The sequence below is a fragment of the Ignavibacteria bacterium genome, assembly GCA_025612375.1.
GTDB lineage: Bacteria > Bacteroidota > Ignavibacteria > Ignavibacteriales > SURF-24 > JAAXKN01.
This window is the reverse complement of the sequence record JAAXKN010000023.1, coordinates 1-57,671: the sequence shown is the minus strand read 5'-3', so window position 1 is coordinate 57,671 and position 57,671 is coordinate 1. Positions and strand designations below refer to the sequence as shown.

Below are 57,671 nucleotides of genomic sequence, written 5' to 3'. Positions count from 1 at the left end.
ATTACTGTAGGACTCCTCTTCGGATTCCATAATAAGTAGGATTAAGTAAATTCAGTTAACCACGGCCCTGGAGATCGCGGAATTTCCAGGGCCTGATTTCAGGTATGGTATCTATTGAAGTTGAATGATCTTAAAGGTAAAACAGCCCTTGTAACAGGAAGCAGCCGGGGCATTGGTAAAGAAATTGCCCTCAGGCTTGCAGAGGCAGGGGCAGATGTAGCCATCCATTACAATTCCCGCAAAGAAGAAGCTGAAAAAGCAGCTCATCAGATCAGGGAAATGGGCAGGCGTTCTGAAGTCTACAGGGCGGACATGTCCCATTCAGCCTCCATAAATGAAATGATAAAGAAAGTGCTTAATGATTTCGGAACGGTTGATATACTGATTAATAATGCCGGCATAGCGCAGAAGATTCCGCCCGAGGATATAACAGAAGGTGACTGGGACAGGATGCTGGACGTTAACCTCAAGAGTGCATTTCTTTTAACGCAGGCATTAGCCGCAGGGATGCAGAAAAAAGGGTGGGGAAGAATTGTAAATATTTCTTCCGTAGCGGCACAGACAGGAGGGTTAGTGGGGCCACATTATGCAGCTTCAAAGGCAGGAATGATAGGGCTTACGCATTTCTACGCAAGGCATCTTGTAAAAGACGGCATAACGGTTAACGCAATTGCCCCGGCTTTAATTGAGACCGACATGGTAAAGGAAGATCTGAAAGCAAAGCCCGACTTTATACCTGTGGGGCGTTACGGCACGGTGGATGAAACGGCGTCCATTGTACTTATGCTGATGTTTAACGGATACGTTACAGGGCAGACGATAAACCCCAACGGGGGGATGTACATGAGCAGTTAATTTCAGAAAAAAACCATTAAAATGCGATATGGGTATAAAAGACAAGCTGGTTTCAAAGGGGGCAGAAAAAGTTGTTAACACGCTCTTTGAGGATATGGGGAAAGTATCCGGGCTTTCCATAGACTCCAGGAATAAGGCTATGAAGCTTACTCTGGACTTAAAAGGAGAAACCGCGCCGCTGAGCATAAACATAATGGAGTATGAGATACTGGAAGAAGAGTCGCGTTACTTTATAGTAATCCACAAGCTTAAAGCCTCCAGGGAGTGGATGAACATCGCCTTCGGGAGGTTTTTCAAGGGCATGAAAATCCCGGTTCCCGACAAGTACAGTTTTGTAATAAAGCAGGCGCTATAGTTCCCGGGGGGCTATCATAAAACTAATCGCTTACATAATTAAATCTTACTTCCTTTACAACCGAAGAGGAGAAACATCCATAGGCGCCGCTTAAGCCCACTGTCTCTTTCTTGCTGAAATAATGCTGATAATAATTATCATCATAAGCTATTATTCTAATAACACATTCACCGGAAGCGACAGCTTGGCTGTAGTACATGTTAGATTGAAAAGCCAGTGATGTATCTGTGGTTTTATATCCGGCCCAATCACTCATATAAAAATTCTCAATAGGCATATCATAATATTTATCTTTAACATATACTTTTACAATATATCCTTTTGCATTCTTACTGCCACTCCACCTGAAGACAAGCTTTTCCAGGTTAAGGTGACCTCTTATTATATCTCCTTTCCGGGGTGATGTGATGGTAAAATCTCCGGGAGTAGTTACCTTTCCAGTAATTATGTTCCCGTCTGCATTGACAGACAGATAATAATCTGCCAAGGGTTTAGCCTCAAAAGCCGCGATATTGGTATAATATGGTTTGTAAGGATTTAAAAGATAAGAATCTTTTACGGTATCTGTCACAAGCTTAAAGTATATATAATTGTTACTTATTTCATCTTTCAGAGAAACTTCGGAATTTTTCTCAAAAAAGTTAATAAGTGGATCAGCGGCATTATATTCCGTTCTTCCTGAAATATCAGTATCCCTGTAAATATATACGTGCTGCTGAGGACTATTTACCTGCAGGTTAAAGAAAAGGCTGTTCTTAATTTTAATCTCTCCCGGATTATTCAGGTCTTCACATCCGGAAGCAATTATAAGAAGCAACGATGCCATAATGGAAATGATATTTTTCTTCATCTTAAAACTCTGCTGTTATTCCAATTACGGGGAAAATGGTGGAGCCCCTTTCCTGTCCTTCCTGGGGTGTTACCTGCCATGCAGAAGGCTCAAAATTATATGGATTTGGGCTGTTGTAAACATTCATTACCTGAAGGTACGGTTTGTAGAGAATGCTTCCCCACATAAACGAACCCGAAATGCCTAAGTCCAGCCTGTGATATTCCTTGAATCTTTCGGAGTTCCTCCTGCCTTCAATCAATCTCAGGCTGTGCGGCTCCTGGTAATAAACAAAGCCGGAACCATCATCGGGAGGTCCTATGTATTTCCCGATAGGTACAGTGTACGGCAGGCCCGTGGAGAATGTCCAGAACGCATTCAGCTGCCAGGAGTTGGAAAGGGCGTAGTTCATAAGTATCTTCACGTTATGCGTCCTGTCCAAAGGAGCATAATAGTAGTAGACCTCATCTTTCTTAACCGAATGCAGGAATGAATACCCAAGCCATCCTGTTAAGTCTCCTTCCTCTTTTTTAAGGAGAACGTCCAAACCTGCGGCATAGCCTTTTTCATACTTTAGCTCCTCATCCGGTCCGTAGGTTGTTGCAAGATTGTTTCTATCCTTAAAATAGCCCTCCACCTCCAGGCTTGTTTTCTCAGAGAAGATATCCGACAGCACCAATCCCGAAGCGTAGTGGTCCGAATAAGGAATGTTTTCTTTGTCTTCCGGAAAGAAGGTTGCCATAAAGGGGGTAAATACCGCCTCAGTTTTCCGCTCTTTCAGAGAATATGTATTCTGGAAATATCTCCCATAGCTTAAATGCACCTGCAGATTCGGTAAAAAATTGTAGCTAAAAGAAAAAGAGGGAAGAAGAAGAAACGTCTTCAGATTCTTGATGTAGCTCCCCCTTAAGCCTGCCGTTAGTTCGCTTACAGGGCTTATTGTAACTTTATCCGTTACAAATGCATTTAAGTAGAATTCATCCCCGCTGTAGCTGTACTGGCTCGGGGCAAAGTCAAAGAACAGACTTTCTAATGGATGAATATACATGCCGTTTAAGTCTGTCTCGTCTATATTCCAGTCGTAATGTATAGCCTCGCGCTTTGCCTCCAGACCCACTGCGAGTGCCTGACCATCGGGATGGGAGTTAAATGTTAGCCTGGCCGTAAAATCTTCAATGTAGTTGTTGACTGTTGTTGTATCTGTCGTGCCCATCTGGTGATAATAATCAGTAAAGAATACCTGAGTATTTACTCCCAAAGAAGCCCTGCTCATAAAAGCCTTTAGCTCAACCGAGCTTTTTTCTTTTAAGAAATACTCGTCCGAGAAATTAAGGAACAGATTGCCCCAGTTCGGGATTTCCTTTTGAGCGACAAAAACCTTATCGTCATCAAGGCCAAGGGCATCTCTCGAGTAAAATGCGCTTACGGTAAGAAGGTTATTTTTACTTAGGGGATAAACATACTTTGAATAAAGGTCATAGAAGTAGTATGGGAAGCGGATACCCATAATCATACGGGTCAAAAAATCAAAATAAGTCCTTCTTCCTGATATAAGGAAATTTCCTCCCCAGAGGGGACCGTCGAGGGCTATTTTTGCCGATGCAAGCCCAAGGGCGGCACTGCCCTTAATTCTCTCATTGTTCCCCTGTTTTGAGTTCAATTCCAGCACTGATGAGAGTGCCCCTCCATATGAGACGGGGTAGTTTGACATGTACAGCCTTTCGTTTTGCAGTATGTCACTGTTGAACATGCTGAAAACACCGACTAAATGGTAGGGATTGTAAACGGGAATGCCATCTAAGAATACGAGTGTCTCGTCATAGTTGCCACCTCTGACAGAGATCTGGGATGACATGTCTGCTGCTGTAGTTACACCGGGCAAAGCCTGGAAGGCTCTGAATGCATCGGCCTCAATGAACTGAGGGACCTTGGATAAGTCTCCCGGATGTATGCTGTAGGAGTTTACGACGGGTTCTTCAGTGAAGTGTTCACCTGTGACTGTAACGCCTTGCAGTAAAATGGGTTCAGGAGTAAGCCTTATTATAAGCTTAACTTCACTCTCATCATCAAAATCAATTACAAGATTCTTCTCCTCATAGCCCACAAGTTTAACCTTAAGCTTTTCAGCCTTCCTGTCCAGTCTTAACTGGAAGAATCCCGTCTTATCCGACATGGCTGAGGCATTATCTCCTGAAGAGACCACAGCTCCTTCAAGCCTCTCGTTTGTCTTCTCGTCATAAATTAAGCCTCTGATTGTAAAGGGGTGCGTTTCATCCTGTGCAAATAAATGGCAGGATAGGAGTATAAAGATCAGCGTGCAGGCAAGTTTTTTCATTTTCCTCGATAGAAGATATTAGTTGATAGCGTGAATTTAACAGGGAACTAAAACATCTCTTACTCAAGAACGGAACCTGAAAACAACTAAAGGATAAAATAACATTGTGCTGCCAAATATAATGCAATTTATTTTACAGTTACAATATAACTTCGAATCTTTTTTACAGCATGAAGGAGCCCAATAATTTCTGCGCTGCGGCCAGTTGCGCCATGTTCCCATTCCATAACAAATAATTTTAATGAGATTAGATCCTCAATTGTGGGGTGTTGGTATTTTCACATTTGACCCACGTATTCAAAAACATGGCGCGGCTGACCGCGGCGCGTAGGATTTGGGAGATTCCGTGTACCCGTCCAAAGCAATAAGAGCCTTTAAATTGACGCAGTTACAAAGTCCTCTCCCGAAGAACGAAACCCCGTGGAAGAATCTCCACCACCGGGCAGAATTTTCTTGGAAGCAGCAGTTTCACATATGTTATGAAGCATTTTGGGAAATTATTCCCGCTTTATATTTTTTGTTGATTTTAATAGCAGAAATCTTGTAGGTTAAGGATCTGTATCTGACCATTTTGTGAAGATTAATATCTTAAGTTTGAGAATCATTGTTGTCTGGTGATATTTATTTTTCAACTTCCGCTTAATTCGTTCACTCGAAGTCTTTTATATAATTTTTCATTCTAAATAATACATTTTCATTGTCGCAGTTTTACGACAAACAATGTGAAAAGTTTATTGACCAGGCTGGAAATTATACCCGTGATGCAACTATTTGTTCTGTGAGTAAAAATCACCCAATAGAGAACAATGAGATGTTTTTGTTAATAAAATAAAGCTCAAAATGGAACATTCTCTCAAAAGGGCTTCAGTTATTCAGCTGATTGCCATATTGCTGTTCATTCCCGTTTGTGCATCCTCTTATGCGCAATTAAAAAGAGCCTCAGTGGATGGAATTGTTGTGGATGACAAATCCAATGAAAGACTTGAGGGCATATCCATTATAAGTGACGGCACCCTGCTTGCCGCCTCAGGATCCAAAGGCTATTTCAGCTTTAGCCTCCCTCCCGGGACCCATACTCTGATGTTTAAGGCTTTGGGATATAAAGAATTAATAATCAGCGTGGATGTTGACGAGGATGAGAACGAAGAACTTTTCCCCAGAATGATCCAGCAGGCAATCATTCTGGATTCTGTTACTGTAACCGGTTTTCGTGAACAGGATGCCGGAAATGTCATAAACCTCCAGCCCGGTGAACTGACGAAAATTCCACAGTTCGGCGAGGTTGACGCATTAAAAGGTTTTCTGGCATTGCCGGGAGTAACCACAACTACCGATTTTTCATCGCAGTTATCCATAAGAGGAGGTAATTACGACGAGACTACCATAACAATTGACGGCGTACCTCTTTATAACCCGTACCACCTTGCAGGTGTGTTCAGCGTTTTTAACAGCGACATACTGAAATCCGAGAATCTTTACCTGTCAAATTATCCGGTCAGTTTGAACGGCGGACTTTCAGGCCTCCTAGATTTAAGGTCTAAACAGGGAGGCCAGGAACGTTTTAGAGGTAATATTTCCTTAGGACTGGCATCTTCCAAGGCCTCTCTATATGGCCCTCTTCTTGGCGGCTCCGTCATATTATCATACAGGAGGACCTATCTCGACCTGATAGGCAAAATGCTGAAGTTCGAGTTCCCGTACTCTTTCGACGACGCTTACATCAGGTATTCAGTTCCATTCAAAAAGGATAACTTATCAATCAGCCTGCTCTATTCAGGCGATACATACGTAGTAACCCCGGAGAAAACACACCTGATTGCCCGGAAAACAAAGGATCCCCAATGGGGGAATTCCTCTCTTTCTTTTAGTTACAGCCATTCTTTCTCCTCTAACTCAGGAGTTGACCTGACAGCCTATTCATCACAATCAAACCTGGGGCTTGAGGCAATGACAGAGACTGAAATTCCGCTTCATCCTTTGGATACATGCAAGGTTAATAATTTTATTAAGGATTATACTTTCAAAGCTGAATTTTACAGCATCGATAAAAACCGGGAATTACGGTTCGGCTATGAAATGAAAAAACTTAATATTTCCTACAACTGGAATATTGATACTACCGATTTAGGAGGCTTCTTTATCCGGCCTCTTGAAGAAGTCTTTTATGATTATTCCCAGAACCCCTTCTCATATTCCAGGAACGACCTGTTCTATAATTTCTATGCTTCGGACAAAGTTAAACTGGACAAGAAGAACACACTCACCGCCGGATTCAGGAGCACAATTGACGAAAATGTCAAAAAATTCTATTTCCTTCCATATATAAGCCTGGAGAGCATTCTGCAGAATAACCTGACGGGAAATCTCTCCTATGGAAGACATGTCCAGTATCTGTATTCATTAAAAGAACAAAGAAATGAAGCTCTTCTCTCGCCATTTTCAGCATTATTCCTTGCAGATAACGGTGATGAAACAGGAGTATCCGACAACCTTACGGCAGGCTTTTTGCTGAAAAATATTCTCGCCCTGCCTTTGGAACTTAAACTGGACGGCTATTATAGCATAAGGCAGAATATTCCTTCTTCCTACCCCAAGGATGAAATTAAAGACAGGTACAGGCATGAGGACGGATACTCCTTTGGAATGGATGTGCTCTTAAAGCACGATTCGCCTCTCCACAGCGGATGGATCGCCTATTCATTCCTCAGGTCCGTAAAAAGAAACGAGAAGTATGCTTATTTCTCACAGTTCGACAGGACACACAGCGTAAAAGCCATTTCAAACATCAGGTTTTTCGACCACTGGCATTTCAGTATCTTTTTTACATTTGCCACAGGACTGCCTTATACTCCTCCGGCAGGAAAATATGTAGGCGGACCATCAGAAGATGACACTCAAAGCAACTGGCGTGAAATTAAAGGAAGAATAAATTCAGCTAGATTTAAGAACTTTCACCGCATGGACCTTGGCATAAACGGCTCGTTCATCTGGGGAATGTTCCTCTTCAAGCCTTATGTTCAGGTGCTCAATTTGTACGGCAGTGAAAATCCTTTTATTTACGAATACGAAACTTATGTCCTCGATCCCAAACAGGGAGAAAGGCAGGGTTCTTACGTAATTCCAACATTCGGAATAACGGTGGAATTTTAGCATGAGAAAACAATTTATAAAAAGTAAGTCCGGACTTCTGCCTGGCATAATGATGTTATTAGTCCTTATGGTTTCAGGATGTGAAAACCTGAACGACCCGGGACCGGCTGAATTTAACAACAGTTTACTGTTTAATCTTGTCGTGAATTCCAGGGAAAGCCAGTCAGTATACATTTATAGGACAGCCCAGCTTTCTGAATGGACTTATGGGAGTTATTTTTGGTCAAACAACTGGCTGGACGCTTTCGATAAGAGGTTTGACTACCTTTTTGTCCAGGATGCCGGGGTTTACCTCTCCGGCCCAAACAGTGACCCGGTGCAGTTTACTGTAAAAACAGATTCTCTTTACAGGAATAAATATGTGGGCCCGGAAAATTTCAAACCTGAACCCATGAAGGAATACATTTTAAGCGTTAAGGCAAACAAGCAACAGTTCACAGGAAGGACCTTTACTCCGGGTGACTTTAATATACTCATGCCTGAAGAAGGGCATGTTTTTACTGCTGCAGGCTATGCCTATGACTTAAACATCCTCTGGACCTCAAGCCCCCGGGCAGCGGGGTATATCGTAAAAATTAAGCCCCTGGCTAAGAGTTCTTCAAAGTGGGACAATACAATTTTATATAGAGATATTAAGGCCGATACTTCATTCAGCTATCATTATGACCTGTACCTCATGCCTTCTCTTGATTCATGCAAAGTTGAAGTATATGCATATGACAAAAACTATTATGCTCACGTCCATGGCAAAGATGATTGTGCTGGATTATCGGGAGCCTACGGGTTTTTCAGCTCTTCTGTACTTAAAAGCATAAAAATAAAATTTCAGAAAATCCGTTAATCACTCAGTTAAGATTGCGGTAATTTTCTTGCACCTTAAGCACGGGAAGGAGCATGTAATTATAGTGATTTTTACGGCACCATTGTAATGGCTACGCTGCTCAGGCCTGAGATCATGGTCTTTATGAAATCTATTATGCCGCCGGGGAAGGTGCCAAACCATATTAGCATTATAGTTAATACTGAAAGTACTATTCCCCCTCCAACCGACAGGGCGGGGCTTACGGTTACAACTGGCATTCCTGCCACAACTTCCTCATCGGGCGCACGGTACATTACAACTACAATCTTAAGATAATAGTAAACACTTATTGCACTATTAATAACAAGTATTATTACAGGCAGCCACAATGCTGTATTTATCCCTGCCGCGGCAAGATAAAATTTCCCTAAAAAACCTGCCGTAAGGGGTATGCCTGCAAGAGACATAAGCATGGCTGTAAATATCGTTGCAAGAAACGGCCGCCTCCAGTACAAAGCCCTGTAGTCATCCATATTGTCCGCATCGCGCTCTGTAAATGACAAAACCGCAACAATGCCGAATGAGCCGAGGATTGTTATGAAATAAGCCACCAGGTAAAACGTTCCTGCCTCAAGCCCCATCCTGCCGCCGGCCAGAAATGAAATGAGCAGATATCCCAGGTGCGCAATTGAGGAGTACGCAAGTATCCTTTTAATATTGTTCTGTAATAATGCCAGGAAATTTCCTATAAACATCGAGGCTATTGCAATTACTGTGAATAAAATCACGAGCGAATGAAACCTGTAGCCGTTAACCTCAACGAAGAACCTGAACCAGAGCGCGAACATGCCCCCTTTGGAAACCGTGGCTACAAATGCCGTAACGGGTGCCGGGGCGCCTTCGTATACGTCCGGCGTCCACATGTGGAAAGGCGCAAGTGCCAACTTAAAGCCTACGGCAATTACCATTAAAGCAAACCCCGTCAGTAAGAGTGGTGCATTAACTGCACCTGAATTTATGTGGGCACCCAGCTTTGTAAAATCCATTGTTCCTGACTCGGCATACACAAGCGCCATACCGAAAAGGAGGAATGCCGAGGAGGCTGCCGCCAGTACGAGGTATTTAATTCCTGCCTCAACCGACCTTTTCCTCTCCGGCAAATAGGCTATAAGTGCGTAGAGGGAAACGCTTAAGATCTCGAGGCCCATAAAAAACGATATGAAGTGACGGCTTACAACAAGCACCATGGAGCCGAGCGTTGCGGTTAAAAGAAGAACGTAGTATTCTTCTTTTTCTTCATCCATTTTGGAAAAATAGCTGTACGACAGGATTGCAACGGCCAGGCTTGCAAGCGTAATCAGCCCCCAGTAGAAAAGGGCGTAGCTGTCCACAATTAAAAGCGCACCAATCTGCCCCGGCAGTCCCTGTATAAACATGAGCGATATGAAAGATCCCGCCAGGCCCAATAAAGAAAGCACAAAGGTTACCTTATGATCTCGGTAGAAGCCGATTACAAGGAGCATTATTATGGAGGCGCCCGCAAGAATTATAAGCGGCATCAGATAGTAAAAGTCTGCGGATGTCATCTTGCGCCTCCTTTCTCACTTTTGCCTGCAAGCTCAGGGCTTTTTTCCTTAAAGGGCTGCACCTCTTTTTTCATCTCGCTCATGCTTCCCCTCGAAGCTTCTTTTACAATGTTATTGATTGCAGGTCTTGATGTATCCAATACCGGATGCGGGAATATACCGAGCCACAATATCGCAAGGATTAAAGCGCTCATAATTACCATTTCACGCACGTTGAAGTCAGGAATATGCTTTTCAGCTTTCGGCTTTCTGCCGTAGAACACTCTTGCCATAATTCTAAGAGAATATATTGTTGAAACTACAAGTCCCACCGTTGCAACGGCTGTTATCCAGTTATTTGCCATAAATGATCCTGTAAGCGTCAGGAACTCGGCAATGAAGTTCCCGAGTCCCGGAAGTCCCAGTGAGGCAAGGGCAAATACGAGTCCCACGGCGCCCATGCGCGGTATCTCGTCCCAGAAGCCTCCCATCTTATTCAGGTCGCGTGTATGGATGCGCTCATAGAGTGCCCCCACTAAAATAAAGAGGGCGCCGGTGGAAATGCCGTGGCAGAGCATCTGCATTACCACGCCCTGAAGCGCAAGTTCATTTAAGGCAAAGGCACCAAGCATTACAAAACCCATATGGTTAACGCTTGTGTAGGCAACAAGCCTCTTAAAGTCAGTCTGTGCAAATGCCAGTATAGCGCCGTAAATAATTCCAATGGCGCCCAGTATCATGCCCGGGATCTGGAAGTCACGCGCGGCATGGGGGAACAGTGGAATGACAAATCTGAGTATTCCGTAGGCGCCTGTTTTAAGGAGGAGCGCCGCCAGGACAACGCTTCCAGCCGTTGGGGCCTCCGTGTGGGCATCAGGCAGCCAGTTGTGCAGAGGCACAATCGGGAGCTTGACTACAAATGCAATAAGAAAGCCTAACATGAGCCACATCTCGGCTGTGGGAGAAAGCACAGTTCCCAAGAGCTGCATGTAGTCGAATGTATATACGCCGGTATTTTTTCCGTGAATAAAGTAAAGCGCCACAATGGCAACAAACATAAAAAGGCTGCTTGCCTGCGTGAATATGAAAAACTTGAAAGATGCATATATCCTGTTTTCATGCCCCCATATGCCGATTAAGAAATACATAGGTATCAGCATTACTTCCCAGAAAAAGTAGAACATGAAAAGGTCCAGCGACAGGAATACTCCCGTAATGCCCGCCAGTATCCAGAGGAGGTTAAAGTGGAAAAATCCCGCCCTGTATTCTATCTCCGTCCATGAGGTTAAGACCGACAGGACCCCTATGAACGCAGTCAGAAGTATGAGGAGCAGGCTCATTCCATCTAAGGCCATATGGAACGTGATGCCGAATGCGGGGATCCAGTTCCAGCGGAAGTCTATAAGCCACGGAGCATTTGCTCCTAATTTAACGCCGGAAGAATTCTCTGCCCATATCATAATTACAAGCGCAAAATCAACGAGTGTTGCAATAAGCGAGATCCACCTTGCAAGCATCACGTTCCATTTTGCAGCTATCCAGGCAGCTATTCCCCCAAGCATTAAGATTATTACAAGCCATAGTAAAATCATAAGAACACCGCAATTGTTATAGTAATTATAGCCCCGAGGGCTATTCCCATAGCGTACCATCTTACACGCCCGGACTGCGTGAAGCTGAAGGCACGGTTAAAGACACGGTTAATCCATGCGATAAATGTATAAATAAGATCGATAAAGTCGCTTTTGTTTATCTCGGCTATCCAGACTACGGGGGTGACAATAAGCTTATCGTAAAGCCAGTCGAAGCCCCACCCTTTTTTCCAGTATTCGTGAAGCGTACTTCCGAATGAGGACTTCCTGAAGGCGAGCACCTTATCCGGATTCTTGTAATAGAGGAGGTAAGCTATAAAGATGCCGCCGATGGCTGTAACAGCCGCCACAACCTGAAGGATGAGTTCTGTTGAAACGCCTCCTCCTTCAGCAGGGCTATTGCCAGGCAGTATGGTCTGAATGAAATCTGAAAATATAGTCAGGTGCCCCAGGGTATGCGGGAGCTCAATAAAGCCTCCGAAAGTTGAAAGCACAGCCAAAACAACAAGAGGCATTTCCATTATCCACGTCGGCTTATGATGCAGGTGGGTTTTGGCCACGCCGAAGAAAGTTATGAGTACCATCCTTGTTGTATAAAGAGCCGTTATAAAAGCCCCCAGGAGTCCCGCGGCATAAAGCCAGCGGTTAGCCCTTTCGCCGTCGAAGGCGTAGAACAATATGAGGTCCTTGCTGTAGAACCCTCCTGTAATTAAAGGCAGAGCCGCCAGCGAGGCGCTTCCTATAACAAAAGTCCAGAACGTTACAGGAAGCATATTCTTCACGCCTCCCATTTTGAACATATTCTGTTCGTGGTGAAGAGAGAGTATCACGACGCCCGCGCCAAGGAATAGGAGAGCCTTAAAGAAGGCGTGGATCATAAAGTGAAATACGGCAGCCGACCACGCGCCAACGCCAAGAGCCAGGAACATGTAGCCGATCTGGCTTATGGTTGAATATGCAAGGACTCTTTTAATATCACTCTGCGTAAGCGCGCTGAAGCCGGCAAGAAGAAGCGTTAATGCACCCACGACTCCCACAATTGTTAAGACCACGGGAGCAAGCGTAAAGATTACGTGCATGCGGGCTATCAGGTAGACGCCTGCTGTAACCATTGTTGCCGCATGTATAAGTGCACTAACGGGTGTCGGACCCGCCATAGCGTCAGGGAGCCAGGTCTGAAGCGGCAGCTGCGCCGACTTTCCCACTGCACCGCCCAGCAATAGGGCGGCAGTCATTACAGGAAGTGAAGAGCCCACGGCCCAGTTCAAAGGCGCCTGCTCTAAAATTCTTCCTATGTTCAGCGTTCCAAGCTCCGTAAACAAAATAAAAAGCCCGATCGACATGGCAGTATCCCCAATACGCGTTACAATGAAGGCTTTTCTTGCGGCGTAACCGTTATAAGGATCCTTGTACCAGAAGCCGATTAAAAGGTAGCTGCAGAGGCCCACGCCTTCCCAGCCGAGGTAAAGGAGCACCAGATTATCGCCTAAGACCAGCATCAGCATGGAGCCCACGAAGAGGTTCATATATGCAAAGAACCTTGAATAGCCTTCCTCACCTTCCATATATTCCATGGAGTAGAGGTGGATGAGGAACCCGACAAATGTAATGACAAAGATGAAAGTAAGGGAGACGGCGTCAAGCCTGAGAGCGATTGCGGGATTCATCCCTGATACGTTAAACCATTCCCAGAGCGTCTGAATATAAACCCTGCCCTGCGGGGGCGAAGAAATAAAGTTTATTCCAATTAAGATCGTTATGAGTGCGCTTAAGCCTATTGAAGCCACGCCTACAAAGGCCGCTGTTTTACCCGGCATTTTTGCTCCCCAAAGGGCCAGGATCAGGAATCCCAGGAAAGGCAAAGCAGGAACGATCCACAATAAATCAAGCATATCAACCTCTCATATTATCGGCTGCATCTGCATCCAGTGTCTTGAAGTCGCGGAATATCTGAAGAATCAGAGCCAGGCCTACTGAAACCTCGGCTGCGGCCATAGCAAGGATAAAAATGAACATCACCTGGCCGTCTGCCTGTACCCAGCGCGAGCCTGCTGCAATAAAAGCAAGACCCGAGGCGTTCAGCATTACTTCCAGCGACAGGAGTATAAAAACTATATTGCGCCTGACCAGTACGCCAATAAAACCAAGTATAAAGAGTATGCCTGCTAAGATCAGGCCGCTTTCCATCGGAACAGTGTTCATGGAAGCTCCTTTTCTAAATATCTGTGCAAAATCACGTGTTTATATCTCCCCAGGTGATAGGCTCCCACGATGCCTGCCATTAAAAGCATGGCTGCCAGCTCCACTCCCAGCAGGTAAGGCCCGTAAAGGGCGATGCCCACCTGCCTGGGCTCTACAGCCTGTGAAGTAATATCCTGCCTCGCGTGTGTCATTAAGATATACACGAGTTCCACAATCAGTACGGCCGAGAGTATCCCCGGTCCTATCCAGCCTGCAGGATTAAGCCAGCGGCTTTCAGCTTCAGCCGAGGCGGGCCCAAGGTTCAGCATCATAACAACGAACACAAAGAGCACCATGATTGCCCCGGCATAAACAATTACTTCGAGGGCTGCGATAAAGGCTGCCCCAAGTATAAAGAAAATGACCGCCACTGAAAGCAGTGATACGATCATGTATAAAAGAGCATGCACCGCATTTAAGCGCGTTATAACCATTACTGTCGAAATTACCGCCACCAGGGCGGCAATGTAGAATACTATAGCCATTTTATTTTTCCTGCAGTCTTTTCTACTATACCTCACAAAAGCTTATTTATCGGGCATGATGCTTCTAACGTCTACCGGCGGGAGGTCCTCAATTCCTTCACCCTTATCCTTGCCGCCAATTGCAAGTCCTGCAACGCGGTAGAAGTTGTAGCCGTGGTACTTGCCCTGTCCGTCTATTAAAAGATCCTCCTTTTCATAAACCATATTCTGGCGGTGGTATTCACTCATTTCATAATCGGGGGTAAGCTGTATTGAGTATGTTGGGCATGCCTCCTCGCAGTATCCGCAGAATATGCAGCGTGAAAAGTTGATCCTGAAAAACTCCGGATAGCGCCGCCCGGTTTCATCCTGCGTTGCCTGAAGCGAGATGCAGCTAACGGGGCATGCAACCTGGCAGAGGTAGCAGGCAACACACCTTTCCTGCCCGTCGGGATCGCGTGACAAGATTATCCTTCCGCGCCAGCGGGGTGGAAGGTATATCTTCTCCTCGGGATACTGTATGGTCTCCCTCTTATGGAACATGTGCATGAAGGCTATCCATATACTTCTTAAATCGCTGAACATCAGACGTACCTTTCTATTTTATCTCAAATATTTGCTTATCTGCCTATAAACATCAGAACCGCACCGGTCACCACCAGATTTAAGAGCGACAATGGAAGCAGCAGCTTCCATCCGTAGGACATCAGCTGGTCGTATCTTGGCCTCGGAAGGCTTGCCCTTAAGAGCACAAAAAAGAGTATAAATACAAATGTCTTAAGTAAAAACCAGACAACAGGGGGCAGGAATCCGGGTCCAAGCCATCCGCCGAAGAAAAGAGTTACTATCATGGCTGATATCAGTGTTATTCCAAGGTATTCCCCCACGAAAAACATGCCGAACTTCATCCCGGAGTACTCCGAGTGGAAGCCCGATATGAGTTCGCTTTCGGCCTCGGGTAAGTCAAAAGGAAGCCTGTGAGTTTCGGCTATGCCTGCAATGGTAAAGACAAAGAACCCTATTATCTGCGGAATGAAAAACCAGATTTTCCTCTGTGCTTCAACTATATCCACCAGGCTGAATGATCCCGTAATCATCACCACGCCCATTAGTGAAAGCCCCATAAAGACCTCGTAGCTTACCATCTGTGCCGCGGCTCTCAGTGTCCCAAGAAGAGAGTATTTATTGTTGGATGCCCAGCCGCCTAAGACCACGCTGTACACTCCAAGCGAAGACATGCCGAGAAAGAACAGGAGCCCTATGTTCAGGTTTACAAGCGTGATATCGGGAGTATAGGGAATTACGGCAAAGCTCATAAGGACAGTCATTATGATTATAGCAGGAGCGATGACGAAGACCTTCCTGTCGGCAAAGCGCGGGATCCAGTCCTCCTTAAAAAATATTTTCACCATGTCTGCCAGAACCTGTGCAAGTCCGAAGGGCCCGACCCTGTTGGGTCCGTAGCGGTCCTGAAAGAGCGCCAGTCCCCGGCGTTCGACCCAGATTAGGGATGCCGCAATTGTCATCATTACAATTAGTATCCCGAGCACAATTATTATTGCCCTTACGACCTCGTTCATTTCTTAACTCCGGAAATTTTTACTGAAACGGGGAATCTGATTGTCCTCATACCCGGCAGCGCCACAGGGTAGCCGGCCATACCTTTGGGAAGGCCCAGGTTGATCTTTACAGCAAAGCGCTCCTGTTTTCCGCCCAGGCTCACTTCCACCTCGGAATCCGAGGTAACGTTCATTGCCGATGCATCTTCCAGAGACATCATAAGATAAGGCTTCGGAACGAGCTCTCTTACGCCAGGGGCGTGGTTGCTCAGTTCCTCGGAGCCATAAATGTGGTAGACCGGAACAAGCGTCCATTCTCCATCTTTTCTTACAGGAGCTTTTGGAACATCCATAAAGAATGACGGCTTTGCATTTGGCAAAGGTTCAATAAGGCGCTTGCCGGGATCACCTCCGTGCAACGGGCCGCCAATCTCTATCTGGTACTTGTTTATAGCCTGCTGAGAGTTCCAGCCGGGTGACCAGAAGAAGGGGATTAAAGATGAAGGGGGCTGCCCGCGGTAGCCTTCCATTGTAAATGACATCGGGCTGTCCACATCCTCAGGCGGCTTCGGTTCATGCACGTTTTTATCGGCGTGCATTGCAGTTCTTCCGCTGTAGCGGTAGGGCTCTCTGGGAATTTTTCTTCCTGCGATCCTGAATCCCGGAGGGGGTGTAATTGTATCTATGCCTGTAAAGAAAGGCATCTCTTTAATAAGCGCCTGCGTATAGTCCAGAAGGTTTTTCCATTTTGAGAACTCCTTCAGGCCCGAGGTAACCATAATGTTCCTCAGCCAGCGCCAGCTTTCCTTTATTTCTTTATTGGGAACAAAGACCTGGTAAAACCTTTGAGCGCGCCCTTCGTTATTTACAAACGTTCCGTCGCTCTCGGCAAAGGATCCAACGGGAATTACGGCAGTGGCATGTTCAGCTGTCGGGTTCTCCAGGTAATCCAGCACAATTACATTCTTAAAGCGCTTTAAGAAGCGGTCTATATTTTCTTTTTCGTCACGCCTGTAAAGGTCGTTTTCCATTATGATGAGTGTATCCATAGCTTCCTTTTCCACGGCCTGGAAAGCCTGATCCAAGGCCTTTCCTCCCATCATCACCATTCCCATGGAATTGCATTCAGGAACGGTAAAGCACAGCTCAACGTTTTTGCCCGCACGCTTCATTGCATACGCAATATTTGTTGCGGCATTAATTATAGCTTCACTTTTAAGGCTTTGCCCTGCAATTATAAGCGGGCGTTCAGCCTTGTTTAAGGCGTTAACAATTGACTGTGAAAGATTGAGTACTTCATCTGTCAGATCATTTACCTTTGGGGCGTCGCTGTTTAGCAGGCCTGCCACGGCATAGCCGAGGCGTGCAATGTCATCTGCCGTGCCCCTGTAAGTATGTGCAGCGTCATCAAGCTTAGTCGCATAGGGAGTTGCAACAAAGACTGGGCCTTTTTCATCCTGCACCAGTTCGCGGACTGAAGCATCCTGCCAGTGAGGTATCCTGAAAGGTGTTGCGCTCTGGACCGGGATCTGGCGCACCGATTGCCTTACGGCAAGAGCGATCATGGGAGCCGTATTGGTAAGGTCTTCACCAAGAATCACAACAACGTCGCACTTTTCAATTTCCCTTAGTGAGGGCGTTCTTATTGAGCCCTGGCGCAGTATATTCATCTCTTTAGTAAGGAGGCTGAATTCCACATCCGGCACACCCCAGTAGAAGTTCCTTTCCGAGACGAGGGACCTTAGAGTGAAGTTGGCCTCCAGTGATGCCCTGGGTGAGCCTATGCCCATAATTTTTTTGCTGCTTTTAATTATGCTGCTTACTTCAGTTATTGCCGCTTCCTCGTCGGCCTCTGCAAGGCGGTTTTCCCCCATGACGCGCAGCAGCGGTTTTCTTATTCTTTTTTCGCTGTTTACAAATTCATAGCCGAAGCGTCCTCTGTCGCAGAGGAAGTAGCCGTTTACCTGCCCGTTATAGCGCGTAAGAATTCGTCTTAGTTTTCCGTATCTTTCGCCTGCAAGCGTGTTGCAGCCGACGCCGCAGTGCACGCAGATGGAAGGCGAGGAGGTAAGATCCCACTTTCTTGTATAATGCTGGTATAGCGTATTGTCTGTAAAGACGCCAGTCGGGCAGACTTCGACAAGGTTACCTGCAAATTCGTTTTCAAGGACACCGTCTTCGCTGCGTCCAAAGTAAACGCTGCTGTGGACGCCGAAGACGTTCAGGTCATTTCCCCCCGCATAGTCGCGGTAGAACCTCACGCACCTGTAGCACTGAATGCAGCGGTTCATCTCATGGTGGACAAACGGCCCAAGGTACTGGTTTCTGTAAGTCCTTTTCTTGAAACGGAAGCGCCTGTAGTTATGCCCGGACATTAAGGTCATATCCTGCAGGTGGCATTCACCGCCTTCATCGCACACGGGGCAGTCGTGGGGATGATTTGTCATAAGCCACTCAATTACGCCGGCACGGAACTCCTTTGCCTCGGGGTCTTCAATTGAAACTCTCATGCCGTCAACAATAGGTTCCATGCAGGCCATAAAGAGTTTGCCTTTTGTATCGTTTTCATCGCGGTATTTTTTAATTGCGCACTGCCGGCACGCACCCACTGAGCCCATTGCAGGGTGCCAGCAGAAATACTGGAGGTTAAGTTTAAGTGAAAGGATTGCCTCCAGGAGATTCCTGCCTGCGTCTACTTCATAAGTCTTACCATCTATAATAATTTTTGCCATCTTTGCCATACTATGACCTCCAGGGGCAGCGTTTTTCAGTTATATGTTTAATAAAATCATCCCTGTAATATTTAAGGGCGCTCTGCAGGGGCTCCATGGCGCCGGGTGCAAGGGCGCAGAAAGTATTTCCGGGTCCCAGGTATTTTGTGTGGAAGTCCAGTATATCCAGGTCCTCCATCTGTCCTGTACCTTCTTCAATTGAGCGGAGAGTTTTTTCCACCCATGGCAGCCCCTCGCGGCACGGTGTGCACCAGCCGCAGGATTCCTGCGCAAAGAAATATTCCAGGTTGTGCACAAAGCCTACGGGGCAGGTCTTGTCGTCCATTACTATAATGGTTCCTGTTCCCATACGGCTTCCCACCTTGCCCACGGCAGTAAAGTCCATATTTACGTCCAGGTGCTCTTCAGTAAGAAAATCGGTGGAGGCACCTCCGGGCAAAAATCCGCGGAGCTTAAGGCCGTCGCGCATGCCGCCTGCACGGTCAATCAGGATCTCCCTTACAGTAGTCCCCAGGGGGAGTTCCCAGAGGCCCGGGCGTTTAACTTTGCCGCTTGCGCCGTAAATTTTAGTTCCTCCTTCACCCGTAAGGCTCAGTTTCTTAAACCATTCGGCGCCGTTATTTATTATATGGGGGATACAGGAAAGTGTTTCTATGTTGTTTACAATTGTAGGTTTGCCGAAAAGTCCGCTCGACTGCGGGAAAGGGGGTTTGGCTCTTGGCGTTGCGCGTTTTCCTTCCAAGGCATTAAGCAGGCCTGTTTCCTCGCCGCACATATAGCGCCCCACACTCGTATGGATGTGCATCTCGAGGCTGTAAGGAGAACCCAGAATATTTTTCCCGAGGTAACCCGCTTCATACGCCTCTGACAGAGCCTTCTGAACGATTGCAGAGCCTTCTGTATATTCGCCTCTTATAAATATATATGCCACGTCAGCCTCAATTGCATAAGCGCTTATTATCATCCCTTCAATGAGCTGGTGCGGTTTTCCTTCAATCAGCAGGCGGTCCTTGAATGTTCCGGGTTCCATCTCGTCGCCGTTGGCAACGAGGTACTTGGGGTGGGGTGCTTTATCACCCATAGGAACAAAGCTCCACTTCATTCCCGTTGGGAATCCTGCACCTCCGCGTCCTCTGAGGCCCGAGTCCTTCACGAGGTCCATTATTTCCTTAGGCTGCATAGTCACGGCTTTGCGGAGCGCCTCATAGCCGCCTGTCTGTTCATATTCCTTCAGATATAAAGGAGCGCCATCCTGGCGGATGTGTTGAGTTAAAGGTGTTTCCATTTATATCCCTGCCTGTATCCTTTCCTTCTTTATTTGTACGCTTCCAGAATCTTCCCTATAGTCTCAGGAGTCAGGTCCCTGTGCAGGTCCTTATCTATCATCATTGCCGGTGCATGATCGCACGTTCCCAGACACGGCACGGGAAGAAGAGTAAATCTTCCGTCCGGGCTCGTCTCACCGAACCTGATACCAAGCACGTTTGAAAGGGCCTGGTATATTTCATTATATCCCAATATGTAGCAGCTTATGCTGTTGCAGACAAGAATTATATGCCTGCCCACGGGACTGCGGTATAAAAGGTTATAGAATGTAGCCACGCCGTCGAGGTCTTCCACTGAAATTTCCAGCATCCGGGCTAAATCCTGCATGCTTTCATCTGAAAGCCAGCCGCGGTGTTTCTGCACCACTTTCATCGCCTCAATTGCTGCGGCCTGTTTATGAGGATAGAGTTTGAATTCCTCCTCGATTTCTTTTCTTTCTTCTTCGCTCAGCATTATATCCTCTTTTATCTGTCCACATCTGCAAGTACAAAGTCCAGGCTTCCAAGTATTGCCATCAGGTCGGCAATTGTGTAGCTGCGGCTCATAAAAGGAACCATCTGCATGTGCGCAAATGACGGGGTGCGTATATGGTTCCTGTAGGCGCCGGTCGAGCCGTCCGAGATGAGGTAATAGCTTGTCATTCCCTTTAATGCTTCAACCACAACGCCCGATTCCCCGGGGGGCATAACGGGCCCCCAGCTCACATTAAGGAAATGATTGATAAGAGTTTCAATATCCATCATTGTCCTGTCTTTAAGGGGCGGAGTGGTAAGGGGGTTAGTGGATTTGTATGAGCCTTCAGGCATATTTTTCATGCACTGCTCAATTATCCTCAGGCTCTGCCTCATCTCCTCCATTCTTACTGCTGCGCGGTCGTAGCAGTCGCCATTCTGCCCCGTGGGCACTTCAAATTCAAACTGGTCGTAGCCCGAGAAGGGGCGTTTTTTTCTCAAATCCCACTGAAATCCGCAGGCCCTGAGGTTAGGTCCCGAGACTCCCCATTCAAGCGCCTCATCTGTATTAAAGAGGCCCACGCCCACGGTTCTGGCCTTAAAGATGCGGTTACCCATAACCATTTTATCATACTCTTTAAGCCTGGGGGGCATCCAGTCGAGGAAATTCTTAACCAGTGTCTCCCAGCCCTTCGGGAGGTCTGCCGCGGTGCCGCCGATTCTGAACCATCCCGGGTGCATTCTGAAACCCGTAACGGCTTCAATAATGCTGAGGGCTTTTTCACGGTCTGTGAATGTGTAGAACACGGGGGAGAGCTGTCCCACGTCCTGCGCAAAAGTGCCCAGCCAGACGAGGTGGTTATAGACACGGAAGACCTCACACAGCATTACTCTTATTACCTTTGCGCGATCGGGTATCTCGATTTTTCCCAGAGTCTCTAAAGACATCAGGTAAGCCAGGTTGTTTACCACTCCTGCCAGATAGTCCACCCTGTCTGTATAAGGCAGGTATGTATGCCACGACTGGCGTTCAGCCATTTTCTCCTGCCCCCTGTGGTGGAAGCCGATATCGGGAACAATATCTATAATGATTTCCCCGTCTAACTGAAGCACCAGTCTTAAAACGCCGTGTGTTCCGGGGTGCTGGGGTCCAAGGTTCAAGAACATGAAGTCTGTTGTCTCGCTGGAGCGTTTAAGTCCCCACTGCTCCGGCTTAAACTCATATTCATTTTCCTCTTCAATGCTTTTGTCCTCCGGCATCTGGAAAGGTCCCATTTCAGTTGCGCGCGCCGGGTGCTCTTTCCTAAGAGGGTGCCCTTCCCACCATGGCGGCATAAGGATCCTCCTTAAGAGGGGGTGGCCGTCGAACTTAATGCCGAACATGTCGTATGCTTCGCGTTCGTACCAGTTGGCATTCCGGAAAACTTTTGTTACGCTTGGAGCAGTGGGGTATTCTCCTTTAAGGGCAATTTTAAGTCGGACGTCGCTGTTGCGTTCAAATGACATGAGCTGGTACATGACTGTAAAGTCACTTATGGGCTGCCCCTCGCGGTGTTTTCTTTCGCGCTCATCTATACCCATGAGGTCATAGAGCATTTTGTACGGTTTGCTCACCTCATCTTTCAGGTACTGCAGCACTTCAGCAATACTTTCCCTGGGGATCCAGATTGTAGGCACCCCGTCGGAGGCCGTCTGTTCAACAAGTTCCAGCATGCCGAACTTTGTCTTCAGCTCTTCAACAACTGTAAAATCGTGTTTCATTTATCCAGCATTGTTTATTTAGTGTTTCAACAGGATTTCATATCTCACAAGGATTTCATATTTCGTCGGGCGGGCGGAGGAATGTGGTCTTCCTTCTTTCCTCACGCTTCAAGTCTTTTAATGAACCCTTCTGAGGCTTAACAATACCCTGAGGGCCAATAACCCAGCTTAAGGGGCGTTCTTCCTTTCCCACGGCATCTCTTAATAAAAGGAGGCCTTCAATAAACGTGTCCGGCCTTGGGGGGCAGCCCTGCACGTAGACATCCACGGGCATGAACTTATCGACTCCCTGCACAACACTGTAGATGTCGAACATTCCGCCGGAGTTTGCGCACGACCCCATGGAGATGACCCATCTGGGCTCCATCATCTGTTCGTAGAGGCGTTTTATTATAGGCGCCATTTTAATAAATACCGTGCCTGCCACAACCATCAGGTCGGCTTCTCTCGGCGTGCCGCGGATTACCTCGGCCCCGAAGCGCGCCAGGTCGAATTTAGGCGTGAGGCTCGTTGCCATTTCAACGTAGCAGCATGAAAGCCCGAAATTAAAAGGCCACATGGAGTTTTTTCGTCCCCATGCAATCAGGTCCTCAAGGCGGCTTAAAACCATGCTCTTCTGCACCGCACCTTCAAAACTGCCAGTCTGTTTTACAGTTACTTTATTGCCGGAAGAAATGGGTGTTGAATTCATATATTGGTACTCTTTCTGTAATTTTTCCTGTATGCCTTTAAAATTCTTTTGTTATTGGGACCAAAGTCGAGAGCGCCTATTCTCCATTCGTAAATAAGCACTATGGCAAGTATGAGTATGAAGGCCAATACACCAAGGTATCCCACCCATCCCGCATCGTGGAAGGCGATTGCCCAAGCCACAATAAAGACAGATTCAAGATCGAAGACGACGAAAAACATGGCTACGAGGTAAAACTGAACTGAAAAGCGGAGGCGGGCACTTCCCGTTACCTTAATGCCCGATTCAAAAGGCGTATCTGTCTGGGGTTCTTCGTGGCGCTGCCCCAGGACGTAGGACAGGCCTATCATTATTCCTACAAGAGCTACAGCTGCAACGGCATATATAAGCAGCGGCCAGGCCGACAGTGTGTTGGCTGCGTTATTCAAGTCTCATCTCCTCTTTAACATAACACTTCAATACGAATGCAAGACATCAGGTCAAATCGTTATATCAACTTTGAAGCGATCCCTCTTTTTTGAGCTTATATATAAAATATAAATCTCAGTTCATTATGCAAGTGCAATAAAAAGTGAAATGCACGCCCGGTCTTGCATAGCCGTGCTTATTGCAAAGAGGCATTTGCGGGTTTATATTTCATAATTAGTTTTATTCAGTTTACTTTCAGAAGGCAGAAGCTTAACAATATGAAAGGGAAATATGGATAGTTATCCGATACTTGAGTTTGATCCTGAAAGAGAAGCGGTGTTTGAGCCAACGAGCATCATTAAGCCTGCTGATGTTTCTGAGTACTGCGTCTTTACGTTTTTCAGGGACGTAATTGAAAAAATAGTTAATGAAAACAATGTCAGGACCGTAAAGCTCCTGAACAGCGAGATGGGGAAGCACCCCATTTATGAAATGGATTTCCAGGGAAAGAAAATTGCTTTCTTCCATTCTCCCGTTGGTGCCCCGTTTGCGGCAGCGGCACTTGAGGAGGTAATAGCCCTGGGATGCAGGAAGTTTATTGCATGCGGGGGCGCGGGCGTACTCGACTCCGATATCAATTGCGGGAAAATCGTCGTTCCATTTTCTGCTCTGAGGGATGAGGGAACATCCTACCACTACCTTCCCCCTTCAAGGGAAGTTGAGGCCGATGCGGATGCCCTTCAGGCATTAAAGGATACTCTGGACAATAATAAAATTGATTATATAACAACCAGGACCTGGACCACAGATGCAGTTTACAGGGAAACAAGGCAAATAATAAATAAAAGGAAAGCCGAAGGGTGCCTTGTAGTTGAAATGGAAGCCGCCGCCTTCTTTGCTGTTTCAAAATTCCGCGGCGTGAAGTTTGGGCAGATGCTCTATGGGGGAGACGACATAAGCTGCGAGGAATGGGACCACAGGGACTGGTCGAATCAGTCCAGCGTGCGTGAAAGGCTTTTCTGGCTTTCGGTTGAAGCCTGCCTGAAGATTAAGGGTTAAATTGTGAAGCTATTTTTCAAAAATTAAATTATATTGATTTAATTCGCAAAAGCCGCAGCCTATAATGAAAAGCTTCAAAAAAAAGTTCAGAGCGTTCCTTTTATCTTTTGGAACGCTGATTGTCTTACTTGCTGCACTGATATTTTTCTGCAACTGGAAAATTAACAGCTATGCCGGGAAGTATACATATTACGGCCTGGATAAAATTCCCTCAAATGAGGCAGGACTCCTTCTTGGAACGGGCAAGTACTTAAAGCCCAGGGTTGTGAACCTCTACTTTGCCTACAGGATAAATGCCGCGGTGGCGCTGTACAAATCGGGCAAAATAAAAGTCATTGTTGTAAGCGGCAACCGCTTTAATAACGAGCCCAGGAATATGAGAATCGACCTCATGAAAAACGGGGTTCCGCCTGAGGCCATTTATTCTGACGAGGAGGGCTTCAGGACGTACGACTCGGTTGTAAGAATGAGGGATTTATTCGGCTACGAGAAGTTTACGGTTATATCTCAGGACTGGCACAATGAAAGAGCGATCTTTATTGCCAGAAAGCTTGGCCTCGATGTAATAGGCTATAACGCGAAGGATGTTAAAGGAGTTATGGGCTTTGAGACCGGCCTGAGAGAGCTTTTTTCGAGAGTAAAGGTCTTTATGGATCTGTATCTTTAGTTATGCTTATGTGTTATATTATTTTTTATAGAGTTTTTTTAAGAAGGATTTGTGAATGAATTTTGTTCCGGGAATTAAAGCGCCTGAAAACATGGATGGGCCCGTCTGGTGGTTTTTATTTAAGAGAGATGAACTTCTTGTTTTGTTAGACGGCAACAGGATCGGTATTCCCTTTATTGAGGATCTTGCGGGAATAGATATGTTTCCCGAAAGGATGCAGTATCTTGGCACATTGAAAGGTAGTCCGTGCTTTACAGCTGAACTCCCGCTGGATACGGAAGCGCCGCAGGGCATGGCATTCAGAAATCTTAGATCACTCCTGGGAGAATTTGAAAGCAGCTTCTTTGCCCTTGCAGGGCGTGCCTTTCAGGTAAAAAGCTGGGACCTTAATCACCAGTACTGTGGTCGCTGCGGAAGCATGACTGAAGAAAGACACGATGAAAGAGCCAAGGTATGCCCCAGCTGCGGGCTTGTAAGCTACCCCAGGATCTCGCCCGCGGTAATTGTTGCCATAACCAATAAGAACAGGATTCTCCTGGCCCGGGCAAGCCGCTTTAAGTCAAATATGTACAGCGTGCTTGCAGGTTTTGTTGAGGCCGGCGAGACATTTGAGGACTGCATCAGGCGCGAGATAATGGAAGAGGCAAATATTGGGGTTAAAAATATAAAGTATTTCGGGAGCCAGCCCTGGCCTTTTCCCGATTCCCTCATGGTGGGCTTTACTGCCGAGTATGCTTCCGGTGAATTAAGGGCAGACGGCGTGGAAATCGTAGAGCTCAAATGGTTCAGCCCTGAAGGAATTCCCGCAATTCCCGGGAAGTGGTCCATTGCAAGACGCCTCATAGACTGGTTTATAGATAATTACAAAGAAAGGGAAGACATTTGACAAAGGACCTGGCTTCAATAAGGAGAGATTACATCTTAAAGAAACTCAGTGAAACAGATATAGATCCCGATCCCGTCAGTCAGTTTAAGAGGTGGCTTAACGAGGCAATTGAGGCGTGCGTAAATGAACCTACCGCAATGGCGCTTGCCACATCCACTAAAGACGGGCACCCCTCGGTAAGAATTGTGCTGCTTAAGAAAGTAGCTGCTGAGGGCTTTGTCTTCTTTACAAATTATAATTCCCACAAAGGGCGTCAGATACTGGAGAACCCCCATGCCGCACTGGCATTTTACTGGTCTGAACTGGAGCGCCAGGTAAGGGTTGAAGGAAGGGTGGCAAAACTTTCAGAGAAAGACTCCGATGAATATTTTTACTCAAGGCCTTTAGGAAGCAGGATAGGCGCCTGGGCGTCGCCTCAGAGCGAGGTCATTCCAAGCAGGGCTTTTTTAGATGAGATGGTATTAAAGTACCAGAAGCAGTTCCAGTCGGGCACAATTGAGCGCCCCTCCAACTGGGGAGGATTCTGCCTGGAGCCCAGGGTGATAGAATTCTGGCAGGGAAGGGAAAGCCGCCTGCACGACAGGATACAGTTTACGAAAGAAGACAGCAAATGGAAAATTGACCGCCTGGCGCCCTAACAGCTGCGTCAATCAAGAATTCAAAGCGCCTGCCTTATACACCTGAAACTTTCTACATTGACACGGTCCCCCCTTTTATGTACAATCAAATAATACTTTTATGAATAAAGGAGGAATCATGTCATTTAATAAATTGTTCTTTGCAGCTCTTCTTGTAATTTTCTTTTTTTCTTCTTCACTTACTCACGCGCAGCGTTATGGGGGCGGGTTTGCCTCACCGGGCGTAGTTGAGTTAGGCGGAGGTCTCACATTCCAGAGCACCACAAATGTAACAAATGGAAATACAGGGGGCACCACCACCGTATTTTCACTGCAGCCTTATGTGGGATATTTTTTTACCGACGGCTTTGAGCTTGGCTTTAACCCCTTCGGCATTACAACAGTGGAAGGGAACACATCGCTTCTGTTTTTACTTGCTCCATCATACAATTTCCGCACAGGAAGCATAGCCTATCCTTTTGTTGAGGCGCTCTTAGGGCTTGCATCCGCATCCGACGGCGAGACAAGAAGCGGCTTCACCTGGGGTTTAAGGGGAGGAGTAAAGTTAAATGTTGTTGGAAACGGCAATCTGAATCTGGGGCTTGAATACCTTCAGGTCTCTCTGAACCCCTCAGGCGCCTCCTCGCGCTACGGATACAACCAGGTGGCGTTTAATGTAGGCTTTACCGTGTGGTTTTAAGACAACAAACCCCTGTTTTTCTGAACAGGGGTTTTTGAATCATGCTTTTATTTCCTGTATTCGGTCATTCCGCCAAGGACGTTCAGGGCTTTTATCCCGTGCTTGTACAGGACTGCCTGCGCTCTTTTTGAGCGGTGGCCCGAGCGGCAGATTACGGCAATATCTTTTCCTTTAAGCTTTTCGACTTCTGCGATCCTCTCCTCAAGCTGATCGACGGGGATATTTACCGCGCCGTCAATTTTTCCCAAGGGGCCTTTAAGTTCTTCGGGCGTACGAACGTCCAGTACGACGAGGGAAGTGTCGTTTTTCATTTTTTCTTTTAACTGCTGAACGGTAATATCACTCTTCGTTGCAGAATCCATTTCTTTTTCCTGCGCGCAGCCCACACCATAAAACAGAACCAGTGCAAGCATGGCTGTAAATATTCTATATCTTCTCACTTTTTCTCCTTTCATTAGTTAAGCCCGCACATGCCTGAGGGGCATCCGCCCAGGGAATCGGCCATGCCGCAGCTTCCATGTTCACAGCCGCCGAATGAATGCTCGTGGCTGCCCGAAGAGACTGAAGCGCTGAAAGATGACAGGAGCTTCTTATTGTCTTTGGATTTGCACCTGGGGCAGACAACTTCTTCCTGACTGTTATGTGACTTGTGCAGAACATCGAACTTTGTGTTACATTCCCTGCAGCGATATTCAAATACCGGCATATTCATCTCCATATTTATTCATAATAATACTGTTTTGTTTGAGCAGCCTATTCCTTAAGCCCAAGGAACGAGAGCAACCTTTCATGGGCGTCATCAGAAAGCTTTACGTTATACTTCTTGTAGAAATTTACTGTAGTTTCAACTGAGTTGAAATAGTTCCGGCATGACCCGCAATTTTCCAGGTGTTCTTTTATTTCCAGGCACCTTGGAGAATTGAGCTCCTCGCCCAGGTTATCACAGATGTGATTCATTACCTCTTTGCACGTAACTTTGTTATTTTCCATCTTGCAGTCTCTTGTTTATTTCGTTTCTTAAAAATGCCCTCGCCCTGTGCAGCCTCGATTTGACTGCGGGCACGGACAGTTTTGCTATTTTACCCGTCTCCTCGGTTGAGAGTCCCTCAACGTCCCTTAAGAGAAATACAACCCTGTAGTCAGGGGGAAGCTTCTGAATAGATTCGTCCAGTATTTGCCTTAACTCCTCGTTTTCAACTGTTTTGTCGGGAGTAACCGACCAGTCTGCAATTGCCCCTTCGTCGATAAAGCTCTCATCGTCGTCGAAGGAAGTGTAGCTGTGGCGTTTATCTGAACGTGCGAGCATGAGGCAGTTATTTGAGACTATGGTATAAAGCCAGGTTGAGAGTTTGCTTTTTTTGTCAAACTGGTGCAGGTTTTTAACCATGCTCAGGAAAGTTTCCTGCATCGTGTGTTCGGCGCGCTCGCGGTTGCGGCAGATCTTAAAAGCAAAGTTAAAGACGGTCTGCTCGTATTTTTTAACGAGCTCCGAAAGAGCCCTGCTGTCTCCATTCTGTGCCCGCTCTATAAGTTCATTTTCTTCCATTTAGTATGATGCCGTGTCGTGTAAAAAGATTCAAAAAATTAAACAAATTATGGCCGTTACTCAACAAAAAAGACCTTTGGAATCTCAGAATTCCAGGCTTTTCCACAGGTACCAGCTTGCAAGAGTGCTGTAGGGGTGCCACTTGTTTTCCTGGGCTATCTGCCTGATCATTTCCTCATCGGGCATGGTCCCCAGATTGTAATTTAACATAATTGCGCGTTTAATGCCAAGGTCCCCCGTAGGAAGCACATTCATGCGGCAGAGCGTAAAGATGAGGAACATGTGGGCAGTCCAGATGCCTATTCCCTTGACCTTTGTAAGCTCCTCAATTATCTCCTCGTCGCTTTTTTTATTTATGTTCTTAAGGCTGACCTCTCCGCTTAAAAGCTTCTCTGAAAGGTCCTTTACATATTTCACCTTAGCGTTTGAAAGCCCGAGGGATCTCAAAACCTGGTCGTCCGTTTCCAGAATAAGTTCAGGCCTCGGTGTATCCTTGTAATAATCCATAAAGCGGCCTATTATAACCTGTGCCACCTTCATTGAAAGCTGCTGCCCGATGATGCTCTCAAGAAGTGAGTAGTAGTAGTTCCTGTGTGCCTTAAGCGTACAGGGTCCTGCTTTTTTAATTATTCCGGCCAGGCATTTATCCTTACGCGATAAGTAACGAATTCCGCTTATAATTTCGTCATTCTCCATTCAGTCCGATCCTTTCAATTTTATATTGCAGCAAAGTTAAGAATTCCCGGCTTAATTTTCATTGCCAAATTTACTAATCCCCGGGCCGCCGCCATTTTATATTTTATCCTTTTTACTTTTAGCTTTAGTTCTTACCTTTGGCTTGGATTTTACGTTTTAATAATGAAGCTATTCTAATGAACCTTATCACAATACTTGGGCCCACCGCCACAGGAAAGACGCAGCTTGCCGCAAGGCTTGCCCAGAAATATAACGGGGAGATAATCTCTGCCGATTCCAGACAGGTCTATAAAGGAATGGACATCGGGACGGGAAAGGACCTTCAGGATTATATTGTTGACGGAAAGAAAATACCTTATCACCTGATAGACATAGCAGATCCGAAGGAGGAATTCAACCTCTACCGCTTCCTGGAATTCTTTTATGCGACTTTTGGTGAGATTACTTCCAGAGGTAAAATCCCTTTTCTTGCCGGCGGCACGGCGCTTTACCTGGATGCCGTTCTCAGGTCCTATAATATGAAAGAAGCCCTTGATAATGAAGAGTACCTGAAGGAGCTTGATGCGCTTACTCTTCAGGAGCTTCAGATGAGGCTTCTTACGGTAAACCCTATGGTTCACAACACTACAGACCTGCTGGATAAAAGAAGGTTAATTGACGCTTTAAGAATTGCTGAAAATAAGCTGACAGTCAGTTCAGCGCCCAAAGCAAAAATTGATCCCCTTGTAATTGGAGTTTATCTGGAGCGGAAGGTAGTTAAGGACAGGATTACCCGGCGCCTTAAGACGAGGCTTCAGGAGGGGATGATAGATGAGGTTAAAAGCCTCGTTGAAAGCGGGGTAAGCTTTGAAAAGCTGGACTTCTTCGGCCTTGAGTACAGGTTTATAGGGCAGTACCTTAAAGGGAGCCTTAACTATAACGACATGTACCAGAAGCTTAACTCTGCCATACACGCATTCGCCAAACGTCAGATGACATGGTTCAGGAAAATGGAGCGTGAAGGCGTAAAGATCAACTGGATCGAGGGCCCCGACTTTGAGAAGGCCTGCCTCATTATTGAACAGCATATTTATAGATCATGACTGAGAACATCTTACCCGAAGAAGTAAAACGCTATCTTTCAAAGTATTCACTTGAGGGGTGGAAACTTGAATGTTCAACTGCAGATGATATCCATCTTGCAATAGTTATTCCAGCAATACAGGAATATAATAATATCAGGAAGCTTCTTTCCTCTCTAGCCGAAAACGACCCGAAGTATTTCAGGCACACTCTTATAGTGTTTGTAATAAACAATACCGCTAGAGCTTCAGAAGAAGTTTACCTGGATAACGGGCTATCTCTTGAACTCTTAAGGAATATTATTTCTCTACGAAACCCAGAGGACCCTGTTGTGGACAAAGTCACCCATTCAGGGCTTAAGCTTGCGTTTGTTGACGCATCCTCAAAAGGGCTGGAGCTTCCGGAAAAGGATGGCGGTGTGGGGCTTGCAAGAAAAATAGGTATGGATCTTACTCTTTCCGCTTTCAGCTACAGCACTAAAAAAAACGCCATTGCCTGCCTGGATGCCGACTGCACGGTAGAGAAAAATTACATCACTTCTCTTTATGAGGCTTTCAGTAAAAATAAACTGCATGCGGCATACGTAAACTTCAGGCATACCATCACATCAGGTACACCAGATGAATCAACGCTTGCTATAATCTGCTACGAAATATTTTTAAGGTATTATGTCCTTGGACTTCAGGCTGCCGGTTCTCCATATGGCTTTCATACGATCGGTTCAACAATGGCCTGCAGTTATGAAAGCTACATAAAAATTGAAGGGATGAATAAGCGCAAGGCAGCAGAGGACTTCTATTTTATGGAAAAGCTTTCGAAGAATACGGAAATCCATAAAATAGATTCTACAACTGTTTATCCTTCAGGCAGGGGATCCTGGCGGGTACCGTTCGGAACGGGGCAGAGGGTGAACAGGTTTATCTCACATAGTCACGATGAATATCAGCTTTATTCACCTGAATCTTTTTATGTATTAAAAGACTGGCTGAGAGTATTTAATTCTTCTGAAGTTTATGATGCCGGGTATTATCTGGATAAAGCCGGAGAGATCCATCCTTCAATGCGAAGTTTTTTAGAAGAGCAGAATTTCTCGCGTGACTGGAAGAAGATCCTTGCGAATTCAAAAAGCGGCGTTCAGATCAGCCGTCAGAAGAAGCTCTGGTTCGACGGCTTCAGAACGCTCAAACTAATCCACTTTCTGAGGGATAACGGTTTTCCGCCGGATAATATGTTTGATGCTTTGGATGAGGTGTTCAGCCGCATGGGAATTCATTTTCAGGCTGAAAGGGAAAAAGGAGCAATTCCGCCCTTTGAAGTACAGATTCAGTATCTTGAAAAACTGAGAGAAATTGCCTGAAGGAACAGGCATCAGGACCAAAGCCTGGGGGAAAGGCTTATTTCAGCGCAAGCGATATTTTCAGGGCTCTGTCGATTTCGGCCATTGCGGCCTCGTCAAGAGTTCCTCTTTTTTTGACTATACGGGACTCTTTATCCACAGATCTGATCTGACCACAGTCAACATAGCTGTCTTTCATCAGTCCTCCCTGACCGGCAGGTATAAATACCATAACCGGAAGAGGCGCACGAATATGTTCTGCACCTGTTATGGCTGCAATAATTGTAATTGGGCTGAACTGATTGCCACGATTATTCTGCACTACAACGCCCGGACGTACTTTTCCTATTTCAGAACCAAGCGTTGGCTCCAGATTGATATCGACTACATCGCCCCTTGAGATACTAAGGTAATTCACGCTCAATATTCTCCCAGGCCTTTGCCTCATTTTTATAATATTGATAATTAGCCTTATATCCTTCTATGAGCTGCTGATCCAGCTTTGCTTCTTCAGCGGCTTCAATTGCTTTTTGAATCGCATCCCTGGCAAAGTCACTCAGGGTCTGATGCTTCTCATTAGCTGCATTCGTAACCCGCTTTGACATGTCTTCAGGAATATAGAAACTGATCCTATGCCCCTTTGCCGCCATTTTCCCCATTGTTTTCTCCTGATCTTTTAAGATTACCGGTCCTTTTGCGTGCCTACAGAGGCAGTCCGCACATTACCAGACACACAATTATGTGTATTTTTTGATACAATTTCAAGCACATTATGTATCACAATTTTGATTTTGAGGATTAATTCCTTGGGGGCTTCATCTACTCCGGAATGTCCAAAGTTTTTTGCCCTCCTGGGGCCTTGTTTTTTTAATGCCTAAAGAAGTATTTTTGCCGAAGATTATGTTTATGCCGCTGAGGGGCCGCTAAGACTGGAAGCCGCAGTTTTGCATTCCGGAACGGGACTTCAGTAAAGATTTTATGTTAACAGAGGGTTTTAAGTTATAGATGGACCTGCTCCATCTGCCGTTACTTTTATACTCTCAAAGAAGAGATATTATTATAAAGGAGAAGATATGGATTATAACAGGGAAATTGTTTTGCGTTCAAGAAGATCGAAATATTTCAGATCACTTATCAGTGCTATAGTTTTTACTTTGTTCGGCCTCAAGCTCGTCATGCAGACACACTCTACAGTTGGCTGGATAATAGCCGTTGTTTTCGGATTTGCCGCTATTGCTTCTTTTATTCCGGTCCTGCCAAACCAGTCGTACTTAAAGCTCGATAAATACGGCTTTACAATCCGCAGCATGTTTCAGACAATTAAAATAAGGTGGAGTGAGGTTGAAAACTTTGAGGCCGCAAAGCGTTACCATAAAAAAACCGTCATCTATTCCTTTGATAAGAAGAAACGTACTTACGTCAACGTTGAAAACCTGATCGGGAAAAAAGAAATGCTCCCTGACGTCTACGGCATGGACGCGCAGGCACTGGCAGACCTGATGGAAGGTTTCAGGATCAGGTTCAGCTACCCGCGCCTGGTTGCTGTAGAAGAGATCGCCTCTTTAAACTAAGTTTAATAAAAAAAGCCGCACATGTTTCAGTGCGGCTTTTTTTCTCTCATTTCCCGAGGAGCCTTAAACGCCCACCATTCCGCCTACGGCTGCTGCAATGCCGGAAACGACAGCTGTCCCGAAGGCCCACCAGGCTGCAGTTGAAGCGGTCTTACGGACCTCATCTGCCTGATGGACGGTTTCCTGTTTTGCCATATCCACACGGCGCTCTATTTCATGCTTCATCTGGTCTATTTTCATCAGGAAGCTGTCGCGTGCACTTTCAATTTTGCTTACTATCCTTTCTGCATCCTCGTCCGAAATATCCCGTCTTGAAGCAATTATGGCCTTGATGGAATCCCTGTCCATGGATTTCACCCTGTTTGCCAGGGCTTCAGCGCCGGCCTTGGGATCGTGGAAGAGTTTTTCCACATCGTGGGCCACGCCTTCATACTGCAGTTCCGGGCGTCCGAGAGAGTTCATGTAATTCCTGAGCTTGTTTACGATGCCGTCCTTAACATCCGAAGTTTTATTTGTGATCTGTTCTATTACCATATAAACTTTATCAACCATTCTTTCGGCCTCTTCCTGGCTTATATCCTGCCTCTGGGCTATAACCCGGGCAACATCCTGGCGGTCAATATGGCTCAGGCGGTTTTTAAGTGAATCAGCAGCACCTTTAGGGTCTGTGAAGAGTCTTTCCAGGTCCCTTTTTATAGCATCGGGATTAAGCTCCTCTTTATTCGTGCTCCTCAGATAGTCCTCAAACTGCATGCGTGTTCTCTCGGCTTCTTCTTTTGACATGCCCGACATCTGAAGCGCCGAATCGGCTACTTTTGAAGCGGTATCCTTATCAGACTTTGCTTCTTCCTTTATTTTTGAAAAAGCGTTCGAGAACTTTTCTGCTACGGGGCGTGCATCTTCATCGGTGTAGCCGTGAGTCCTTAATGTTGCAACAAGAGTATCGGTATCGAGAAATGGAGTGCTGTGGTCCTGAATTGCGCGTATCTCTGTGTGGTCCAGCATCTTAGCAAATTCCATTGCCATCTGCCCGGGATCTATTCTCTGGGGCTTTAACTGATTGACGTAGTTTTGTATCGTTTTCTTCAGGTCGTCTGCATCCGTGTCCCCAAAGATCTCTTCGCGGACCGCCCCGGCAACCTTGGCTGCCGTATCGGCAACTTTATCTTCGTCCGATTTTGAGAAAATTGATGCCGTCATGTTATACGCAGTCCTCAGTCCCGTTGCAGCAAGCCTTACCAGTGAGCCAACCAAAGAGGAAACGGCGCTGACTTCTATTGTCATCATAGCCACATAAAAAAGACCCCAGATAACGAGTCCAAGCACCATACCCACGGTTCTGTTGGAAGTAAGGCTGAGTTCCGTAGCCAGCCAGCTGGCAAAGAAAAGCGCTATGCTTGCCGTCAGGAGCGTCCAGATACCGAAAGCGCTGCTAATTGTGCGTATGCTTTCGTTAACAGAAGGGGAATCGTCGCTATGGGAAACGTGCACATTCTTACCGCCTTTTTTCCCGCCGGTCACAGTGCTCAGCATTGTAAGTCCCGAGGCAACTGAAAGATTTGTCAGTATCAGCTGGAAAGCCACTGCAAGAATGACTCCCGCAATAATGCCGACAATATAATTGCCTGCACCCGGCATTACAGCCACCTGCTGAGTAGGGGCCACGCCCGCGTCCTGAACGTCCTGCGCAAAAGACAACACCGGCAGCACAGCCGCAGCTATCATCCAGAAGAAGAGCAGTTTATAGATTTTTAATTTATTCATTTTTTCTCCTTTCATTTATAAAGCATATAAGTATAAAAAACCCGGAGGCCCCCTGAAAAAGCCAGCTTATATGTTTCCTTTCAATGAATAACAAATGGAATAAATTTCAAGACCGATATTAATGGGGAAGGGAAGGGTTGACAGGAAGGAAAAAATCTGCCCGCGGCGCAAAATTGGCGGGGGCAGATTATAAATTATTTTTCAGGAATAAGATGTAAGGCAAAATGTCTATAACATCTTCCTCCGGCCTACGATCATTCTGTAGACTGCAAGTACTATTACGGCGCCGACTACTGCCCCGATGAACCCTGCCGACTCCCCGGGGCGATAGAGGCCCAGCATTCTGCCAAGGTATGTTGCAACAACGGCTCCCACAATGCCAAGAATTACCGTAATTACGCATCCACCCGGATCTTTTCCCGGCATCAGAAGCTTTGCGATGCCACCCGCAATTCCGCCTATAATTATTGCTCCTATTAGTTGAATCATATTTCCCTCTTTCTGTCTATAAAATTATTTTACTCACCACCTCATTCACATTCAATTATTTTTAAGTGCACTTCCGGGGTACAGGCAGGCCTTACTAATTTGCTTGATTTGATCGGGGAAAAGAAGTATTTTCGGACTATAAAATCTGATAAGATTAAACCAATTTTCCGGAAAATAAAATGAAAAGAAAAGTAGTTAAAATAGACGAGGACCTCTGCGACGGCTGCGGAGTTTGCATTCCTAACTGCGCCGAAGGAGCCCTGCAGTTAATTGACGGCAAGGCGCGACTTATAAGTGACCTGTTCTGTGACGGACTGGGTGCATGCCTTGGGCACTGCCCGCAGGGAGCAATTGAAATTGAGGAAAGGGAAGCTGAAGCCTACGATGAGAAGAAGGTAATGGATTACATTGTAAAAGGGGGAAGGAATGTCATTTTAGCCCACCTCACGCACATGAAAGAGCACAATGAACTGGGCTACCTTAAAGAAGCAATTGAATACCTGAGGGAAAACGGTATTGAAGTGCCCGCAGAACTCACGGCCGGCGGAAGCCATCCGCATCACGCAGGGTGCCCCGGTTCGCGCACGCTTGAAATTAAAAGGCCGCAGGAAAGGAAAAAGGAAAATTCTCCGGCAAGGGAATCCCTTCTCAGGCAGTGGCCCGTTCAGCTTCATCTCTTAAATCCTTCTGCCTCATATTTTAACAATGCCGACGTGCTCCTGGCAGCCGACTGTACGGCATTTGCCGCCGGGGATTTTCATCAGGATTATCTTGACGGCAAGACCCTTGCCATTGCATGCCCGAAGCTCGATCAGGGAAAAGACATTTATCTTAAGAAGCTTCAGATGATGATTGAAGACTCGGGTATCAGGTCCATTACCGTTTTAATTATGGAAGTGCCCTGCTGCCGGGGTCTTTTGCAGCTTGCCCAGCAGGCGGTTGCACTCTCAGGCAGGGAATTGCCGGTAAATGTTATAGTCCTGAATATTCAGGGGGAGAAGATTCTGGAAAGGGAAGTTTAATTTAAATCGTCCGGGCGCACGGCGGTGCGCCCCTGGAGAAATGATTTAATCTCTTGTCTTAACGAGGCATCTCAAGACCTCGGCCACGCTCCAGGCCTGTGCTATGCAGCCTCTGGGGGTAAATGGCTGCTCGGCATCAAAGATCTCGCTTATTGATCCTATGCAGGCTTCGTTAAGGTGGTGATTAAACCCTTCTAAAAATCTGCGGGCTCCTTTGGTATCGTTGTCATTTAGTTTCAGCCATGCATCAATAAAAGGCCCGATGAGCCATGCCCAGACAGTCCCCTGGTGGTAGGCGGCATCACGCGCCCTCAGATCACCGAAATATTTTGCTTTATAGTCAGGATTGCCCGGCGCCAGGGATCTCAGGCCCATTGGGGTAAGGAGCCTCTCCTGAACCACCTGCATTACAGGTTCCCACTTATCCCGGTTAAGCACTGGGTTTGGAAGTGAAATTGCAAAGACCTGGTTCGGCCGGCAGGAGGAGTCGTCGCCTTTTTCACCGTCTACAACGTCATAAAGATATCCCCCCGGCTCGTACCAGAAGCGCTTATTGAATGACTCCCTGACACGCTGCGAATGTTCTCTAACCTGTCCTGCCGACTCATCTCCTTCTTCCTCAGACAGCCATCCTTCCATGAGGCAGAGTGCATTATACCAGAGGGCATTTATTTCAACAGCCTTACCGCGCCTTGGCGTTACCACCCAGTCCTCAACCTTTGCATCCATCCATGTCAGCTGATAGCCTTCCTGTCCCTGTCTTAAAAGCCCGTCCTTTGGATCAACGCCAATATTAAATCTAGTGCCGCGTATGTGGTAGTCGATGATGCTTTTAAGTTTTGGAAGTATGAGTCTGAGTGTTTCTCTGTCGCCTGTAAGGTTAAGGTATCTGTCGAGAGCGTGGAAAAACCACAGTGTTGCATCAGCCGTATGATAAAGGCCCTGCTTTTCTCCTTCGGGGAACATGTTTGGGATAAGTCCGTCTTTTACGTAATGTGCAAATGTCCTTAATATCCATCCCGCCTCATTATGGCGGCCCGTAGCAAGTGTCAGGCCCTCAAGGCTTATCATGGTGTCGCGCCCCCAGTCTGTAAACCAGTGGTAGCCTGCTATAACCGTTCTTACCTCGTCGCCAGAGGCACGCGCACGCGCGGCATCTTCAACGCGGCCAGCGGGTGTAATAATAAACTGGTCTGCAGCAAGCACAAACTCCGATATCTCATGATCTTCCGTCTCAGGGCAGGCCGCAGATATCAGTCTTCTTCTTCTTTCTTTTTCGGCATCCATAGCTTCCTTAGGCTGGAGTGCAAGTATTGTCTGCCACGATTCGGTTGATGCCACCAGTGTTGCGTCGTGGGTGCCGTCGAGCTCGGTTGAAAAGTATCCCGGGCTCCAGAGCAGTCCTCTCGAATCATAGCCGCGTTCGGCCTCTATTCTGTAGAAGAGCTCTCTTACACTTCCTTTGTCCGAAGTAAGTGTTGCTCTTTCGCCGTAGAGAAGCATTCTTAAAGAGGGAAGGTCCGTTCCGGCCGAGACCTCGAAGCGGTCGTTTATTACTGTAAGGACATAAGGCTTATGGAGCTCTTCGCTTACAGCAGCCTCATGCGGCCTGAAGTGCATTGAAGGTCGCACCAGCAGTGTAACGGGGCCCTGGCCCGAGGTAATCCTGTAGTTTACGTGAACCGTATTCTGCATATGAGGCATAAGGAGGGTTTTTTCCAGAGTAACTCCGTTTATTTCAAATTTCCAGACCGGGAGTCCCTGGTCGAGGCGGAATTCGGCAAGGTGCCCCGCTCCCGGGATTTCGAGCACGCTCTCGGCCCTTTCCTCTGAGCCCAGCTGGACCTTTGTGCCGTCGGGGAAAAGAATCTGTTCTGAGAGGTGGTTCAGCATTACCATGCGCCCGTGCGGCGCGGGCAGTGCAGAGATTAAAAGACCATGATAACGCCTTGTAACCACTCCCGAGATGCTTCCTGAGGCGTAGCCCCCGAGGCCGTTTGACACGAGCCATTCGCGTGTCAGCAGCGGCTCCAGGCTTCCGTCTTTTTCTTTCTTCCAGGGCAGTGAGCGCACTAGTATATTCATTTTCTCCCTCTTTACTGTTCTTCACTTTTACTTTTTTTGGTTTCAGATGGATTTTCAACTTTCTTTGCCATTAAAAGCACAGCCGCATGCCCCTGTATTCTCCAGGCGCCTTCTGCCTGAACGTCGGGGCTTCCGCAGCCACCGTATTCTGGTTTTTCGCTTGCCCAAAGTGTCTTCCAGATTCTCCCTTCAGGAGGTGCAAGCAGGGGCTCGGGTACAATTATAAGCTCAATATCCCGTCCAAGATTTACAATTAAAAGCCTGTCGCTGCCATCATCATCAAAAAATCTCAGCAGAAAAGCTTCATCGGCCAGTACAGCGCCATCCATCATCCGGCGTTCCTGGCGGCTTAGGACAGGGTCCTCACGTCTTAACGTCAGAAGGTCCCTGTGCATTTTATAAATTGCGGCATGGCTCTGCCTTTCGGCGAAGTCGATCTTTGAGCGTTCAAATGTTCTTTGGCTTGCCGGATCGGGAAGGCACCACTGCATCTCAGGCGTGGCAAGGCTGGGGAACTGAGCCAGGAATTCCGAGCGTCCTTCTGCGACCTTCTGTGCCAGTTCCTTATTGTGGTCCGCGAAATAATAGAACGGGTTTGAAGAGGCAAATTCCTGTCCCTGGAAAAGCATTGGTGTTCCGGGTGCAAGGAGGAAAAGAGCCGTCATTGCCTTGTATTTGCCGGGAGAGGTCAGTTCATGAATTCTCTGCCCGCGCCCGGAGTTTGCAATCTGGTCGTGGTTTTGTATAAAAGTACAGAAGTTCCCGGGCCTCAGGTGGAAGCTCTGCGTTCCGCGGTGTTTTTTCTGCCACCTGTAATACTGCCCCTGATAGAGGTAACCGTACTTGAAAGCTGAAATAAACTCCTGCGGTTTTCCAAGGTAATCCGTATAGTAGGCCTCATTGTGTCCTGTGAGAGCAACCATAGCGCTATGGTGCAGGTCGTCATTCCAGAGGCAGTCCATACCGTAGCCCTTTTTCTCAAGGGGTTCTACGAGCTTTGCCTTCTGGGGCTCGTTTTCAGCAACAATAAACGTCCTGCGGTTTTTGCCGGCAAGTCTTACTGTTTTTGTTATTTCAGCAAGCACATGTGTTTCAGAGTCGTCGAATATCTGCTGAGTTGCATCCAGCCTGAGTCCGTCGAAGTGGAACTCGTCAACCCAGTATCTGGCGTTTGCAATAAAGAATTCCCTTACCGGAGCAGAATTCTCCCCGTCAAAATTTATTGCTTCACCCCATTCATTTTTATATTTATCTGTAAAATAATGGGAAGTAAATTCTTTCAGGTAATTCCCGTCAGGCCCAAAGTGGTTATAGACTACGTCCAGTATGACGCCAAGTCCTTCTTTATGCGCCTGGTCTATAAAAATCCTGAGGTCATCCGGCTTTCCATAAACATGCATCGGGGCAAAGAGGTCGACCCCGTCATAGCCCCAGCCGAAATTTCCTGAAAACTCTGCAACCGGCATCAGTTCCAAAACTGTAATGCCAATTTCTTTGAGGTGTTTTAATTCCTTAACGGCCGAAAGATAAGTCCCTTCGCGTGTAAAGGTGCCGATATGCATCTCATAGATGACCTGCCCTTTAGGTTCCAAGCCTTTCCAGCGGGAGTCGCCCCACTGAAATTTTTCAGAATCAACAACCTGCGAAGGCCCGTGAGGCCCTTCCGGCTGGTAGCGGCTGGCAGGATCGGGAAGAAGATATTTACCGTTATCAATCCTGAAGCGGTAAAGTGTTCCTTCCTTAGCTCTTTCCACAAGCACTGAAAAGTACCCGTTGCCTTCTGAAGTCATTCCGTAAGAACGGCCCTGTGCCTGCCCCTCTTCTTCAAGGACGACCTCCGCCTTTTTATGATCCGGTGCCCAAAGCCGGAAATGCACACCCCCGTCCTTTTGAATCTCTGCTCCAATGGGATACCTTCTGGTTTTTATGGCATGCTGTTCTTCAAGCTGCCTGATCTTGTCTGCCGGCATTTCCTTAATCCTCTCAATTTCTTTTATTATTCACACAAATCTTATTCACATTCGACAGATCAAAGCCAGGAGCAATTCATAATCTATAGTATGTTTTTTTGAAACGAAGGTTTTGTTCAATGATGACTGGCCTATCCCTTAAGCGATTAAAATATAATATTCTTTTTACCCTTTTAAGTCAATCCAATAAGGGTGGAAATGCGCATTTAATATTTGTCTTCCACCTACCCTAAAAGCGCCTTGAATTTGAAGGGCTCCTTCGGTTTATTGATAATATATACCACAAGGAGACAGATCATGGCCATTTCCCTTTCACCGGAAAAGCTGAAAAGATATAAAGATATAGCAATGCTGCTTGTTAAATACGGAAGCAAAGACATTGTAAAGACAACCGGCACTGACGACACGATGCTGGAAGATGAAATTGTGTCGGGAGACATTAAAAAAGGGGACCCGGAGCAGCTTGCGCGCGACCTCGAGGAGCTGGGCCCTACATTTATCAAACTGGGGCAGCTTCTTTCGACCCGGCCCGACTTTCTGCCGCAGCCTTACCTGGACGCTCTTTCGCGCCTGCAGGATAACGTAAAACCTTTTTCATTTGAAGAGGTTGAACAGATCGTTCAGGATGAACTGGGTGTAAGAATTTCAAAAGCCTTTATGGAATTTAACCCTGAGCCTATGGCGGCAGCATCGTTAGGACAGGTGCACAAGGCCAAACTGCGCGACGGACGCCCGGTTGCCATAAAAGTCCAGCGCCCCGGAATAAGGGAAACCATTTTGCATGACCTCGGGGCATTAAACGACATTGCCGATACGCTCGACCGCCACACTGATGCAGGCAGGCGCTATTCGTTCCAGAATATACTTGGCGAATTTAAGAAAGCCCTCCTTCAGGAGCTGGACTACCGTCAGGAAGCGCAGAACCTTATTAAACTGGGGCAGAACCTGGAACGCTACCCGGATATAATTGTCCCTCAGCCTGTTGAAGACTATTCCTCCTCAAAAGTCCTTACAATGGATTTCGTAAGGGGAACAAAAGTAACATCTTTAAGCCCGCTGGCTTATATTGACCTTGACGGGAAAAAACTTGCCCGCGAGCTTTTTGAGGCATATCTCGACCAGGTTTTAATTGACGGATTTTTCCATGCCGATCCCCACCCCGGAAACGTTTTTATTACGGATGACCACAAGGTTGCCCTCATCGACCTCGGCATGGTAGCCCGTGTGGACCCGGAGGTAAGGGAAAGCCTGCTTAAACTTCTTCTTTATGTCAGTGACGGCAGGGGAAAAGATGCTGCCGAGATCAGTAAGGGCCTGGGGACGCCGCTTCACGACTTTGATGAAGAGAAATTTACGCAGGAGGTTACTGAATTTGTTGCCAGAAGCCATGACGCAACATTAGAACAGATTAAGGTCGGCCGCGTGGTGGTTGAACTTACCCGCATTGCAGCAAATAACGGCATCAGGACGCCTTCGGAACTGACCATGCTGGGAAAAACACTTTTGAACCTGGATCAGATAGGGCGCACGCTTGACCCGGAATTTAACCCGAACGCAGTCATTCGCGAGCACGCGGATACAATACTCAGGCGCCACTTCTTCAGAAAGGCTTCTCCGGGAAACATATTCAGCTCGCTTCTGGAGGTAAACGAGCTCGTGCAGAAGTTTCCCTCGCGCCTGAACTCACTCATGGACGCGCTTGCAAATAACCGCTTCCAGCTGAAGATAGACGCAATTGACGACCTGCGCCTCATGGAAAACATGCAGAAAATTGCAAACAGGATTGCCATGGGAATTGTCCTCGGTGCTCTTATTATCGGTGCGGCCTTGATGATGAGGGTCAACAGCCCCTTTACAATTTTAGGCTACCCGGGCATAGCCATAATAATGTTTCTTGCGGCGGCGGCTTTCGGATTCGTACTTGTCATTAATATATTGATGAGAGATGAGTGGGGTAAAAGAAGGCCTCCCCGGTAGCATACAGCTTTTAAGGCTCAGGATTACTCCTCCTCCTGAGCCTCCTTAATTTATAGAGAAAAATTTTTCCATTTGCTTATCACTCTCCCGTCTTATACATTTATTTCATCGCGCCCTTATATCCGACCGGTTGTCTTATATATTTTATTACATCTGCCATGTCATATTCAGGAGCAGATCCTGAAGTATCTTCATCATGATTTTATTTTGAAAGGATAGATCTATGATAGTTGTTCGTGACATTTTCAGATTAAAGTTCGGCAAGGCCAAAGAGGCTCTTGCGCTTTGGAGGGAAGGCAGTGAAACCTTAAGAAATTTAGGACACCTGCCCGACAGGATGCTGACCGATCTTACAGGCACTTACTACACTCTTGTACTGGAAACTTCCTACAAAAACATCACTGAATTTGAAGAATCGCTTCCTAAAATTTTTTCTAATGAGAAGTACCAGCAATGGTACCAAAGATTTATTCCACTGGCTGAGGCGGGCTACCGTGAGATTTTCAGGGTAGTGGAATAAGAAGTGAATTCCCGGGATGCCTTTGCTGCCCGGGAAATTTTCATGTAATGTCGGCAAATAAAGCGCCTGTAACTTTTATAAGTTCAACGGGATTAATTTTAATCTGCGTGCCCCGGACGCCCGCACTCACATAGATATCATCAAAAATCTGTGCTGTTTCATCTATATATGTAGGATAGCTTTTCTTCATTCCTATAGGTGAGCATCCGCCCCTGATGTATCCGGTAAGCGGCAGGAGTTCCTTTACCTTTATCATCTCAATATTTTTATTGCCGCTTACAACGGCGGCTTTTTTCAGGTCAAGTTCCGCATTAGCAGGGATGCAGAAAACAGTTATGCCCGTTTTATCGCCGCGGGCTACCAAAGTCTTGAAAACCGATTCGTGTTCCGCCCCGATTTTATCGGCCACCGTTATGGCATCCAGACCATCTTCATTATAATCATAGGAAACTGTGGAATGCTTCACTCCGTGAGATTCCAGTATCCTGACGGCATTTGTCTTTGACATACTAAATAGATTTTTTTGTTTATTCATAAATTATCTTAAATTATACTGTTTTTCAATTATTAAAGGCTTCTTTGGGCTCTGCTGCAATAAAATAATTACCTATTGATAAGTTTTTATAATAAAGTTAAATTTGCATGTAAGTTTACTGTTAATTAATACTTGTTTGTTTCGATAATAATACGGGAGGCCCTCTATGTGCAGAAAGGTTTCCGGTATTAAGAACTACGGATTAGAACCGATTTTATATATAAGTCAGGAATTATTTAAGAATGAATGAAAATTCAAAACCCAGACTTTTGGTAGTTGAAGACGATTTTGAGAACCAGAAGTTTCTGCAGATCTTCTTAAAAAGAAAGTTTGACGTGGAAATTTGCGATTCCGAAGAAACTTTTTATGAAAAATTAAATAATAACAGCTTCGACATTATTCTTATGGATATATCCCTTCGCGGCAAAAAAGACGGACTGCAGCTTACAAGGGAAATAAGACAGATGCCTCAATACTCCGCGCTTCCGGTTGTAGGCCTGTCGGCTCACGCATTTCAGAAAGATAAAGATAATGCCTATAGTGCCGGCGTAGATGTATTTCTGACAAAGCCGGTTCAGAACGACGTCCTCATGGACACTCTGGTAAAGACTCTGGAAGAAAAGTCAGGTATCCGCCTGAACTGATTTTTACTTTTTTAGAAACTTTGTACAGAGAGATTTTTAAGACAGGATGAACTGCACCTTTTTTGAAGTTCAGACTGTCTTTTCTTTTTTATGGCGGACTGCCGCCTCTCTTTCCCTCACAAGTTCCTGACGTATAAAGTGTCCCAATTAATGAACAGCAACTGTTTACTCGTATAGTTTCCGGGAATAGCCTGTGCTGCCCGGGGATGTAACTTTTTTTCAATCCTGGCGTCTAAAGTTATAGTTACGGGAAATTTGGGGGCTGAATGCATTCTGGCATTCAGTTTGATTTAAGTTTTTATACTTTTAATTTTAATAAATCGGAGAAAATATGCTGAAACCTTCACTTTTAATTTCTTTATTTCTTCTGGCATTTGTTCTGCCGCTTTCAGCCCAGGAGAAAGACTCGACGGACATCTGGGAAGACTGGGGAGATGAGGATAATACAGAATGTACAACCAGCCATGGCCGCGATTACGGCTTTATGCAGTTTCATAGCTTCGGCGGCAAGCCGACCATTGAATTGACTTACGGAAACTCGAACGTCGGGATCAAATCTTTCGGCAAGCTTTCACAGAGGGACTTTGCAAATGTGGGTTCAGCTGAATTAAGGCTGAGCTACAGCCGTCTGGAAGATTACGACGATTACATAGTCAGGTACAGGAACCGTTTCTTTTTTGTCAGCAACAATTCAACCGATCTCGTTTCCAAGAAAGGCACTGCCTCCGATATCAGTTCAGACCTCTGGCGTTTCGGTTTCGGCACTCAGGATGGATACGGCTATAAGATAGGCAGTTCGGCCATAGTTCCCTACACTTCAAATTCATTCGTCTGGTCGAGAGTTGACTGGGACCTGCCCGAAGGGGGCACTCTTCCGGGAATGACGGCGGAGGATCAGAACAGGCTCGATCTTTTTAACAACGCCTTCCGCTTCGGCTCCATGACAGAAGGGGGAGTTAAGCTTCAGATTGTGCCTCTTTTTACGCTTAATGCGGGATATGAAAGGTCGGTCATTTTCCCGCGCTATCTGGTCTGGAAGCAGCTGGGAAGCCTTGCCGTTGAAGCAGCAGCACTTGGCCTGGCCGATATGTTTGCAGGCGAAGTAATGGATTCTTCTCCTGCGGCAGGACCGATCATCAACTTCCTTCTTAAGAGCGGTGTTTCCTATGCAGTCTACCAGTTAAGGCGTGAGAAAATGAACTGGCCCTTTAACTCAGCCGAACCTCTTACCTACGACACCTGGAAAATCGGCATGACGTTCACTTTTTAAGTTTTAAGTTTTGAGTTATAAGTTTTAAGTGAAAAAACAGAACCCGGAAATGGAAACAGCTTCCGGGTTTCTTTTTTTTAAAGAAGAGGAATATATTTCCCTTAATTCAGCTATATTAAGGAATAAGTTTACATTTTTTTGACGAATTACCTTTATGATTGAAATCAGGGATCTGTATAAAAATTTCGGCGGCAAGCAGGTTTTGCAGGGCATCAACCTGGATATTACGCCGGGAGAATCCATAGCAATTATAGGCAGAAGCGGCGGCGGAAAAAGTGTGCTTCTAAAGCATATAGTCGGGCTCCTTTCACCCGACCAGGGCTACGTTAAAGTTGAGGGGCAGAATGTCAGTGAACTCAGCGGCAGGCAGTTATACGATATCAGGCGTAAATTCGGGTTTCTGTTTCAGGGGGCTGCACTTTTTGACTCAATGACAGTCGGAGAAAATGTTGCCCTGCCGATAGTGGAAAACAACCACACCATTTCTCCTTCGGAAGTAAGAACGCTGGTGGAAAATAAGCTTGAGCTTGTGGGGCTGCCGAATATTCAGCACCTTAAACCGGCGGAACTTTCAGGAGGCATGAAAAAAAGGGTCGGGCTTGCACGCGCTCTTGTCACCAACCCGGGTTATATACTCTATGATGAACCGACCACGGGGCTTGACCCGATTATGTCTGATTCAATAGACTATCTTATCAAAGAACTCTCTCAAAAACTCAACGTCACCTCCATTGTCGTTACGCACGACATGGTAAGCGTAAAGAATGTTGCCGATAAGGTGGCGCTCATTCACGAGGGAAAAATATACTTCCACGGAACACCCGACGAGCTCTTAAAGTCAGAGGACCAGATCATAATAAACTTCATAAAAAGGACCGGATTTTAGGAATTTATTTCTCCTTTAATGCGTTTTATTTTCGGGTAAAGGCGCCTTTAATTTAGATAAGGTTAAATAAAGATAGAGAAGAATTTTTATGGCTAAAGTAAAGACTAAGTTCATCTGCTCAAACTGCGGATTTGAATCGATCAAATGGCTGGGCCGCTGCCCGGAGTGTGAGCAGTGGAATACATTTTCAGAAGAGATAGTTGAATCGGAAAAAGAAAAGCTGAAACAGTCCGTCAGGCGTTCAGGCTTCACGGTTTCAAAGCTAAAAGAGATCAACTCGGTTGAGTCCGACAGGGTAGGAACAAACATCCAGGAATTTGACAGGGTTTTAGGCGGCGGGCTCATGCCCGGCTCCATAGTGCTAATAGGCGGAGATCCCGGAATTGGAAAGTCCACGCTCGTTATGCAGGCGGCTTCACAAATCAAGGATAAGGTGCTTTATGTAACAGGCGAGGAATCGAACCGTCAGATCAAGCTCAGGGCCTCAAGGCTCGGCGTGGAATCGGATAATTTTTATGTGCTTGCCGAGACAGAGATGGACAATATTGTCTGTGCCATGGAAGACATACAGCCCGGGGTTATAATTATAGATTCAATACAGACGATGCACAAGTCGGACCTGGATAATGCGCCCGGCACGGTGACGCAGATAAGGGAATGCACCTCACAGCTGATGAAGATTGCAAAAACAACACAGCAGGTTGTAATTTTAATTGGCCACGTTACAAAAGAGGGGATGATTGCGGGTCCCAAGATACTGGAGCACGTTGTTGACACGGTGCTTCAGTTTGAAGGGGAGCGCCACCACAGCTACAGAATCTTAAGGGCACAGAAAAACCGATTCGGCAGCACAAATGAGATCGGAATTTTCGAAATGCACGACACGGGGCTTACAGAGGTTAAAAACCCGAGCGAGATTTTCTTAAGTGAGCGCGACCACAGGACAACAGGTTCTGCCGTAACCTCAAGCATGGAAGGAACGCGCCCGATACTGCTTGAAGTGCAGGCACTAGTTACGCCATCGAACTACGGCAATCCGCAGAGAGTAGCTACAGGCTTCGATTACAGGAGGCTTTCCATTCTCCTGGCCGTTCTGGAGAAAAGGGCGGGCTTAAGGCTTTCTTCGGCAAACGTATTTCTTAACATGGCGGGCGGCGTAAAAATAGACGAGCCGGCCGTGGATCTTGCCGTCTGCTGCAGCATAGCGTCAAGTCTACTTGACCGCAACGTTGACAGCAACTATGTTATGATAGGTGAGGTGGGTTTAGGAGGCGAGATCAGAAGCATCAGCCACATAGATAAAAGGATACAGGAAGCCGAAAAACTGGGCTTCAGTAACATTATTATTCCGCGCAACAACATGAAATCTTTAGGCTCGCGCTCGGGCATAAAAGTAGTTCCGGTGGACAATCTGACCAGCGCCATCAACGCAGTTCTGCAGTAAATGGCCCAAATGTGACCGGAAGCACATGGGAAGAAAAAAAAGTCATCGATGTATTTTTTTCTACAAATTGATTTGCTTTTATGAAAATTCCAATTATATTTAAAGGTGCCAAAAGCACAAAACTAGTTTCATTAATTTTTTTTTAGAGGTATTTTCGTGAGTACTAAACTTTTTGTGGGAAGTCTCCCCTGGGCTGTTACCGACGCCACCTTAAAATCAACTTTTGAATCTTACGGTACTGTCGTGTCAGCAAAAGTAATTACCGATCGCCAGACCGGTAAATCTAGAGGATTCGGCTTTGTTGAAATGGAGAACGAATCTGATGCAAATGCTGCAATTAAAGCACTTAATGGTAGCCAGTTGAACGGTCGTAGTATCATTGTCAACGAAGCAAAACCCCAAAAGTAAAGGTTTTTAATTGTTCGCATTGTAAAGCACTCTGAATGATGAGTGCTTTTCTATTTTTAAACTCTACCACATAAAAGCATTCGCGCCGGAACTTAGAAGCCGTTTTTTTCGCGCGTCCTTAAGGTGCAGGGGATATTATGTGCCAGAAAGGAACATGGCGTACGATTCTGAAAGTCATAACAGTTTGTAGCCCAAATTGACCATGCCCCATAGTCGCAAACGTTTACCACCTCCGGAATAAACCCTTATTGCGGAATAAGTCCTGTTCAGCTTCATTAATTCAGCTTCATAAATCTAGAATCTTTATTTTATAAATCATATCTTAAGAGAAAGGGAAGTCTATTCCCCTTAAAGGCTATTTCACAAATTTTTCTGTAAGGACATCTGAAGCCTATGGCAAAGAAAGTCGCAGTAACCGGAGCAACCGGCCTGATCGGAGGCCACCTGCTTAAAGCCCTCGTAGAAAGGGGAGATGAAGTTACGGTTTTATCCCGTTCCCCCCTGCATGCAAAAGAAGCCTTACCCGGCGCCGGCGCCTATATAAAGTGGGATTCAGAAAAAGGCTCTGAAGGCCGTGACTACGCAAGCGGCCTTGATGCCGTTATTCATCTTGCGGCCACACCCGTAATGGACAAAAGATGGAATGAAGGCTACAAGCAGGAGATACTTAAAAGCCGGCAGGACGGCACACGCATGCTTGCAGGTGAACTTGCCGAAAGCTCCCCGAAGCCTGAAGTCCTGGTTACGGCATCCGCAATAGGCTATTACGGCGTTTCAAGAAAAGATCCCTTAACCGAAAGTGACCACCCGGGCATGGACTTTCTTGCCGAAGTCTGCAAGCTCTGGGAAGGGGAGGCTCAAATGGTAGAACAATTTGGAATCAGGCGCGTGAGCCTCCGGCTTGGAATTGTGCTTGACAGAAAGGGCGGCGCTTTGAAAAAAATGTTAACTCCCTTTAAGTTTTTTATAGGCGGCCCTTTGGGCAAGGGCGATCAGGGTTTCTCATGGATACACATTGATGACGTTGTAAGTATTTTTCTAAAGGCAATTGACGACAGAAAGATGACTGGGGCGTACAACGCAACTTCGCCTAAGCCTCTTACAATGAAAGAGTTTGCATCTCTTATAGGAAAAGCCATGCACAGGCCTTCCTGGCTGAAGGTACCTGAATTTGCGCTGGACATGGTGGTAGGTGAAGGCGCCTATACAATTACGAACGCCCCTGTTGTACTTCCCAAAAGACTGATGGAAATGGGTTTTAAGTTTAAGTTTCCGGATGCCGGGGAGGCCCTGAAGGACATAGTAAAAAAAAGAGGGTAAGCATTTACTTACCCTTGGGAGAGAAAATTATTCCAGCCATGAAACGACTTCATACTTATCGGTCGCAGGGAAGTATGGCGGCGAGTTAAGCATGAGGCGTTCATCAAAAATAATCCTTTCGCGGTATCCGTTTGTAATCATGTTGCCAGAGTACACGCCGGTCGTGCGTCCCTGGTATTCAACTACTCCGCCAAAGACTTTCATTGTGCCGCTATAGGGCATGGACTCATTTACGAGACCAAGACCGCCTTTATAAGCAAAGATTGTGGCGTCTATATTTACATTGAACCTATTTGCGAGGTTATCGCTTATGAGTACATTATTCGAAGAAATAATACCAAGCATATCGGTGCTGGAAGGATTGGTAAGCGGATTACTCTTATATCGTATATCATCCTCAATATAAACGTTGCCCGTTCCGTTACCTGAGGACTGGTCGGCAATTACGGTATATTTGCCGCTTACGACGCCTTTGAGGTAGAGGTTTCCTTTTTCCACATAAATAACGCCGTTCGGGGCAAATGCGCTTAGGGATACTGTCGTGTCAGGGTTCCAGCTTCCCGAGTCAAATCTTCTGCTGTAGGTAACGGTTGCGTTTCCGTTAAAAGTCAGTCTGACGTCGACTTTACCGGCGCCTCCGGCATTAAAGACATAACCGCCTGCCTGAGCAGCTGCTTTAGTGTCGGAGGTCGACCAGTTGAGGGGAACATCTACTCCGCTTTCGAATCCGCCGTAAAACTTTGGGGATGTATTCTTGTCCACCAGCTTCAGTCCGTTCTTGGCCGAAGCCTTTCCCTGGAAGACAGGACTTCCTTTGACATTCAATTTACCCTGAGTATGAAAAGGCCCTGTAATTGTATCACCCGTGGCAAGGAAAGTGTTGCCCGGGAATATATTTGTATAATATGCATATTTTGAAAATCCGCTGGGCTGAAGGAGTATTACAACTTTTTTGGATATGCCCTGAAACTCGCCCGTTGAAGTTATTCTTTTCTTTTGCTGGCCCGCATCTTCCACTGTTACATTAATTTTGCCGGAGGAAAATGGAAGATTTGTATAACCTGCATTCCAATTCTTATCCAAAAAGATCTCATTAGCCGCCATGTTAGCACCGCTGACGGCAATATTATGGGCGACGGTGTTTTTATAATATTCCACGTTATTGTCCACGGCGCTTCCCGTAAGGCGCCCGTAGTTCATGCTGGCAACCAGAAAAATCAGGCTGAAGCCCAAAACCATATATATACTTGCCTTGCCGCCCATTAAAACCTCCTTCTCTACCTGTTCCGAATATTACGTGCCGCCAGACGTATCTGGCGCCAGAAGGCATTTGAATACTGCTGGTCATAAGCCGACGTATTTTCACATTTTATGTCAATCTGCATTGTATAGATCTCGCCCGGGACTGTAACCGGAAATCGGATCGTGTCTCCAAGAGAATTAAAATATGTAAGCCTGAACTCCACCACCCCCAGGTTCGATCCGCGGGGCGGGGCGTTATTTATGACACGGTATAGCATCCTGTCCCTGGGATTCGGAGTCATTGAAAGCTCGCTTTTGGGTCCCAGGTAGTATTTAACCGTATCGACCTTGCCGTCCTCGGGGGCAACATCGCTTAAGAACCTTATGCTGGTCGAGTCAGCCGCAATAATAGCCTTTGAGGGAACCGGAATCTTTGTAAAGTCCTGGCAGTAGCCGATTTTCCTGAAGTCGTATTCCAGAAGCTGCACAGTTGCGACCAGGTTCTGTTGTACCTCCAGCTCTCCGCTGAAAGTATAAGTGTTCTGTGTAGCCGCTTCGTTGAGCCTCAGAAGGGTCAGGAAAAGCAGACCTCCAATGATCGTCGATCCGAATATGTCAATTAGTGTACTAAAGCCCATATGTCACCTGAAAAACCAGTAGCTAAATACAGACGAAAGCCTTACAGTATCCTGCATCGACGGGCTTGTAACAGTAACCTGAATTTTTTTATGCCACGTCTTTTGACTTACAAACACGTCCGGGCTTGCCGGATTAATGTAGCCCACTTTGCATCTTATAGTAAAAACCGCGCTTGGCATCGTGGAGTCCACTCTTTCATAATTATTGAAGTCGTCAAAATCGTTAAATGTGACGGGAGTTTCACCCGCCTCGGGCCCCAGGCTTGCCGGATCTGTAATTGCAGCGAGGCTTGAAACCGAGTTAGTATCAGTACTGCAGTCAAACGATTTTGAATTGGCTTCCTCTATCATTGAAGTGCCAAGAGAAACCGCAAGCACTCCATATTTTGTATTGTACATAACGTCCCCCGTGCTCATAAACGTTGTATTCATCCTGAGCACCAGCAGGGCAAGCAAAAACATTCCTCCGATCGTCAAAAACAGCTGACCCGAATTCATATACGCAAACGCCTTATAATTTTTCTAACAGCTTTGTTCTACATGTAAGTACGTAATTATCGACAGCCTGGGCCATAGAGTTAACACCTTCCACTCTTTTTTCGAAATATTTAAGCAACAAGAAAAGTGCCACTTTCACATTTAACACATTTAAGAGTCTTTCAGAGAAAATATTAACATAAAAGGCTAGAAAACGGTAATTTTTACAGGTAAATTGTACCGGAATTTTTATTATTGTAGCTCAAATTTAATTTGTAACCAAAGATTAAAATGCCGCGTCTAAATATCTGAGGGGCGGAAAACTGACAACCAATTACAAAAACCAGACGGGCGGTATTTATATGAGAACTTTCCTACTGTTGACATTTATTTTTTTTGAAACAGCTTTCGCAACGGGACTTAGCCAGAACAGAATTGTACTGAAAAAAACTGATATGCAGATCAATATAGACGGCGTGATAGACCCTGCCTGGAATACTGCTGATTCAGCCGAGATTCATTTCCAGAAGGAGCCCTTCTACGGGCAGGAGCCCTCGAAAAGAACCATAGCCAAAGTGCTTTCCACCGAAGACGCAATTTACTGCCTCATTGTAGCATACGATAATACGGGAAGCATACAGGTCAACTCCGGGACTCAGGACCAGTACGAGGGGGACCTGGTTTCAATAATGCTGGATACCTATAACGACAAACGTACCGCTTACCGCTTCTGCGTTACAGCAGCCGGAGTCAGAAGCGACTGCCGAATGATTGATGACGGACGCAACAGGGACTATAACTGGGACGGCGTCTGGTTCTCGGATTCGAAGGTCTACGACTGGGGTTACGTTGTTGAAATGAAAATCCCTTACAGATCAATCTCTTATACAAAGGATTCAAATGAATGGGGAATTGATTTCGACCGGTGGATACCAACTTCAAAAGAAGACCTCTACTGGAACCGCTATGAAAGAAGCGAGGGGCTTAGAATTTCCAAATTCGGCCGCATGATTTTTGACCAGGTACACCCTGAAAGCACTTCCATGAATTTTGAGATCTATCCCGTGGGACTTACAAACATGACACGTCTGGATAACGGGAAATACAAGGTAAAGCCCGATGCGGGGCTGGACATATTTTATAATCCTTCTCCCAGCCTTACATTCCAGCTGACGGCAAATCCCGACTTTGCACAGATAGAGGCCGACCCTTATTCATTTAACATTTCAAGGTACGAATCTCACTTCGACGAGAAGCGTCCCTTCTTCACGCAGGGAAACGAGATCTTTATGGCTTCGGGCAAGCAGACGAGTTCGGGGTTCTATCAGCCGCTTGAACTTTTCTACTCCAGAAGAATAGGCAGGAAGCTCCCCGACGGAGGCGAGGTGCCGATACTGGCCGGAACAAAAGCCTTTGGAAGGGTAGGAGACTGGGAGTACGGCGGATTTCTTGCCATGTCAGGAGATAAGGAATATACAGAGGATAGCGAACTGCGTAAGGAAGAGCCCGGATACTTCGGAGCGGCCCGCGTGAAAAAGCAGATCCTGGGCAACTCCACGCTCGGAATGCTTCTTGTAAACAAAAGTACAAAAGACGGCAATTCAGGAGTTGTTGACGTTGACGGAGCCTTCAGGGAGTCCGACTGGCAGCTTTCCTATCAGTTTGCGAGGTCCTTTAAGAACGGCTCGGGCGACTATGCCACTTCTGCAGGCTTTATGCTGATGAAGGAAACCTGGCTCCTCTTTACAAGAGGTAGATATATAGGAGAAAATTTCGACATTAGCGACGTGGGCTATGTACCGTGGAAAGGAACCGGACAGATAACGACGATTGCAGGACCGGTAATTTACTTCGACGAGGGTTTTGCAAAGTCTACGCTCATCTACCTTGGCGGAGCACTGGAATATGAAAAAGTGGACAATTACACAGACAGGACTGTAATTGTGGGCTGGAACCTGCAGATGAGGAGCAACTGGGGTTTTGAGTTTACGGGTGTCTACGGCCAAAGAAAAGACGAGGGGATTAACTACACTTCAAAGGAGCTCAGTCTCAGCTCCTGGTATGATATTTCGCCCTCGTGGTCGGCAAACCTGCAGGCAGGCATTTCCAAGACCTATAACTTCAGCCGCGACTATCTGGCTACATACATGTACATTAATAATTCTCTTGAATGGAAGGCCACAAAAAACCTGAATTTAGGGTATGACTATAACATGTGGATTGAGAACAAGCCCTCGGGTGACCTGGAGGATATAACGTATAACACAAGGCCTTTTGTTTCCGTTATTCCTGTAAACAACCTTACGCTCAGGCTTTATGTAGATAACGTTTATCTGAAATCTTCCGACCGCCTGGAAAGCCTTATAGCGGGATTTTTGTTCTCATATAATTTCCTTCCCAAGAGCTGGATATACTTTGCATACAATGAATCTCAGAGCAGGCTTCCTTTACTTGACGAGATGGGGCAGGAGCTCCCGGTCTACAAAATGAAAGTAACCGATAGAGCCTCGGTCTTCAAGATCAAATACCTGTATTATTTTTAAGAAAGAAAAAGTTTTAATCTAAGGAGCGGAAAATAAAATCCGCTCCCTGGAAATTCTTCAGCGGTTACGGTTTGAATAATGACTGGAATAGCTGTCAAGCAGGTTTCTGATAATCTTCTGGTACTGGCTTCCGTTCTCACGGGCAATCTTCTTAAAAAATTCCACACTCGATTTGCTCAGGTTCAGAGTAACCTTAACGTTATCCTCATTATAGACAAGTTCATCCGGCGAAGGAAGAAAGTCCTTAACTATTTCAACCCTGCCAATTTTCTCGTCAGTGTATTTTATTTTCTTTTTCATAAATTTGTTTCCCCTTTCTCCAGTATCCCGCTCCAATTAAAGATAAACATACATAAAATAAATATGGTTTCGCAAGCAACGCAAGAGACTGCCTGTTGACTTGGGAATAATTTAATACTATAATCAAGGGAAAATGATTCTTTGTCTCAAAAGAAAATACACATGAAATTCTGGAAGATTCTTAATTTGCATGAATCTGCCTGCGGTTCTTTTTTAGCATCAATCAAGCAGTTCACCTGAACAGAAGAATATTCTCCTTAACCATCAAGCCGTATCGGCTTGCAAGAGGATTTTGCCTGGGTTCTCTTTCCTCACCTTGTCTTGTAAAAAGCCCGGCAAAGTAGAGAGTGCCTATAATCTCGGGTCTGTCATCTATGGAAAATCCTGACTTAGACCACCTTAAAAGCATTATTTTGATGTATGCCGCGGCGTAAAGAATGTTCTTTGAGTCGGAGTTAAGCTTGGAAATAATTTCTTCCGGACTTTTACTCACCCTCAGTATTCCCTTATACTTATCCCCGGGATAGAAAGTGCTTTTGGAGTCATTTACCTGGCGCTCTATCCAATATGCAGTCTTAAGCTTTACTTGGCAGAAGCCGAGAGAGCTGTTTAGACCTGCATGGGCCAGTATGTTGTCAAAAGTCTCATCTTCCCAGTCATAGTTCATCGTTCTTTCCGTATAGATAACGGCCTTCAGTATTGAGGGATTTATATCCAGAAGCATTGAAGCCCGCTTTATCTCCTCATTATGCATCTTAATCTTATAAAGCGTCGAATCGGCACTTTCGGCCAGAATCCTTGAACAGAGGGAAATAGTAAAAGAAAAGATAATGAGTATTGTCTGGAAGAATTGTTTTCTGGGCATGTAAATGTATTTGTTAATTATTATTTTTTCAGAATTATATTTTTACTAACAGGCTGCAGCCATTAAGGCTCCAGCCTGCCACAATTGACCAATTACCCAGTATCACTTCAGCATCATCATCTTGGCTGATCTAACAAACATTTTCCCCTGATTCTTATTTGAAACGGCCTGTAGCCTGTAGATGTAAATGCCGCTTGAAACCATATTCCCGTTTTCATCTTTCCCGTTCCATTTGATATTCTTATAGCCTGAAGTCTGGGAATCGTATGCAAATGTCCTTACCAGCTTTCCCATCAGGTTATATATCTTAAGTTCCACATTTGACTCCTCTGGAAGGGCGTACCGGATTACTGTTTCGGGGTTAAACGGATTCGGGTAATTGCCTACGAGGGCATATTCCCTTACTGTTTCAGGTGAATTATCTTCAGCCGAGGCTTTCTCATCTTCAGCGATTGACTTCTCCAGCATATTCCCATCAATGCCGTTAGGCTTACCTTCAAAAAGCAGATGGCCTATTTTCGATGCTTGCGAATTTGGGAACTGAGTGTCTATCTCATTTAATACTGAAGCGGCTTTTCCCCTATCCTCATAACGGCTCAATAAGCAACTAAATTTGTCTATTAGAGCCTCTTCTCTAATTAATTTGTTTGTTTTAACTTTCCTAGTTATTTTATCCAAGGCATCATTAATATTTGATGTATCACATAAAGCTAACATGAGTTCTGACTTGCCCCGCAGAAATTTTCCTTCATCATTACTAGTAAGCTCTTCCAGGAATTTCTCAAAATCCTTAAACCTTGCCGAATTCGTTCTTCCTGCCTGCCACAAGAGGTCAAGTGCATAAACAGAAAGAGCAGAATCAGGATATTCTCTTATGATCTCTATTCCAATTTTTAGGGCATTATCATACTTTTGCAAGTATACAAGATTACGCAGAAATGACGTTCTTTTCTTTAGGGACCAATATTTATTATACTGTGGACCAATATCCATTTTTGCATCAGATGCAACATCTATCACATCCGAACTACCTGAAACATAATTTGCAGAAACGGAATCTGCTCTTTTCATTTCTTCATTATACAACTTTTCCTCCGGAGACAGGTTTACAGGACCTAGAGACATGGTTCCAAGTGGGTATCCATTAGCATCAATAAGGTAATAAGGTTCATAATGAATTGTTGTTCCTGAAAATTTAAGTTCATTCCAGTAATTGCTTTCAGCTTCAACTATACAATTGTTATCAGTCATAATATGATATAATGAACTCCTTAAAAATCTATTATTACCGCCGGTATTTATGCAGTCAACAGTCCCCAATACCGGATTTGAATTATAGACAACATAAATAGCAACTGTATTATCAATAAAGTCGCAGTCACCCGATTCATCAACATTGCCAAAGTATGGGGATGAATTGGTGGCGCCATAAATGCCATAACTGTTCCTATAGAATGTGTTTGTGTTTATTCTTGGAGATGAAGCATTTAAATATATTCCAATATTATTACCACTAAATATATTATGTTCAATTAATGAATTTTTTTTATTGTTAGTATTTATGCTATATATTCCTTTGTCATTTCCTGTAAAGATAGAACTATAAACTCCCATAGCCCCCTGATCATTTGAAATTCCGTTATTACATCCCGCTATTGTAGAATTACTCAGATATAATATTGAAGACGGGGCAACATATATGCCTGTATTTGCATTTTTTATCGTTGAAGAATATATGGTTGCATTGCCATATACCTTTATTCCATTGTTGCCATTCTTATTAACAAAGTCAAAAATAGCACCATTGGCCTGCAGACTACCATTTACAATTAATGAGGCATTATTAGCAAAAAATATAAACGTATTTGCTGAGATATTAAGCAAAGCACGGGGATTTATTATAACGTTTCCTGTTATATACTTGCTCCCTGACCAGGTTGCGTAAGATAAAATATTACCAGATACCTGATCATCACTAAAAAATCCTCTTTGATTAAATACTTCCGCCAAAGCTA

General features: G+C 45.8%; 56 protein-coding genes (1 of these 56 running past the window's edge). 23 read left to right on the top strand and 33 right to left on the bottom strand.

Annotation, left to right across the window (positions count from 1 at the left end; all coding sequences use genetic code 11):
* The 3 genes from HF312_13685 to HF312_13675 form a co-directional block, all read left to right on the top strand.
* A protein-coding gene (locus tag HF312_13685; protein ID MCU7521267.1) for a porin family protein crosses the window boundary here: on the top strand, positions 1-39 show its 3' end. It extends 531 nt beyond the left edge of the window; only the last 39 of its 570 coding nucleotides appear in the window; its start codon lies beyond the left edge, outside the window; the stop codon is at positions 37-39.
* Positions 40-120: 81 nt separating this feature from the next.
* Positions 121-855: a 3-oxoacyl-ACP reductase FabG gene (locus tag HF312_13680; protein ID MCU7521266.1), complete on the top strand. Its 735-nt coding sequence runs from the start codon at positions 121-123 to the stop codon at positions 853-855.
* Between the two features lie 28 nt (positions 856-883).
* On the top strand, positions 884-1,210 hold the full coding sequence (locus tag HF312_13675; protein MCU7521265.1) for a hypothetical protein: 327 nt from the start codon (positions 884-886) through the stop codon (positions 1,208-1,210).
* 22 nt (positions 1,211-1,232) lie between these two features.
* On the opposite strand, the gene HF312_13670 is transcribed toward HF312_13675, so the two are convergent.
* Together HF312_13670 and HF312_13665 are read right to left on the bottom strand one after the other, a co-directional pair.
* Positions 1,233-2,060 carry a hypothetical protein gene (locus HF312_13670; GenBank protein MCU7521264.1) on the bottom strand — a complete coding sequence of 276 codons (828 nt, stop codon included), beginning with the start codon at positions 2,058-2,060 and terminating at the stop codon, positions 1,233-1,235.
* A gap of 1 nt (position 2,061) precedes the next feature.
* Entirely contained in the window at positions 2,062-4,374 is a 2,313-nt protein-coding gene (locus HF312_13665; GenBank protein ID MCU7521263.1) for a TonB-dependent receptor, read from the bottom strand.
* A gap of 840 nt (positions 4,375-5,214) precedes the next feature.
* On the opposite strand from HF312_13665, the gene HF312_13660 reads away from it, so the two are divergent.
* On the top strand, positions 5,215-7,524 hold the full coding sequence (locus tag HF312_13660) for a TonB-dependent receptor (GenBank protein MCU7521262.1): 2,310 nt from the start codon (positions 5,215-5,217) through the stop codon (positions 7,522-7,524).
* A 1-nt stretch (position 7,525) separates the two neighbouring features.
* On the top strand, positions 7,526-8,365 hold the full coding sequence (locus HF312_13655) for a hypothetical protein (GenBank protein ID MCU7521261.1): 840 nt from the start codon (positions 7,526-7,528) through the stop codon (positions 8,363-8,365).
* A 71-nt stretch (positions 8,366-8,436) separates the two neighbouring features.
* On the opposite strand, the gene HF312_13650 is transcribed toward HF312_13655, so the two are convergent.
* The 13 genes from HF312_13650 to HF312_13590 are packed head-to-tail and all read right to left on the bottom strand — an operon-like array spanning position 8,437 to position 23,059.
* Entirely contained in the window at positions 8,437-9,912 is a 1,476-nt protein-coding gene (locus HF312_13650) for an NADH-quinone oxidoreductase subunit N (GenBank protein MCU7521260.1), read from the bottom strand.
* Complete coding sequence (gene nuoM, locus HF312_13645) at positions 9,909-11,483, bottom strand: NADH-quinone oxidoreductase subunit M (protein MCU7521259.1); 1,575 nt, start codon at positions 11,481-11,483, stop codon at positions 9,909-9,911. The genes HF312_13650 and nuoM overlap by 4 nt, the downstream gene beginning before the upstream one ends.
* Positions 11,480-13,375, bottom strand: coding sequence for an NADH-quinone oxidoreductase subunit L (gene nuoL / locus HF312_13640; GenBank protein MCU7521258.1), 1,896 nt, complete (start codon positions 13,373-13,375; stop codon positions 11,480-11,482). The genes nuoM and nuoL overlap by 4 nt, the downstream gene beginning before the upstream one ends.
* Before the next feature lies 1 nt (position 13,376).
* On the bottom strand, positions 13,377-13,685 hold the full coding sequence (gene nuoK, locus HF312_13635; protein MCU7521257.1) for an NADH-quinone oxidoreductase subunit NuoK: 309 nt from the start codon (positions 13,683-13,685) through the stop codon (positions 13,377-13,379).
* Entirely contained in the window at positions 13,682-14,209 is a 528-nt protein-coding gene (nuoJ, locus tag HF312_13630) for an NADH-quinone oxidoreductase subunit J (protein MCU7521256.1), read from the bottom strand. The genes nuoK and nuoJ overlap by 4 nt, the downstream gene beginning before the upstream one ends.
* A 42-nt stretch (positions 14,210-14,251) precedes the next feature.
* On the bottom strand, positions 14,252-14,773 hold the full coding sequence (nuoI, locus tag HF312_13625; GenBank protein MCU7521255.1) for an NADH-quinone oxidoreductase subunit NuoI: 522 nt from the start codon (positions 14,771-14,773) through the stop codon (positions 14,252-14,254).
* 35 nt (positions 14,774-14,808) lie between these two features.
* Positions 14,809-15,768 (bottom strand): NADH-quinone oxidoreductase subunit NuoH, encoded by a 960-nt coding sequence (gene nuoH, locus HF312_13620; GenBank protein MCU7521254.1) that lies wholly within the window; start codon positions 15,766-15,768, stop codon positions 14,809-14,811.
* Positions 15,765-18,479 carry an NADH-quinone oxidoreductase subunit NuoG gene (gene nuoG / locus HF312_13615; protein ID MCU7521253.1) on the bottom strand — a complete coding sequence of 905 codons (2,715 nt, stop codon included), beginning with the start codon at positions 18,477-18,479 and terminating at the stop codon, positions 15,765-15,767. Before nuoG ends, nuoH begins: the two co-directional genes overlap by 4 nt.
* 10 nt (positions 18,480-18,489) lie before the next feature.
* Positions 18,490-19,764, bottom strand: coding sequence for an NADH-quinone oxidoreductase subunit NuoF (gene nuoF / locus HF312_13610; GenBank protein ID MCU7521252.1), 1,275 nt, complete (start codon positions 19,762-19,764; stop codon positions 18,490-18,492).
* A gap of 29 nt (positions 19,765-19,793) precedes the next feature.
* Complete coding sequence (gene nuoE, locus HF312_13605; GenBank protein MCU7521251.1) at positions 19,794-20,258, bottom strand: NADH-quinone oxidoreductase subunit NuoE; 465 nt, start codon at positions 20,256-20,258, stop codon at positions 19,794-19,796.
* Between the two features lie 11 nt (positions 20,259-20,269).
* Positions 20,270-22,018, bottom strand: coding sequence for an NADH-quinone oxidoreductase subunit C/D (nuoC, locus tag HF312_13600; GenBank protein ID MCU7521250.1), 1,749 nt, complete (start codon positions 22,016-22,018; stop codon positions 20,270-20,272).
* A gap of 55 nt (positions 22,019-22,073) precedes the next feature.
* Positions 22,074-22,709 carry an NADH-quinone oxidoreductase subunit B gene (locus HF312_13595; protein ID MCU7521249.1) on the bottom strand — a complete coding sequence of 212 codons (636 nt, stop codon included), beginning with the start codon at positions 22,707-22,709 and terminating at the stop codon, positions 22,074-22,076.
* Positions 22,706-23,059, bottom strand: coding sequence for an NADH-quinone oxidoreductase subunit A (locus HF312_13590; GenBank protein MCU7521248.1), 354 nt, complete (start codon positions 23,057-23,059; stop codon positions 22,706-22,708). The genes HF312_13595 and HF312_13590 overlap by 4 nt, the downstream gene beginning before the upstream one ends.
* Positions 23,060-23,408: 349 nt before the next feature.
* Here HF312_13590 and HF312_13585 point away from each other — a divergent pair, with 349 nt between their 5' ends.
* From HF312_13585 to HF312_13565, 5 genes are all read left to right on the top strand, one after another.
* Positions 23,409-24,176: a nucleoside phosphorylase gene (locus HF312_13585; protein MCU7521247.1), complete on the top strand. Its 768-nt coding sequence runs from the start codon at positions 23,409-23,411 to the stop codon at positions 24,174-24,176.
* Positions 24,177-24,240: 64 nt separating this feature from the next.
* Entirely contained in the window at positions 24,241-24,843 is a 603-nt protein-coding gene (locus tag HF312_13580) for a DUF218 domain-containing protein (protein MCU7521246.1), read from the top strand.
* A gap of 55 nt (positions 24,844-24,898) precedes the next feature.
* Complete coding sequence (nudC, locus tag HF312_13575; protein MCU7521245.1) at positions 24,899-25,729, top strand: NAD(+) diphosphatase; 831 nt, start codon at positions 24,899-24,901, stop codon at positions 25,727-25,729.
* Positions 25,726-26,367 (top strand): pyridoxamine 5'-phosphate oxidase, encoded by a 642-nt coding sequence (gene pdxH, locus HF312_13570; GenBank protein ID MCU7521244.1) that lies wholly within the window; start codon positions 25,726-25,728, stop codon positions 26,365-26,367. The genes nudC and pdxH overlap by 4 nt, the downstream gene beginning before the upstream one ends.
* A gap of 118 nt (positions 26,368-26,485) precedes the next feature.
* Entirely contained in the window at positions 26,486-27,046 is a 561-nt protein-coding gene (locus HF312_13565; GenBank protein ID MCU7521243.1) for a hypothetical protein, read from the top strand.
* Between the two features lie 47 nt (positions 27,047-27,093).
* Here HF312_13565 and HF312_13560 read toward each other — a convergent pair whose 3' ends face one another.
* The 5 genes from HF312_13560 to HF312_13540 all read right to left on the bottom strand — a co-directional run bounded on the left by HF312_13560 (position 27,094) and on the right by HF312_13540 (position 29,288).
* Positions 27,094-27,486 (bottom strand): rhodanese-like domain-containing protein, encoded by a 393-nt coding sequence (locus tag HF312_13560; protein MCU7521242.1) that lies wholly within the window; start codon positions 27,484-27,486, stop codon positions 27,094-27,096.
* A 14-nt stretch (positions 27,487-27,500) separates the two neighbouring features.
* On the bottom strand, positions 27,501-27,752 hold the full coding sequence (locus HF312_13555; GenBank protein MCU7521241.1) for a zinc ribbon domain-containing protein: 252 nt from the start codon (positions 27,750-27,752) through the stop codon (positions 27,501-27,503).
* A gap of 47 nt (positions 27,753-27,799) precedes the next feature.
* Positions 27,800-28,036 carry a zf-HC2 domain-containing protein gene (locus tag HF312_13550; GenBank protein MCU7521240.1) on the bottom strand — a complete coding sequence of 79 codons (237 nt, stop codon included), beginning with the start codon at positions 28,034-28,036 and terminating at the stop codon, positions 27,800-27,802.
* On the bottom strand, positions 28,026-28,592 hold the full coding sequence (locus HF312_13545; protein MCU7521239.1) for a sigma-70 family RNA polymerase sigma factor: 567 nt from the start codon (positions 28,590-28,592) through the stop codon (positions 28,026-28,028). Before HF312_13545 ends, HF312_13550 begins: the two co-directional genes overlap by 11 nt.
* Positions 28,593-28,676: 84 nt before the next feature.
* A complete protein-coding gene (locus HF312_13540) occupies positions 28,677-29,288 on the bottom strand; it encodes a DNA-3-methyladenine glycosylase 2 family protein (protein ID MCU7521238.1) in 612 nt (203 codons plus the stop codon).
* A gap of 170 nt (positions 29,289-29,458) precedes the next feature.
* On the opposite strand from HF312_13540, the gene miaA reads away from it, so the two are divergent.
* Complete coding sequence (gene miaA / locus HF312_13535) at positions 29,459-30,370, top strand: tRNA (adenosine(37)-N6)-dimethylallyltransferase MiaA (GenBank protein MCU7521237.1); 912 nt, start codon at positions 29,459-29,461, stop codon at positions 30,368-30,370.
* Positions 30,367-31,707 (top strand): glycosyltransferase family 2 protein, encoded by a 1,341-nt coding sequence (locus HF312_13530; protein ID MCU7521236.1) that lies wholly within the window; start codon positions 30,367-30,369, stop codon positions 31,705-31,707. The genes miaA and HF312_13530 overlap by 4 nt, the downstream gene beginning before the upstream one ends.
* A gap of 37 nt (positions 31,708-31,744) precedes the next feature.
* On the opposite strand, the gene HF312_13525 is transcribed toward HF312_13530, so the two are convergent.
* Positions 31,745-32,104, bottom strand: coding sequence for a type II toxin-antitoxin system PemK/MazF family toxin (locus HF312_13525; protein MCU7521235.1), 360 nt, complete (start codon positions 32,102-32,104; stop codon positions 31,745-31,747).
* Entirely contained in the window at positions 32,091-32,345 is a 255-nt protein-coding gene (locus HF312_13520) for a ribbon-helix-helix protein, CopG family (GenBank protein ID MCU7521234.1), read from the bottom strand. Before HF312_13520 ends, HF312_13525 begins: the two co-directional genes overlap by 14 nt.
* A 414-nt stretch (positions 32,346-32,759) precedes the next feature.
* On the opposite strand from HF312_13520, the gene HF312_13515 reads away from it, so the two are divergent.
* Positions 32,760-33,257 (top strand): hypothetical protein, encoded by a 498-nt coding sequence (locus HF312_13515; GenBank protein MCU7521233.1) that lies wholly within the window; start codon positions 32,760-32,762, stop codon positions 33,255-33,257.
* A 63-nt stretch (positions 33,258-33,320) separates the two neighbouring features.
* Here HF312_13515 and HF312_13510 read toward each other — a convergent pair whose 3' ends face one another.
* A complete protein-coding gene (locus HF312_13510) occupies positions 33,321-35,021 on the bottom strand; it encodes a hypothetical protein (protein MCU7521232.1) in 1,701 nt (566 codons plus the stop codon).
* 228 nt (positions 35,022-35,249) lie between these two features.
* Positions 35,250-35,510 carry a GlsB/YeaQ/YmgE family stress response membrane protein gene (locus tag HF312_13505; GenBank protein MCU7521231.1) on the bottom strand — a complete coding sequence of 87 codons (261 nt, stop codon included), beginning with the start codon at positions 35,508-35,510 and terminating at the stop codon, positions 35,250-35,252.
* 179 nt (positions 35,511-35,689) lie between these two features.
* Here HF312_13505 and HF312_13500 point away from each other — a divergent pair, with 179 nt between their 5' ends.
* Complete coding sequence (locus HF312_13500; protein ID MCU7521230.1) at positions 35,690-36,532, top strand: 4Fe-4S ferredoxin; 843 nt, start codon at positions 35,690-35,692, stop codon at positions 36,530-36,532.
* A 45-nt stretch (positions 36,533-36,577) separates the two neighbouring features.
* On the opposite strand, the gene HF312_13495 is transcribed toward HF312_13500, so the two are convergent.
* Positions 36,578-38,617, bottom strand: a complete 2,040-nt coding sequence (locus HF312_13495; protein MCU7521229.1) for a glycogen debranching protein — start codon at positions 38,615-38,617, stop codon at positions 36,578-36,580.
* Between the two features lie 11 nt (positions 38,618-38,628).
* Positions 38,629-40,587 carry a malto-oligosyltrehalose trehalohydrolase gene (gene treZ, locus HF312_13490; protein MCU7521228.1) on the bottom strand — a complete coding sequence of 653 codons (1,959 nt, stop codon included), beginning with the start codon at positions 40,585-40,587 and terminating at the stop codon, positions 38,629-38,631.
* Positions 40,588-40,890: 303 nt separating this feature from the next.
* On the opposite strand from treZ, the gene HF312_13485 reads away from it, so the two are divergent.
* Both HF312_13485 and HF312_13480 read left to right on the top strand, forming a co-directional pair.
* A complete protein-coding gene (locus HF312_13485) occupies positions 40,891-42,564 on the top strand; it encodes an AarF/ABC1/UbiB kinase family protein (protein MCU7521227.1) in 1,674 nt (557 codons plus the stop codon).
* Between the two features lie 223 nt (positions 42,565-42,787).
* The gene (locus HF312_13480) at positions 42,788-43,084 is read left to right on the top strand and encodes a hypothetical protein (GenBank protein MCU7521226.1); all 297 of its coding nucleotides are present in this window, start codon (positions 42,788-42,790) and stop codon (positions 43,082-43,084) included.
* Positions 43,085-43,124: 40 nt separating this feature from the next.
* Here the strand turns inward: HF312_13480 and ybaK are convergent, their stop codons facing one another.
* A complete protein-coding gene (gene ybaK / locus HF312_13475; GenBank protein MCU7521225.1) occupies positions 43,125-43,592 on the bottom strand; it encodes a Cys-tRNA(Pro) deacylase in 468 nt (155 codons plus the stop codon).
* A gap of 269 nt (positions 43,593-43,861) precedes the next feature.
* On the opposite strand from ybaK, the gene HF312_13470 reads away from it, so the two are divergent.
* From HF312_13470 to HF312_13445, 6 genes are all read left to right on the top strand, one after another.
* A complete protein-coding gene (locus tag HF312_13470; GenBank protein ID MCU7521224.1) occupies positions 43,862-44,263 on the top strand; it encodes a response regulator in 402 nt (133 codons plus the stop codon).
* Between the two features lie 331 nt (positions 44,264-44,594).
* Complete coding sequence (locus HF312_13465) at positions 44,595-45,533, top strand: hypothetical protein (protein MCU7521223.1); 939 nt, start codon at positions 44,595-44,597, stop codon at positions 45,531-45,533.
* 154 nt (positions 45,534-45,687) lie between these two features.
* Positions 45,688-46,419, top strand: a complete 732-nt coding sequence (locus HF312_13460; GenBank protein MCU7521222.1) for an ABC transporter ATP-binding protein — start codon at positions 45,688-45,690, stop codon at positions 46,417-46,419.
* Between the two features lie 88 nt (positions 46,420-46,507).
* Positions 46,508-47,863 carry a DNA repair protein RadA gene (gene radA, locus HF312_13455; protein MCU7521221.1) on the top strand — a complete coding sequence of 452 codons (1,356 nt, stop codon included), beginning with the start codon at positions 46,508-46,510 and terminating at the stop codon, positions 47,861-47,863.
* A gap of 156 nt (positions 47,864-48,019) precedes the next feature.
* Complete coding sequence (locus HF312_13450; protein MCU7521220.1) at positions 48,020-48,271, top strand: RNA-binding protein; 252 nt, start codon at positions 48,020-48,022, stop codon at positions 48,269-48,271.
* A 393-nt stretch (positions 48,272-48,664) separates the two neighbouring features.
* Entirely contained in the window at positions 48,665-49,591 is a 927-nt protein-coding gene (locus HF312_13445) for a TIGR01777 family protein (GenBank protein ID MCU7521219.1), read from the top strand.
* 27 nt (positions 49,592-49,618) lie between these two features.
* Here the strand turns inward: HF312_13445 and HF312_13440 are convergent, their stop codons facing one another.
* The 3 genes from HF312_13440 to HF312_13430 are packed head-to-tail and all read right to left on the bottom strand — an operon-like array spanning position 49,619 to position 51,969.
* Positions 49,619-50,854 (bottom strand): hypothetical protein, encoded by a 1,236-nt coding sequence (locus HF312_13440; GenBank protein ID MCU7521218.1) that lies wholly within the window; start codon positions 50,852-50,854, stop codon positions 49,619-49,621.
* Positions 50,855-50,868: 14 nt separating this feature from the next.
* Positions 50,869-51,471 (bottom strand): hypothetical protein, encoded by a 603-nt coding sequence (locus tag HF312_13435; GenBank protein MCU7521217.1) that lies wholly within the window; start codon positions 51,469-51,471, stop codon positions 50,869-50,871.
* A gap of 3 nt (positions 51,472-51,474) precedes the next feature.
* Positions 51,475-51,969 carry a hypothetical protein gene (locus HF312_13430; protein MCU7521216.1) on the bottom strand — a complete coding sequence of 165 codons (495 nt, stop codon included), beginning with the start codon at positions 51,967-51,969 and terminating at the stop codon, positions 51,475-51,477.
* A 341-nt stretch (positions 51,970-52,310) separates the two neighbouring features.
* Between HF312_13430 and HF312_13425 the strand changes: the two genes are divergently transcribed.
* Positions 52,311-54,491 carry a carbohydrate binding family 9 domain-containing protein gene (locus HF312_13425; GenBank protein ID MCU7521215.1) on the top strand — a complete coding sequence of 727 codons (2,181 nt, stop codon included), beginning with the start codon at positions 52,311-52,313 and terminating at the stop codon, positions 54,489-54,491.
* Positions 54,492-54,548: 57 nt separating this feature from the next.
* Here the strand turns inward: HF312_13425 and HF312_13420 are convergent, their stop codons facing one another.
* The 3 genes from HF312_13420 to HF312_13410 all read right to left on the bottom strand — a co-directional run.
* Positions 54,549-54,827: a CopG family transcriptional regulator gene (locus HF312_13420; GenBank protein MCU7521214.1), complete on the bottom strand. Its 279-nt coding sequence runs from the start codon at positions 54,825-54,827 to the stop codon at positions 54,549-54,551.
* Positions 54,828-55,023: 196 nt separating this feature from the next.
* Entirely contained in the window at positions 55,024-55,656 is a 633-nt protein-coding gene (locus tag HF312_13415) for a hypothetical protein (GenBank protein ID MCU7521213.1), read from the bottom strand.
* A 102-nt stretch (positions 55,657-55,758) separates the two neighbouring features.
* The coding region (locus HF312_13410) for a T9SS type A sorting domain-containing protein (protein MCU7521212.1) at positions 55,759-57,671 on the bottom strand (1,913 nt) is incomplete at its 5' end.

Coding starts and splice junctions, on each gene's coding strand:
- HF312_13675 (MCU7521265.1), top strand. CDS start 884: ATGGGTATAAAAGACAAGCTGGTTTCAAAGGGGGCAGAAAAAGTTGTT.
- HF312_13670 (MCU7521264.1), bottom strand. CDS start 2,060: ATGAAGAAAAATATCATTTCCATTATGGCATCGTTGCTTCTTATAATT.
- HF312_13665 (MCU7521263.1), bottom strand. CDS start 4,374: ATGAAAAAACTTGCCTGCACGCTGATCTTTATACTCCTATCCTGCCAT.
- HF312_13660 (MCU7521262.1), top strand. CDS start 5,215: ATGGAACATTCTCTCAAAAGGGCTTCAGTTATTCAGCTGATTGCCATA.
- HF312_13655 (MCU7521261.1), top strand. CDS start 7,526: ATGAGAAAACAATTTATAAAAAGTAAGTCCGGACTTCTGCCTGGCATA.
- HF312_13650 (MCU7521260.1), bottom strand. CDS start 9,912: ATGACATCCGCAGACTTTTACTATCTGATGCCGCTTATAATTCTTGCG.
- nuoM (MCU7521259.1), bottom strand. CDS start 11,483: ATGATTTTACTATGGCTTGTAATAATCTTAATGCTTGGGGGAATAGCT.
- nuoL (MCU7521258.1), bottom strand. CDS start 13,375: ATGCTTGATTTATTGTGGATCGTTCCTGCTTTGCCTTTCCTGGGATTC.
- nuoK (MCU7521257.1), bottom strand. CDS start 13,685: ATGAACACTGTTCCGATGGAAAGCGGCCTGATCTTAGCAGGCATACTC.
- nuoJ (MCU7521256.1), bottom strand. CDS start 14,209: ATGGCTATAGTATTCTACATTGCCGCCCTGGTGGCGGTAATTTCGACA.
- nuoI (MCU7521255.1), bottom strand. CDS start 14,773: ATGTTCAGCGATTTAAGAAGTATATGGATAGCCTTCATGCACATGTTC.
- nuoH (MCU7521254.1), bottom strand. CDS start 15,768: ATGAACGAGGTCGTAAGGGCAATAATAATTGTGCTCGGGATACTAATT.
- nuoG (MCU7521253.1), bottom strand. CDS start 18,479: ATGGCAAAAATTATTATAGATGGTAAGACTTATGAAGTAGACGCAGGC.
- nuoF (MCU7521252.1), bottom strand. CDS start 19,764: ATGGAAACACCTTTAACTCAACACATCCGCCAGGATGGCGCTCCTTTA.
- nuoE (MCU7521251.1), bottom strand. CDS start 20,258: ATGCTGAGCGAAGAAGAAAGAAAAGAAATCGAGGAGGAATTCAAACTC.
- nuoC (MCU7521250.1), bottom strand. CDS start 22,018: ATGAAACACGATTTTACAGTTGTTGAAGAGCTGAAGACAAAGTTCGGC.
- HF312_13595 (MCU7521249.1), bottom strand. CDS start 22,709: ATGAATTCAACACCCATTTCTTCCGGCAATAAAGTAACTGTAAAACAG.
- HF312_13590 (MCU7521248.1), bottom strand. CDS start 23,059: ATGATAGGCCTGTCCTACGTCCTGGGGCAGCGCCACGAAGAACCCCAG.
- HF312_13585 (MCU7521247.1), top strand. CDS start 23,409: ATGGATAGTTATCCGATACTTGAGTTTGATCCTGAAAGAGAAGCGGTG.
- HF312_13580 (MCU7521246.1), top strand. CDS start 24,241: ATGAAAAGCTTCAAAAAAAAGTTCAGAGCGTTCCTTTTATCTTTTGGA.
- nudC (MCU7521245.1), top strand. CDS start 24,899: ATGAATTTTGTTCCGGGAATTAAAGCGCCTGAAAACATGGATGGGCCC.
- HF312_13565 (MCU7521243.1), top strand. CDS start 26,486: ATGTCATTTAATAAATTGTTCTTTGCAGCTCTTCTTGTAATTTTCTTT.
- HF312_13555 (MCU7521241.1), bottom strand. CDS start 27,752: ATGCCGGTATTTGAATATCGCTGCAGGGAATGTAACACAAAGTTCGAT.
- HF312_13550 (MCU7521240.1), bottom strand. CDS start 28,036: ATGGAAAATAACAAAGTTACGTGCAAAGAGGTAATGAATCACATCTGT.
- HF312_13545 (MCU7521239.1), bottom strand. CDS start 28,592: ATGGAAGAAAATGAACTTATAGAGCGGGCACAGAATGGAGACAGCAGG.
- HF312_13540 (MCU7521238.1), bottom strand. CDS start 29,288: ATGGAGAATGACGAAATTATAAGCGGAATTCGTTACTTATCGCGTAAG.
- HF312_13530 (MCU7521236.1), top strand. CDS start 30,367: ATGACTGAGAACATCTTACCCGAAGAAGTAAAACGCTATCTTTCAAAG.
- HF312_13520 (MCU7521234.1), bottom strand. CDS start 32,345: ATGGGGAAAATGGCGGCAAAGGGGCATAGGATCAGTTTCTATATTCCT.
- HF312_13515 (MCU7521233.1), top strand. CDS start 32,760: ATGGATTATAACAGGGAAATTGTTTTGCGTTCAAGAAGATCGAAATAT.
- HF312_13510 (MCU7521232.1), bottom strand. CDS start 35,021: ATGAATAAATTAAAAATCTATAAACTGCTCTTCTTCTGGATGATAGCT.
- HF312_13505 (MCU7521231.1), bottom strand. CDS start 35,510: ATGATTCAACTAATAGGAGCAATAATTATAGGCGGAATTGCGGGTGGC.
- HF312_13500 (MCU7521230.1), top strand. CDS start 35,690: ATGAAAAGAAAAGTAGTTAAAATAGACGAGGACCTCTGCGACGGCTGC.
- HF312_13495 (MCU7521229.1), bottom strand. CDS start 38,617: ATGAATATACTAGTGCGCTCACTGCCCTGGAAGAAAGAAAAAGACGGA.
- treZ (MCU7521228.1), bottom strand. CDS start 40,587: ATGCCGGCAGACAAGATCAGGCAGCTTGAAGAACAGCATGCCATAAAA.
- HF312_13480 (MCU7521226.1), top strand. CDS start 42,788: ATGATAGTTGTTCGTGACATTTTCAGATTAAAGTTCGGCAAGGCCAAA.
- ybaK (MCU7521225.1), bottom strand. CDS start 43,592: ATGTCAAAGACAAATGCCGTCAGGATACTGGAATCTCACGGAGTGAAG.
- HF312_13470 (MCU7521224.1), top strand. CDS start 43,862: ATGAATGAAAATTCAAAACCCAGACTTTTGGTAGTTGAAGACGATTTT.
- HF312_13465 (MCU7521223.1), top strand. CDS start 44,595: ATGCTGAAACCTTCACTTTTAATTTCTTTATTTCTTCTGGCATTTGTT.
- HF312_13460 (MCU7521222.1), top strand. CDS start 45,688: ATGATTGAAATCAGGGATCTGTATAAAAATTTCGGCGGCAAGCAGGTT.
- radA (MCU7521221.1), top strand. CDS start 46,508: ATGGCTAAAGTAAAGACTAAGTTCATCTGCTCAAACTGCGGATTTGAA.
- HF312_13445 (MCU7521219.1), top strand. CDS start 48,665: ATGGCAAAGAAAGTCGCAGTAACCGGAGCAACCGGCCTGATCGGAGGC.
- HF312_13440 (MCU7521218.1), bottom strand. CDS start 50,854: ATGGGCGGCAAGGCAAGTATATATATGGTTTTGGGCTTCAGCCTGATT.
- HF312_13435 (MCU7521217.1), bottom strand. CDS start 51,471: ATGGGCTTTAGTACACTAATTGACATATTCGGATCGACGATCATTGGA.
- HF312_13430 (MCU7521216.1), bottom strand. CDS start 51,969: ATGAATTCGGGTCAGCTGTTTTTGACGATCGGAGGAATGTTTTTGCTT.
- HF312_13425 (MCU7521215.1), top strand. CDS start 52,311: ATGAGAACTTTCCTACTGTTGACATTTATTTTTTTTGAAACAGCTTTC.
- HF312_13415 (MCU7521213.1), bottom strand. CDS start 55,656: ATGCCCAGAAAACAATTCTTCCAGACAATACTCATTATCTTTTCTTTT.